Raw genomic sequence first — 57,317 nt, forward strand, 5'->3', positions numbered from 1 at the left:
GTCTATTTCAACTTGCAGACCGGCTCTGACGACAGGTTTGCCCAATGCCGGGCGACTGCTGTTGCAGGTGGCGCGGACGAAATCGGCGGGCCGTTCACGCTGATGAATTCGGCGGGCGAGACGGTGACCGATGCTGACGTCATCACCGAACCGTCGCTGATCTACTTTGGATACACGTTCTGCCCCGATGTCTGCCCGCTGGATGTGGCGCGCAATGCCGATGCCGTTGATGTTCTGGCAGAGCATGGCAAATCCGTGACACCTATCTTCATCTCGATCGATCCCAAGAGGGACACGCCCGAAGCGGTGGGCGATTTTGCCTCCAACATGCATGAGCGCATGATCGGGCTGACGGGCACGCCGGAACAGGTCAAGGCTGCGAGCCAAACCTATCGCACCTATTACAAGGCGCATGACGACGGCTCTGACTACTATCTCGTGGACCATTCGACCTTTAGCTACCTCGTGCTGCCAGAGCACGGTTTCGTTGAATTTTTCCGCCGGGAACTGGCCCCCGAAGAGATGGCAGACAGGATTGCGTGCTTCATCGACAACGCCTGATTTCATATGGTTTGACCACTCCTTGCCCGCAGGATAGGTATATATATACAACGGCATACAAGCCCGGAGGAAAGTCGAGTGGCAGAAACGAAGCTACAGGAACTGGGAGACGACAAGAGCCTCCTGCTTCTGGATGATGACGAGGCTTTTCTCAGACGACTGGCCAAGGCGATGGAAAAGCGCGGCTTCGAGGTCGAGATCGCAGGCTCTGTCGCGGCTGGCAAAGCAATCGCCACCGCCCGTCCGCCCGCTTATGCCGTCTGCGACCTGCGGCTGGAGGACGGAAACGGCCTGGACGTGGTCGAAGTCCTGCGTGAGAAACGCCCCGACTGCCGCATCGTCGTGCTGACGGGCTATGGCGCAATTGCCACGGCAGTTGCCGCTGTAAAGATCGGGGCGACGGATTACCTGTCAAAACCTGCGGATGCGACGGACATTACCAATGCGCTTCTGGCCACGGGCGACGACATGCCGCCGCCGCCGGAAAACCCGATGAGCGCCGACCGGGTGCGTTGGGAACATATTCAGCGCGTCTACGAGCTTTGTGACCGGAATGTATCGGAAACCGCGCGTCGGCTGAACATGCACCGGCGGACATTGCAGCGAATTCTGGCAAAGCGGTCTCCGCGCTGACAGAACGCTGTACCTTCAGGTCATCGCGGCCAGAAGGACGGTGTGCCTGCGGGTGAATTCGGCGCGCGTTTCTGACGGCGGACGCAACCGAATTGTCAGCTCTCGTGTTATCGCCGGATCGGGTGCGCCAAAAAGGCGGTCCGCCTCGCTTTTCGAGAAGCCCGCAATCTGGACAGCCTCCATCCAGGCGCTGATCTTGTCGGCCTTCTTGATCTGCCGTTTGATCTTTACCGGAATGGTCGCGGGCAGACCGAAGCGAAGGTGGATTGCAGCGGTCAGCCGTTCATCCAGCGCGCCATAGCCCGGCCCCACAGCGGCCTTCACCGGAGAGATCATGTCGCCGATCACATATTCGGGCGCGTCGTGCAGAAGCGCCGCAAGTTGCCATTTGACCGGCGCTTCGGGACAGATGCGGGTGAATAGCGTCTCAACCAGAAGCGAATGCTCGGCGACGGAGAAGGCGTGTTCGCCGCGCGTCTGACCATTCCACCGGGCGACAAAGGCGAGGCCATGCGCGATGTCCTCGATCTCTATATCAACTGGAGTCGGATCCAGCAGGTCGAGCCTGCGCCCCGACAGCATCCGTTGCCATGCGCGTGGTTGTTTTGGCATCTCGCCTTCCTGTGCTTTGCAATGGGCACTGCCTAAGCCGTCCGGATTCCGGTGTAAATCCCGGCAGAGCCGGATGGGACGCACAGATGCCCGGAAGTGCGCGCCGCGCGCTCAGTCCAGCGTTATCGGCCTTGTGGCATAGACGAAATTTCCATGCAGTTTGCCGATCTTGGAATAGTTCAGCCCCCGGAAAGTGCGGCTGATCCATTGCGCCTGCCCAAGATATTCCAGGATCAGTATTGGCTGCCAGCGGTGGATCAGGTGCCACGCGCCCTTGAGGGCCTGCTTTTCATGGCCTTCGACATCAAGCTGCAAGATCGACAGTTTGCGATCCAGCGGGACGGTATAGTCGAGCATCACCGCCTTGACCGGCTCCACCCCCGGGCCATCCTCGGTCACGAATTTGCTGAGCCCGCCAAGCGAGCGCCCCTCTTCATCGCGTGTCTGGAACAGCACCTCGCCGTCGCGGTTCGACAGGGCGGCATTGGTCAAAGTGACGTTTGACAGGTCATTCAGCGCTACGGTCTGGCTGGCAGCGGCATGGTTGCCGGGGTTGGGTTCGAATGCCCAAAGCCGCGAGTCCGGCGCAAGCGCCGTGGAAAGCGCGGGTATGAAGTCGCCGAAAAAAGCGCCCGCGTGGATGATGTCACCATCGCCCGCGTGTTTGCGCATGAAGCGGATCGTGTCAGGCTCGTACACCTTGCCTGCCAAAACGGCGCGCGAGGCCGGTCGCCGCTCCAGCCCCTCGGGTACGCAATATCTTCCGTATTCGTTTTCGGGCACGTCCTTGCCCGGGGCCGAAGCCTTTGCAGTTGCCATTACTCAATACCCGCCCTGAACCGGCCGCATCACCCCGGCCCTGACGGCGCAAACCTTGATCTACGTTGCTTGGGAAATCAAGGGATGGTACGGGCATGGCAAACCTATCAGGAATTTCCGGAGAACTGGCATGGCCACCGACTATATCGTCAAAGACATCTCTCTCGCCGAATATGGGCGCAAAGAGCTGAACATCGCAGAAACCGAGATGCCGGGGCTTATGGCCCTGCGCAAGCAATACGGCGAATCCAAGCCGCTGAAGGGTGCGCGCATCGCGGGCAGCCTGCACATGACCATCCAGACTGCCGTCCTGATCGAGACGCTCGTGGAGCTTGGCGCTGATGTCCGCTGGGCGTCGTGCAACATCTTCTCCACGCAAGACCACGCCGCAGCAGCGATTGCCGCAGGTGGGACGCCGGTTTTCGCGATCAAGGGCGAAACGCTGGAGGAATACTGGGACTACGCCGACCGTATCTTCATGTTCGAAGAAGGCGGCGCCAACATGATCCTGGATGACGGTGGCGATGCCACGCTCTACATCCTGATCGGGGCCCGGGTTGAGGAAGGCGAGGAAGACCTGATCGCCACCCCGACATCCGAAGAAGAAGTGGCCCTGTTCGCCCAGATCCGCAAGCGGATGAAGGAAAGCCCCGGCTGGTTCGTAAAGCAGCGCCATATGATCAAGGGCGTGTCCGAAGAAACCACCACCGGTGTGCACCGTCTGTACAAGATGATGGAAAAGGGCCATCTGCCCTTCCCGGCGATCAACGTGAACGACAGTGTCACCAAGTCGAAATTCGACAACAAATACGGCTGCAAGGAATCTCTGGTCGACGGCATCCGCCGCGCCACGGACACGATGATGGCGGGCAAGGTTGCCGTTGTCTGCGGTTATGGTGACGTGGGCAAAGGGTCTGCGGCGTCGCTGCGTGGCGCAGGCGCCCGCGTGAAGGTGACAGAGGTCGATCCGATCTGCGCGCTTCAGGCCGCTATGGACGGGTTCGAGGTTGTCTTGCTGGAGGATGAGGTCGCCAATGCCGACATCTTCATCACGACCACGGGCAACAAGGACGTGATCCGGATCGAGCATATGCGCGAAATGCGCGACATGGCCATCGTGGGCAACATCGGTCACTTCGACAACGAGATCCAGATCGCGAACCTGAAGAACCACAAATGGACCAATATCAAGGATCAGGTCGACATGATCGAGATGCCTTCGGGCAACCGCATCATCCTGCTGTCCGAAGGCCGTTTGCTGAACCTGGGCAACGCAACGGGCCACCCGTCTTTCGTGATGTCGGCAAGCTTCACCAACCAGGTGTTGGCGCAGATGGAGCTGTGGACCAAGGGCGACAATTACAAGAACGAGGTCTACGTTCTGCCCAAGCATCTCGACGAGATGGTCGCGCGGCTGCATCTTGAACGCATCGGCGTGAAGCTGACGCAACTGGATGCCGAGCAGGCCGACTATATCGGTGTGAAACCGGAAGGTCCGTTCAAGCCCGAGCATTACCGGTACTGATCTGGTGGCCCGCGTCGTCGTATACGGAGTCGGGGCGATCGGGGGCGTGGTGGCTGCCGCGCTTTCGACCAGCGGAAGCGACGTCGCGGGCATCGCCCGCGGCGCCCAGTTGCAGGCGATCCGCGACGGGGGGCTGCGGCTTCTGTCGCCCGACACGGACACGACGGCGCATTTTGCCTGTGTCGGCGCACCTTCAGAGATTGACTGGCGCGAAGACGATCTGATCCTTCTTTGCATGAAGTCTCAGGACACGCTGGGCGCGCTGGAACAGCTTCGCGCTGCCGGCGTCGAGAACCAGCACATCTTCTGTTTGCAGAACGGCGTGACGAACGAACGCTTTGCGCTGCGCCGCTTCCCGAATGTGCATGGTGCCACGGTAATGTTGCCCGGCACGTTCCTGAAACCCGGAGAGGTCGTATCGCACAGCTCGCCGCGCTACGGCATGCTGGACATCGGCCAGTTTCCGCGCAGCCATAACGCCGCGGACGAGACGCTGGCAAAAGCGATGGAGGCCGCGAATATTGCGGTCTTCGTGCAGGAGGATGTGATGGCCTCCAAATACGGAAAGCTTCTGATGAACCTTGGGAACATCACGCAGGCGGCTCTTGGTTCCGGTGTCGGTCAGGGGGAGCTTCCCGCGCTTTTGCGGGCCGAGGGGGAGGCCGTGCTCGACGCCGCAGGCATCGCTTGGTCCGATGTCGGGAAGGATGATCCCCGGCGCAAGAAATTTATGCAGATCAAGGATGTAGACGGCGTCCCGCGCGCTGGGGGATCGACTGCGCAAAGCTTGCTGCGCGGGGCCGCCTCGCTGGAGACCGAGTATCTAAATGGCGAGATCGTCCTGCTTGGCCGGCTGCACGGGGTGCCGACGCCGGTGAACGCTGCGATGCTGCGCGTCGCCACGCGATTGGTGCGCGAAGCTGCGAAACCCGGTCAGACCACGCTGGCGGATCTGATGGCAGAGATCACCCCGGCAAGTTGACGTTGCGGAGCCTCCGCCCGGCGGGGAATTCCGGACCGCCTTTTCCATTGTCTTGTGTACAATTCCCGCTAACCTGTCGACGTGCTGGACGTGGGACAAGTGAAGCCAGGCACAAGACCTGACATTTGGGAGAATATAATGGGACGACGCGACGAACTTATCGAAAAATATGCCGAGGATCTGAAGTCCAAGTGCGGCATGGATCCCGACATGGATCTGCTGCGCAAGGTGACGATCGGCTGTGGACCGGCGATTTACAATGCCGATGCCTCCACGGTTGCGGGAAGCCAGCCGGACGAGTTGGAAACCGTGAAGCAGAACTTTTTGATCAAGAAGCTTGGCCTTGCCGATAGCGCCGAACTGGACGATGCGATCCAGTCTGTGATCGAAACCTATGGCCGTTCCGAGCGTAACAAGTATCGCGCCGTGATCTACTACATGCTGACCAAGCATTTCCGCAAGGAATCCGTCTACGGCTGATCCTTGCTGTCGGGGGCGTTCCTTGGCGCCCCCACCTGCAATGGATTGAAAACAAGATAAATTTTAAGCTTAGAATGTTTGCCCCGTCCGCCCGGATGGGGTAATTTCGTCTTGTCTGGCCAGTATGGCCGGAACCTAATTCAGTTCACGTGTGGTGCGTAGGGAGCACGTGGGGTGGCGGAGGGTTCTGGCTATGAGTCCAGAACCCTCCGTTTTATTTTCAACCTGTGACCGGGCGTCGATTTCGGCACCCGGACATTCGGCAAGAGAGCATGCCTAAAGCCCGGGGCATCGGGCGAGGGTTAAAACATCGGGTGGGGGTTAAAACAACGTCAGGACAGCACCGATTATCAAGCATCCGAATGTTGCATACCCGCCATCGATCAGCGTCAGGCGCATCGGTTTGCCGGTGAATCCGTAATTCGTGGCGATCCAGGGTGTTGCCAGAAACGCGCCGATGCCAAACCCCGCAACCACGCCTCCGCCGAAACTGTCGATGCCGCTAAGCGCAAAGGTGTGGCGCATCATACCGGCGACGATCACCACGGACACGAAGCTGATGATATAGGGTTTGGGATCGGACCGGTTGGCAGGTTTGCCATCGGCATCGACCGCGATGCCGGTATCCTGCATCCACGGCTTTGCCCATATGCCATACCAGATCGCGCCGAACATGAATGCCGCGACCGCGGCAACGATTACGCTGAGAATGCCCATCTGTTTCCTCCTGGTCGATTCGCCACGATTATGGCGTCTGTGCCCGCGCGCTGACCAGAAAAACCGGTTGGGTCTAAGGATCGGTGCCTGCAAGCTCGCACAGGATGCGCCATTCCTCTTCTGTAACGGGCTGTACGGACAGGCGCGAATTTTTCACCAGTATCATCTCTGCCAGCCGCGCATCGGCCTTGATCTCGTCAAGTGTCACCGGCCGAGGGAGCGACTTCACCGCCTTGACGTCCACGCAGTCCCAGCGCGGATCATCAGTTGTGCTGTCGGGATGGGCCTCGGCCATCACCTCGACGATCCCGACAAGCGCGCGTTCCTTCTGACTGTGGTAGAAGAAACCGCGGTCGCCAATTTCCATCTGGCGCATGAAGTTGCGCGCCTGATAGTTGCGCACCCCGTCCCATTCCTCGCCTTCGTCGCCCTTCGCCAACTGGTCGTCCCAGCCCCAGGTCGAAGGTTCGGATTTGAACAGCCAGTAATTCACTCGATCACCCGGTTCCACTGTATCAGCTCTACGGATTCAAACAGGCCCGCTGCCGCGTAGGGATCGCCTGCCGCCCAGGATTTTGCCGTCGCCATGTCGGGCACTTCGAGGATGATGAGAGAGCCCATCATCTCACCCGCGTCGTTCAGCAATGCTCCGGCCTGTTCGACGATGCCGGTCGCATCGATGTAGTCGAGATGTTTCTGCCGGTTTTCCTTGCGGGTGGGCAGGGCGCCGGGTTTGTCGCGGGCGATCAGGGCAACGAGCATGTCTATTCCTCTTTCAGGGGCCGGGACAAAAGGGCGTCCATAGCCTCGTGTAAATTCGTACCATCCAGAAGCCGGACCACGGTTTCAGTGATCGGCATGTCAATGTCGCGCGCCCTTGCCTGTTCAAGCGTTGCGCGGGCGGTGGCCGCACCTTCGACGGTGATGGTGGCGTCAAAGGCTTCACCGCGCCCGAGCGTCAGGCCCAGCCTGAAATTCCTCGAAAGCTCTGACGTGCAGGTCAGCGCAAGATCGCCCAGACCGGACAGTCCTGCAAGGGTTTCTGGCCGCGCGCCCAGCCGAAGCGCCATGCGTTGCATCTCGGCGAAGCCACGGGTCAGCAGGGCGGCGCGTGCGCTGTCGCCCAAGCCTGCGCCAATGGCGGCACCGCAGGCGATGGCCATGACGTTCTTGAGGGCCCCGCCAAGCTCTGCCCCCAGCGTATCCGAGGTGTAATAGAGCCTGATATTCTGCGTCGACAGCCTGTGTTGCAGCGCCGTGCCCGCGGCCGGATCGTCGCAGGCAAGCGTCAGGGCGGTGGGCAGCCCATTGGCGATGTCATGGGCAAAACTGGGGCCCGTCAGAATGGCGACGGGGTTGGGTTTCTGCGCACGGATCAGCTGCACAGGGCCCAGCCCGGAGGACAGTTCGATGCCCTTGCAGCAGGCAACGAGGGGCAGTTCGGGCGGCAGATCCAGTGTGCCCAGAAGCGCCCGCAACTGTTGCATCGGGACGGCCAGCAGCAGCACGTCACAGGTCAGGGCGCGGGCCAGATCGGGTGTTGGATGCAAGTTGGTGGGGTAGGTGACGTCCGGCAGATATCGCATGTTCCGCCGCAACAGTGTCTGTTCCTGCATTTCTTCGCCTGAACGTCCCCAAAGATGCACCTGAGTTCCGCCCGACGCTATGGAGATCGCCAGAGCGGTCCCGAAGGCGCCTGCGCCCAGAACACCCACACTCATGCTTTTGCCCCCTTCTTGCCGCTGCCAATCAGCGGTGCCACGCTGCGGTCCAAGGGCCAGCGGGGCCGGGCGGTCAGTGTCATGTCGTCCCGATGCCCCGCAATGAATTGCTCCATCCCGGCATAGGCGATCATCGCTGCATTGTCGGTACACAGCCGCAAGGGGGGCGCTGTGAAACGGACGTCATGCTCTGCGCACAGCGCCTTCAGGCTGGCGCGAATTGTCTGGTTTGCCGACACGCCGCCCGCGATGGCAAAGGCCGGTTCGGCCGGGGACTCGTTCAGGTAGGTCTTTAGCGCGCGGCGGGCCTTCACGGTCAGAACATCGCACACTGCGGCCTGAAAGCTCGCGCAAATATCGGCGCGGTCGGATTGCCGAAGCCCGCCCTCTGCCTCGACAAGCTGATCACGTTGCCGCAACAGCGCGGTCTTCAGCCCTGAAAAGGACATGTCGCAACCGGGGCGGTCCAAGAGCGGGCGCGGCAGGGCGAACCGTTCGGGATTTCCCGACAGCGCGGCCTCTTCCACGGCGGGGCCTCCGGGCTGGGGCAGGGCCAGCAGGCGGGCGGTCTTGTCGAACGCCTCGCCGGGGGCGTCGTCAATCGTGCCGCCCAGCCGGGAAAAGCTGTCCGGGCCGCGCACGATCAGGAACTGGCAATGCCCGCCAGAGGCAAGCAGCATGAGATAGGGGTAAGGCAACCCGTCGGTCAGCCGTGGCGTCAGCGCGTGCCCGGCCAAGTGGTTCACGCCAATCAGGGGCCTGCCCAGACCGGCCGACAACCCCTTGGCCAGCATGACGCCGGACAGCACGCCGCCAATCAGGCCGGGGCCGGCAGTTACGGCGATGGCGTCTATATCGCTCAGCGACACGCCAGCCTCGCTTAGCGCGTCCACCACGCAACCATCCAGTTTCACCGCATGGGCGCGGGCGGCAATCTCTGGCACCACGCCGCCGAAATCGCGGTGCAGGGCTTCTTGCCCGACCACAACAGAGGACAGGATTTGGGTGTCGCCGTCAGGCTCGCGCCGCAGCACGGCCGCGGCGGTATCGTCGCAGCTGCTTTCAATCCCGAGAATTGTCAGACGGTCCGTCATGAGCCTAGCCGTTGCCTGTATGCTGTTTGGCAGGTAACACTCTGGGCTGTTTCTCACAATCCCGGTGTTTGCATGTCCCGGCATTTGCCAGTGCTCTTGATGACAAGGCCCGCGCCGGAATCGCGTGCCTTTGCCAAGAGCGTGCGCGGTGACTTCGAACTGGTGATTTCGCCACTGTTTCGGGTCGAAACCGCCGCATCCTTGCCACAGCTGCCGGGGAAATTTGGCGTCATTTTCACCTCGGCAAATGGTGTTCGGGCGTGGATGTCGCTTGGCGGGCCGGTTTCTGCTCCGTGTTTCGCGGTAGGTGAGGCAACAGGGCGGGAGGCGCGCGCCGCCGGGTTCACACCAGAAATTGCGAAGGGAAACGCCGATGACCTTGTCGCCAGGATCGCGCGGACGCGTCCCGGCATTCCGCTTGTTCATGCGCGGGGTCATCATGCCCGCGGCCGGGTTGCCGAACGGCTGTCTTCGGCTGGAATAGAGACGCATGAGGCGGAAATATATGACCAGCACGCGCTGCCGATGTCTGGTGAGGCCCAAAAGGTGCTGAACAGCGACCAGCCGGTCATCGCCCCCCTGTTCTCGCCACGATCTGCCGCTCTTTTCAGCAAGCAGGGCAAGGTGCATGCGCCCTTGGCCGTGGTGGCAATGAGCGAGGCTGTCGCGGGGCAGATTGGCCCAATTGCGCCACGACATGTCGTAATCGCGAATCATCCTTGCGCAGAATCTATGCGCAGCGCGGTGGAGAGACTGTTGGACGCAGACAGGTGGGTTGAGAGGTGCGGGGACGCACAGTAAGCTGACTTGCAAATCCCTAGTGGGAAACGAGAATCGAAAAGGTGGTTTCACGTGGCAGACGATGACAACTCGGTCGAGGCGGACAAGGTCAAGAAATCTCCGGAGCTCGACGAGCTAGAGGACGCCGCAAGCGGCGAAGACAGCTCTGCTGATGTTGAAACCGATCCTCAGGACATCCCCGACGAAGGCAATTCCGTCGTAGAGGCCGTGCCAGGTGACGACGCCGAGGATGCGGTCGAACTCCCTGATGGTGAGGTGACAGACGACGATGACGGGGCTGCCGTTGTCGAGGCCGTCCCCGAAGCCGACGAGGAGCTGATTGAAGAAGACGACCTTGAGGACGACCCGGACGGCGAGGCGATTGAAGACGTAGAGTACCTGAACGACGATGAACTCGTCGAGGATGAGGAGGCGCTCGACGAAGAAGAAGTCACCTACGATCCGACGCCGTTCGAAGATCCGGCGCCGCCACGGGATGGCGGTTTTGCCGCCGCCGCGGTCGGGCCTGGCCCTGCGGCAGGTGGGGCTGCGGCCGCGATGGCAGGCGCCGCGCCGCAGGTTACGCAGACCATCGTCAAGAAAGCCGGGTTTGTGCCATTGGTTCTTGGTGGTGCGGCTGCTGCAATCATTGGGTTTGCCGCCGCGCGCTACGTCGTACCCGAAGGCTGGCCGTTCCCCGGTGTGCAGACCGAAGAAGACCCGTTTGTCGTCGACACGCTGGCCACGTTGGAAACTCACGGTGCGGCGCTTGCCGAGCTCGACGCCCGGACGACCGCGGTTGAACAAAGCGTCAGCGGGATAGATGCCGAAGCGCTTATGGCCCAATCCGGCGAAGCGGCTGCGGCCGCAAAGGATGCGGGCGAACGTCTTGAGGGGCTGTCTGCCAATCTCGACGCGCTTGACGAGCGCCTGACGGCTCTGGAAAAGCGGCCCGTCGAGGAAAGCGTGTCGCCCGAAGCGATCCAGGCCTATGAGCGCGAGCTGGAAGCGATGGGTGCCGCGATGCAGGAGCAGCGCGCAGAGATCGAAGCCATGGTCGCCGAGGCGACCGCAAAGGAAGACACGGCGAAAGAAACCGCGCAGCTAAGCCAGGCCCGCGCGGCGCTCGCCCAAATCTCCAGCGCGCTGACGGAGGGCAAGCCCTTTGCCGATGCAGCCGCACAGCTGCAACAGGCAACCGGAAGCGTCCCGCAGGCGCTCGCAAATGTTGCCAATGAAGGGGTCGCCACGCAATCGGACCTTTCGGACGCATTCCCCGGCGCATCGCGCGCGGCGCTTTCCGCAGCCCGTGACGCGGGTGCCTCTGAGGAAGGTGGCGGCAAGCTGACCAGCTTCCTGCGCGAACAACTGGGTGCCCGGTCTGTCGTGCCAAGGGAAGGCGACGATGTTGATGCCGTCCTGTCGCGGGTAGATGCCGCGCAGCGTGCGGGCGACCTTGATACGGCACTGGCCGAAATCGAAGCCCTGCCAGAGCCCGCGCAGGAGGCATTGTCCGTCTGGACTGCCCAGGCGCAGGCGCGTCGTGATGCCCTGGCCGCCCTTTCGGCGGCTTCGCAGGAACTGAACACCCAGTAAGGAACCCGTAATGCTTTGGTCGTTAATCAAGATACTGATCTTCGTCGCCATTGTGGCGGCTCTGACACTGGGAGCGGGTTACCTTCTGGAAACCGACGGCGGTATCCAGATCACCGCCGGGGGCGAGGAATATACGCTCGGCCCCCTGCAATCCGTGATCGGCGCGCTGCTGCTGATCCTTGTGGTCTGGGTGTTTCTCAAGCTGTTTTCGCTGCTGATCGCGACCTTGCGGTTCCTTAACGGCGATGAAACCGCGATTTCGCGGTATTTCGACCGCAACCGCGAACGCAAGGGATTTCAGGCGCTTAGCGAAGGGATGATGGCCTTGGCCTCGGGCGAAGGACGGTTGGCGATGGCCAAGGCGTCCAAGGCAGAGCGGTATTTGCAAAAGCCGGAACTGACCGACCTCATCACCGCGCAGGCGGCCGAGATGTCCGGGGACAAGGCCAAGGCGGAGCAGGTCTACAAGAAGCTGATCCAGAACGACACCACGCGGTTCATCGGCGTGCGCGGTATCATGAAGCAGAAGCTGGCCGCGGGCGAGACGGATGTCGCGCTGAAGCTGGCAGAGCGTGCCTTTGCCATCAAGCCCAAGCACGAGGAAACCCAGGACGTTCTGTTGCAGCTTCAGGCGCAGAAACAGGACTGGGCCGGTGCCCGCAAGACGCTGAATGCCAAGCTCAAGTCCGGCAGCCTGCCACGCGATGTGCATAAACGGCGCGATGCCGTCCTGGCGCTGTCCGAAGCAAAAGGCGTGCTGGAAGACGGCAATACGATCGAGGCCCGCGAAGCTGCGATCGAGGCCAACCGCCTGTCGCCCGACCTGATCCCGGCAGCGGTGCTGGCCGCGCAAGGCTATATTGAACAAGGCAAGCCCCGCTATGCTGTGCGCGTGCTGAAAAAAGCGTGGGAGATGCGCCCCCATCCCGAACTGGCGGGGGCCTTCGCGGCCATCGCGCCGGACGAGACGCCGCAGGAACGGCTCAAACGGTTTCAGCAGCTGGTCAAACTTCAGCCGGACCACCGCGAGACCAAGCTGCTTCTGGCAGAGCTCAACATCGCGGCCGAGGATTTTCCAGCGGCCCGCCGGGCCTTGGGCAATCTGCACGAAACGGATCCCGATGCGCGCGTGCTGACGATCATGGCTGCGATCGAACGCGGCGAGGGCGCCAGCGACACCGTCGTCAAGGGATGGCTCGCCAAGGCCGTGACAGCCCCGCGTGGCCCGCAATGGGTCTGCGACAACTGTAATTCCATCCATACGGGCTGGGCGCCGGTTTGCGAGAATTGCAACAGCTTCGATACGCTGTCGTGGAAAATCCCGCCGGAATCCCACATGGCGGCGCCCACCGGCGTTGGCATGTTGCCCTTGATCGTGGGGGCGCTGGAGGACAAGAGCGACGAGCCTGAAATGCCCGATGCCGAAGTGGCTGCCGATGTCCCCGAAGCAGAGGTTGTTGCCGAAGACGCAGAGGTGATCCCGCCGGAAGCTTCTGGCGCAGAGCCCGGGCCTGAAACCGGCGCCCCCCCGGCGGAGGCACTGGCCGAGGAACGGCGCTAGGTTACGGGTTTCGGTCACAGTCAAATGCGCGCAGGTCTCAGCGGCCTGCGCGTTTTATTATGCTAAGGGAGCATCGGGTCGCGGTTTGTCCGAGGGGTGCCGGGCTGCGCCCGCGAAAACGGCCTCCCGTTTCACTGCTGCGCGTGAGCAATGCAGCGCCCCTTGCCAAGACCCGCTCTGTGTAGATCGGAGGCGCGGCAGCCGGTTGGTCTCAGGCCCGCGCTGCGCCGTAATAGAGCATCGACACATGGGTTGCTTCTGCGAAGAACAACCAACGTTCAAAAACCAGACCCACACCGGCCAAGACACAGCTGAGCAGGTAGATCAGGGGCATCGGTATGCCGACGACCAACCCAAGCAAAACCAGCGCCAGTGGTCCGGCAAAGAGGCAGAGCAAGGCCAGCCAACGCAGCCGCAATGCATGGCGCCGCGCCACATCATAGCCCATTTCGCGCATCACGTAGTTCGGGCGCGTATGCGGCGGATCGATCTGGCGGATGCCATGCGTTCCCATGCCAAGGGCTTGCGCCGCGGTGTACTTGCCCTCGTCATTATCGATATGACGATAATAGGCGAGTTTCAGGGCCAGGGCCGTGGCGAGCGCAAGAACGATCACCACATTCAGCCAGACCTGCCCCGGACCCGCAAGGGACGTCGCAAGCCCCATGAGCAAGCCACCGGAGGCTGCGGAGAGTGCCAGATAGATCGGGGGCACCAGCCCTACATTCCATTCCCTGATGGTGCGCAACGAGGCGTAGATCATCCCGGTGCACCAGACGGTCGCGACCGCGCCCACGGCAGAAAGAAGCGCCAGAACAGGCTCCAGCCCCGTTGTGAGCTTGAACAGGGACAGCAGCGCCAGAAGCCCGGCGGGCACATAGGTGGCGACTGCGGCGACGCCTTCGCGTGACAGCCACGACGACCGCCACTGCGACAAAGCCCGCCATGCGCGTTCAGGATGGCCAAGGTGAAAAGTCGAAGCCAGCAGGCCCAGCGTGATCAGGGCCAGGGCCAGCGCCAGCGTGAAGAAAAAGGACCAATGCGTGTGTGACGTGCTGCCAAAGATCTGCGCGAGAGACAGCCAGAACAAAAGGCCATAGCCCGCGCCCGAGGAGGTGGTGAAGAGGATGACGGAATAGGCTGGATGCATCTTGCGTCTCCTTCAGCGGCTAAGCGCCCGGTCGGCCCAGGCAAAGAGTTTCTCGATAGGAGCGCCGGTGGTCTTGGCGGGCGCAGTGGGCAAATCCGGCGCTTTGTCCGACCCTTTTCGCGGGGGCAGGTACTTGTTCACAGGCTTGTAGCCGAACTCTTCCAGCAGGTTGAACCCGCCGCGATCCTCCACCGATTGCGACACGGCGCTGGCCGGATCGCCCAGATCGCCAAAGGCCCGCGCGCCGGTCGGGCAGGCGCGGACGCAGGCGGGCTGGCGGTCTTCTTCGGGCAGCGTCTCGTTATAGATACGGTCAACGCAGAGCGTGCATTTCTTCATCACCCCGTCGTCCTGATCGTATTCGCGGGCACCATAGGGGCAAGCCCAGGAACACAGTTTGCAGCCGATGCAGGTGTCCGGGTTGACCAGAACTATGCCATCTTCGGCACGCTTGAAACTGGCACCCGTGGGGCAGACGGTGACGCAGGCGGCATCTTCGCAATGCAGGCAGGAGCGTGGGAAATGCACCGTGCCTTTCCAGTGATCATTGTCGATCTCGTAGCTGTGGACGCGGTTCAGCCACGCGCCATCCGGCTCTGCTCCGTAGGGATCGAAATCCGACAGCGGGGCGGAATAGCCACCGGTGTTCCACTCCTTGCAGGAGGTCACGCAGGCCTGGCAACCCACGCAGATATCCAGATCAATGACGAGGCCGAGCTTTTTGTCGGTCTTTTCCGGCAAGCAGGTCATGTTGTCTCCTTCCGGAATTGAACACCGTAGGCGAGCTTTTCGGGCGACGGTGGCTGGCTGTCGTGGCCCAAAGGTTCAAACATCGGTTCCGTCTCTCCGGTATTTTCGGCCCTCTCTATGGCGACGCGCAGATCGAACCATGCGGCCTGACCAGTAATGGGGTCGGAGTTCGAGTAGCGGTAGCCGCCGCCCTTGGGTAGCAATTCGGAGATCAGGTGATTGAGCAGGAAGCCTTCGGTGCTTTCCGGCGCGTCGTCATCCAGCCCCCACGCGCCTTTGCGTTTGCCGATTGCGTTCCACGTCCAGACGGTGTGTGGGTTGACGCCGTCCATCAGCCGGACCTGACATTTCACCCGGCCCAGATGCGACGACAGCCAGACCCAATCGTCATCCTTCGCGCCGATAGAAGCGCCGACGCTGGTGTGGATATACAGCCGGTTCGCCGCCGTGATCTGGCGCAGCCACGCGTTTTGCGACCCCCAGGAATGGTACATATGCATCGGGCGCTGCGTGATCGCATTCAGCGGATAGGCGCCCGTATCGACCATCGTGCCTTCAAGCGGTTCATACCAGAAGGGCAGCGGATCAAAATACCGGTTGATGCGCTCGCGCGCCCGCTCTGGCGGTTGGCGGTCGCCATGGCCCATCGCGGCGAGGCGGAATTTTTGCAGCGGTTCAGAGTAGAGCTGGAATATCGTGGGCTCTGCCGACATGCGAATGCCCTTGGTGATCCCCCAATCCAGATAGCCGCGATTGGCATGTTTGAAATACGCGTGCTCTGGCGCAAGGTGATGGGCGTGGAAGGCCCCATTCTCGACGTATTTCTTCAGTTGATCGGGGTTGGGCGCGCCGGTGCCGAACTCTGTCCCATCCTCGCCGCGCCACCCTGCAAGCGGGCCGATGCCGGGCTTGCGCTGATGGTTGACGATGTAATCGGGATAGCCGCCGGGAAACTTCGGGCTGCCATCTTCGTTGGTGAAGGCCGGGAATTTCATCCGGTGCGCGAGGTCGATCAGAACCTCCTGAAAGCCGCGCACGTCGCGGTCGGGCTTGACCACGGGATGACGGATCGCATCGGCCACCATTTCTGGTTCCGAAATGGGCCGGTCCAGCAGGCTGATGCAGTCCCAGCGTTCCAGATAGGTCGTGTCTGGCAGGATCAGATCAGCGAAGGGCACGGTTTCGGAATAATAGGCGTCGGAATAGATGATCTTGGGGATCACATAGTCGCCATTGTCATCCTTGGCCGTCAGTGCATCCAGCGTGCCGGGCACGTTCATCGACGAATTCCACGCCATGTTCGCCATATACATGAACAGCACGTCGATGCCGTAGGGGTCTTTCTTGGCCGCGTTGTTGATGACCATATGCATCAACCCATGCGCAGACATGGGGGCGTCCCAGCTGAACCCCTTGTCCAGCCGCGAGGGGTTGCCTTCGCCGTCCAGCAGCAGGTGTTCGGGCCCATGCGGAAACCCAAGATGCGGCCCGCCCAGAGGCATTTCGGGCTTGATATCGCCCGTCGCGCCATGAGGAAGCAGGTTGGGCGGGGTCTGTTTGGGATAGGGCGGTTTGTAGCGGAACCCGCCGGGGCAATCGATGCTACCCAGCAGGATTTGCAGGATATGGATCATCCGGCAGGTCTGGAACCCGTTGGAATGCGCAGAAATCCCGCGCATCGCATGCATCGAGATCGGCCGCCCGATCATCTTGTCATGTTTGCGCCCGGCCCAATCCGTCCAGGGCTGGTCGAGCACGATTTCTTCCTTGAAGGCCACATGCGCCAGTTCGGCGGCGATCCGGCGGATTTCATCGGCGTCCAGCCCGGTCGGCTCTGCCACGGCGTCCGGGGTGTAGTCCTCCGACAGGTAGCGCTCTGCCATCAGTTCGAAAACCGGACGGGCCGTGCGACCATCGGGCAGGGTGCGCGTGCCGGTCAGCGCGGGCTGGATGTCTGCCGCCTTGCCGTTGCCAAACGCGTCCACAGCTTTGTCCCAGACCAACGGGTTGCCATCCGCGTCACGAGCAAACAGCCCGTCCTGATCCGTGCCGGGGGCGTCGATCACCAGCCAGGGCGCGTTGGTATAACGCACGAGGTAATCCAGATCGATCTGCTGGGTACGGAAGAGCTCGTGTATCAGCGCGCCAACAAACAGCCCGTCCGTGCCGGGGCGCACACCGATCCATTCATCCGCGACGGCGTTATAACCGGTGCGCACCGGGTTCACCGAGACAACCTTGGCCCCGCGTGCTTTCAGCTTGCCGATGCCGATCTTGATCGGATTGCTGGCATGATCTTCGGCCACGCCAAACAGCATGAAATATTTGGTCAGATCCCAATCGGGATCGCCAAATTCCCAAAATGCGCCGCCAAAGGTATACAGACCACCCGCCGCCATGTTGACCGAGCAGAACCCGCCATGCGCGGCAAAATTCGGCGTGCCGTATTGCATCGCCCAAAAGCCGGTCAGCGATTGGCTTTGATCGCGCCCGGTGAAAAAGGCCAGCCGTTTGGGATCGGTCTTGCGGACCGTGCCCAGCCAGTCAGTGGCGATGTCGAGCGCCTCTTCCCAGCTGATTTCCTCGAACTGGCCGGACCCGCGTGGCCCCACCCGTTTCATCGGGGCGCGCAGCCGGGCGGGCGAGTAATGTTGCATGATCCCCGCGCTGCCCTTGCCGCATAGCACACCCTTGTTGACCGGATGATCGCGGTTCCCTTCGATATAGCGCACCTGCGGTGTGCCGTCGGGACCGTCCTTGAGATGCACATTGATCCCGCAGCGACAGGCGCACATGTAGCATGTGGTCTGTTCAACGCGGTCGCCGACAGGCTGGGAAAGCGGGATCTGAGGCTCTCTGGTCATGGGCATCCTTTGGCGGCGCGGCGCGGTGGCCGCTCGATTCGCAGGCACGGTCGCATAAAATGTCGCAAATCCGAAACACGGTTTATGCGTTTCGCAAATTTTCGCAAATTAGTTTCGATCTTGACGTGGGGGCGGGGCGGTTGGCGGCGGGTGGCAACGCTAACCGAATGCGAGAAAGGCCCGCAGCAGATCCGCGCGGTCGATCATTCCGTGGAACTGGCCGTTCTGCAAAACCGGAAAGGCGCGGTACGGCATGGTGCGAAACATCTCGGCCGCGGTGACAAGGTCGGTGTCGGCGTTCAGCGTCGTCACTTCGGTTGTCATGTGCTGGCGCACGGTCCCCGACCAGCTTTGGTAGTAGGCAGAGTGGAGCGCGGCCGCGAAACAATCCTTTTGCGATATCACGCCGATCAATGCGCCTTGCTCATCCAGAACCGGCGCGGCGGAGGCGTCAGCCTCGATCAGTTTTGTCACGGCGTCGCGCATCGGGGTGTCCGGTGTCAGGGTTAGCCCATGCTTGCGCATCAAGGCGCCCACGGTTTGCTCAGTCATCCGAGGCGGCCTCCTGCCGTTTTCGCCGTTTGGGGCAGCCATCGCAGCGGATGCCGCCCAGACATTTCATCCCGTGGCAGCTTGTTTCCAGTCGCTTTCCACCCAGCATCAGCCCGGCGGAAAGCCCCAGCACACACAGAAGGACGATGGGAACGGCGATCAGGATCTCCATCGCTCAGGTCACCTTCAGGTCAAACGCGCCGGTGGTCACCTGCCGCAGGCCGCGCGCGTCCGCGATCAGCAGCAAAGCATTCACGCCGTGACGATGCGCAAGCTTCACCGCTTGATCCTCTCCGGCAGCCATCAGGCCGGTGGCCCACCCATCCGCCTGCATGGCGGTTTCGGCCTGCACCGTCACCGAGGCCAGCGCGCCGGTAACGGGCGCCCTTTCAACAGGGTCGACGATATGCGAATAGCGCCGGTCCCCGAGCATGAAGCTGTTGGCCTTTATGCCCGAGGTCGCCAGTGCCGCATTGTCCAGCGTGACGTGACCGATCAGCCCGGTATCGGTGGGCAAGGGGGCCTCAACCCCGACTTGCCAATGCCTGCCAGAGGGGTGCCGACCCAGCGCCAACACCTCTCCGCCGATTTCAACCAGTGCATCCGTCATGCCGCGATTGCGCAGCAGCTCGCCCAGCCGGTCGAGCGCGCGACCTTTGGCGATCCCACAGAGATCAAGCGTCGCGTCGGGCGCAGGTTTGATCAGATGCGCGCTATCCAGCCGGAACCCCTGCCACGGGCCAGCCCCGCCCTTGATGGGGCCAAACCCCCATTGTGCAACGGTTGGCCCCACGGTCGGATCGAAAGCGCCACCAGTCTGCTGGGCAAGCATCAGGGCGCTTTCGGCCACCCGTTCGAACTCTGCCGTGATGGCGACCGGCACGCCTTCGGTGCGGTTGATGCGGCTGAGCAGACTGTCGGGGCGCCAGGGCGACATCTCGGCATCAATCTCGGCCAGAAGCGCCTCGACAGGTGCCCGCAGCGGGCCCATGTCGGCACTGCTCGGCAGGACCACCCGCCAGGTGGTGCCGAAGGCGCCTCCCGAAAGCGTTTGGGTCGCCTCTGCCCCGCTTGCCAGCGCCGGGCAGGCGGCGGTAAACATCGTTGCGCAGCCTGTTCCAAGAAAGGCGCGTCTTCCAAGATCCATCCGTGTGTTCGCCATGGCTATGCTCCGAAATCGTCGTTGAAGATCGACCCCCGCTCCACCCCAAGCGAGAGCAGCGTGGCAATCACTGCCGAGATCATCACCGGGGGGCCGCAAAGGTAGTATTCGCATTCCTCCGGCGCGGGATGATGGCGCAGATGCGCGCGCACCGTTTCATGGATGAACCCGGTGGCACCCGTCCAGCGGTCGCCCGGTGCCGGGTCCGAAAGCGCCGGGATGAAGGTGAAATCCGGGTATTGCGCGGCGATCGCGTCGAATTCCTCGGTATAGAACAGATCGATCGCAGATCGCGCGCCGTAGAAATAGGTCATCTTGCGCGGCACGCCCATCGCCGCTTGTTCATGGATCATGGCGCGGAGGGGGGCCATACCGACCCCGCCGCCGATGAACACCATCTCGCGCGTGGTGGGTTGCGCATGGAATTCGCCATATGGCCCGGACAGATCGAGCTGATCTCCGGGTTTCAGGGCGAACAGGTGCGATGACACGATACCGGGCGGGATATTCGCCTCCTGCCCCGGCGGCGGGACGGCGAGACGGATGTTGAACACGACCTTGCCCCGATCCTCGGGCCTGCTGGCGATGGAATAGGCGCGCGAGACAGGCTTTGACGACTGTGCAACCAAGTCCTGCCAGCCGGAATCGCGCCATGTCTCTGCAAACCGGTCCGGCATCTTGATCTGCGAGAAATTGAGCCGGTAGGGCGGTGCGGTGATCTGCATGAAGCTGCCGGCGTGAAAGTCGATCTCGTGTCCATCGGGCAGGGCAACGACAAGTTCTGTGATCAAAGGCGCCATCATCCGGTTGGACAACACGCGGCAGGACAATGTCTCGACCGATAACAGATCATCGGGCAGGGCGACATCCACAGGGCCGCGCAAGGTTAGCTGACAGGCAAGCCGCACATGCGCCCGCCGATCGGCTGCGGAAAGAACACCGCGTTCGGTGGCCTGCGCCTCCCCGGCGCCCGGCCCGGTGGCTGTGACCCTGCACAGCCCGCATGTGCCGTTGCCGCCGCAGCCTGCGGGTATCGCGATGCCCGTGCGGTGCAGGGCCGAAAGCAGGGTCTCGCCCCGCTTCGCCTCGATTTTCGTGTCCTCGTTCACCGCGACGGTGACGCCGCCTTGCGGGATCAGGCGGGACCGCGCGGCCAGCAGCGCCAGCGTCAACAGCAGCAAAAGCGCGATGATGATGCCTGATCCAAGCGCAATCTCTGTCATGGCGCCACCATCTGGGTGAAGGACGAAAAGCCCAGTGACATCATCCCCGCCAGCATGAAGGTGATGCCCAGCCCCCTGAGCCCCGCTGGCAGGTCAGCATAGCTGAGGCGCGACCGGATGGCTGACAGCATGATGACGGCAATCGCAAAGCCCGCGCCGCTGCCCAGGCCAAAAACAAAAGCCTCGTCCAGCGCATAGCGGCGTTCGACCATGAAAAGACTGCCACCAAGGATGGCGCATTGGACGGTCAGCAGGGGCAGGAAGACGCCAAAGGCGGCGTGGATGGCGGGAAAGAACCTCTCCAGCAGCATCTCGATCATCTGGACCGAGGCCGCGATGAGGCCGATGAAAGCCAGAAGGGACAGGTAGGACAGGTCGAGTTCCGGCATGCCCGCCCAGGCCCATGCACCCGGTGCCAGAAGGGCGGTGTAGATGATCTGGTTCAGCGGCACCGTCACGCCCATCACGCCGATCATGGCGATCCCAAGCCCCACCGCCGTTTCCGGGCGTTTCGACAGCGCGAGAAAGGTACAAAGCCCCAGAAAGAAGCTGAGCGGCATGTTCTCGACGAACATGGCCCGCAGGAAAAGGGCGAAGAGGTCGCTCATCGGCGGGCCTCCTCTGGGATGGGCGGGGTGGTGTCGGGTGCTTCGGCCTGATCCGGCCAGATGCTGCGCACCGCCCAAACCAACCCGCCAAGCAGGAAAAATGCGCTGGGGGCCAGCAGCATCAGGCTGAGCGGGGTGAACCAACCGCCTTGCTCCACGAGTGGCAGAACCTGCGCGCCGAACAGCTTGCCCGTGCCGAACAGCTCGCGCAGCGCACCGATCAGGATCAGCACAAGCGAATAGCCCAGCCCGTTGCCAAGCGCATCCGCTGCCGACACCAAGGGCGGGTTGGAGCGGGCAAAGCTCTCTGTCCGGCCCAGCACAAGGCAGTTGGTGGTGATAAGCCCGACGAAGACCGAAAGCCGTTGGCTGATATCGAAGAAGAAGGCTTGCAGGAACTGGTCGATCACGATCACCAGCGACGCAACGATGACGATCTGCACGATCAGCCGGATGCTGTCGGGGATATGTCTGCGGATCAGGCTGACAATGACAGTGGACAGCACCAGCACCACGGTCAGCGACGCCGCCATTGTGACGGCGGTATCCAGCGAGGTCGTGACTGCCAGAGCCGAGCAAATGCCAAGGATCTGCAGCGTGATCGGGTTTTGATCAATCAGGGGACGTGTCAGTGCAGACCAGAGGCGCCCGGCAGCCATGGCTCAGAACTCCCCCCGCTTGACCGCGTCGATCAGCGGGCCATAGCCCAACGGCCCCAGCCAGAACCGCACCATGCGGGTCACGGCGTTGCTGGTCCGGGTGGCGCCGGTGATGCCATCAACCTCGTATTCGCTGTTGGAGGGGCCGTGGGCGACGGCGAATTTCAGCTCTCCACTGTCATCAGCATAGCGGGTGCCCGCAAAACTGGCCTGCCATGCGGGCTCTTCAATGCGCGCGCCAAGGCCCGGCGTTTCGGATTGGCTGGTCACGGTCATGCCTGCGATGGTCTGCATGTCGCCGCGCAGCGCGATCATCGCCTCGATCGTGCCGTTATAGCCCGCCCCTGCGATTGGCAGCACCAGAAGCTCTACCTTGTCATCGCGACGCAGCAGGTAGATCTGGGCAATGTCGGGCCGGTTGCCGATCCCCGCGACATCATCTTCGGGCTGCAGCGCGGTCCAGTTCGCCGTATCCAGCAGGGCCGTTTCCAACGTCTCGGGTGTCACGTCTTTGGCGGCGGCGCCTTCATCCAGATCAATCACGACGGCGGCCAGTTGCGCCCCTTCGGCGCCGTCCAGGATTTCCTGCATGCCGGGCACGGCGGATAGCAGCGCCTCCAGCCGCAGCTGGGTTTCTGCGGCGCGGTTTGCGGCCTGTATCGGGCGCAAGATCACCGTGGCGGTACTGACGAAGACCGCGCAGATCGCCGCCGTCAGAAAGGCGATCGCAATGGTCTTGCCCCGGCTGTCATTGGGCAGCGCAAGCAGCCGTTTCCACGCCGTTATCGGGTTGAGGTCAGCCATGGCGTTTTCTCCGTCGCAGAAGCCAGAGCGAGATGGCGATTTCATCGAAAAGCGGCGCGGCGAGCGACGCAAGAAGTGCGGCAGACACCGCCATCTGTACCGGGGCTGCGTCCTGCCAGTGGAGTGTGAAGAGCAACCCAAGCCCCCCGTAGAGCGCCCCGTTCAGCCACCGGCCAGGGCGCGTGCTGGCACTGGCCACGGGGTCACAGACGAGCAAGGCCAGCACGACCGCAAGCGCGGTTCCCGTCTCGGAAAAATCGATGCCCCAAAGATGTGCGCTGACAAGGACGACGCCTGCCCCCAGTACCAGCGGGGCAGCCGTGACCCCCAGCGCCACGCCAAGCAACAGGGCGGGGGCCACCGCCCATCCCAACTGCACCGCAAGGTCTGGCCAGGGGGCTGCCGGGAACCCGAACCCCATGAACGCCAGGGCGACTGTCGCGGGGTTAAGCACATTGCGCCCCCAACCGCCAAAGGCGAGATCGGCAATGACGACACCGAAGCTGGTCGAGACCAGCAGTGCTGTCAGCCCCAGATCTTCGGGGGCAAGTATAGCGAGGCAAAGCGCCGTGATCGCCCCGGCAAAAGACGGCGGCTGGGCCCGCGCCAGCATCCACAGGATATGCCAGATCCCGGCGACCAGCAGGAAAAACACCAGCCGGAACACGCCCTCCAGGCCTTCGGCCAGCAGCCAGGTCGCGGCGATCGGGAAGACAGAGGCCAGAAGGGCCAATGCCACGGTTTCGCGGTCCCAGATGCCCCGGATCATGCGGCCTCCTCTGCAGCGATGTCGCGTAGCATGGCATGAAGCAGGTCGGACAGGCGCGGCTCTGCACAGGTGACGTAATCGGCCAGAGAGAGGTCTTCGTCCAGCAGGGACAGCGCACCAAGCCGCACCGCGCCCTCCCGATCCCCGGCAGAGATCGCGCGCAACAGTGACAGGGCCGGAAACGCCCCGCCAAGCGCCTGATCAACCGAGGCGCACGGGATCAGTGGCAAGGGCCGCGAGGCCCGGCGCAGGGCCGACAGGAACCAATGTCCGCGATGCGGTGACTCGGCCGGGTCCAGAACCGATACTTGCCGATCGCGCTCATGCAGCCAGCGCGACGGGCGCCCTTCGAGAGGGGAGCCGGAGAGAATGCTGTGCTGGCCGGGTTTCAGATGCCCGCGGCTCAGCCCTCGCAGGTCGGCCCATGGCTGGCACCGAACCAGCCGCGGCTCGCGAAGGCCCGATCCCGCCACGCCGACAAGCCGGGTTTCGCGAAGATAGCCGGTTTCGAGCAATTCCCCGATGGCGGCCACATCTTCTGCTGCGATGTCCCAGACAGCCCTTGTGGGGCTGGCCGGAAGATGTTCGTGGATCTGAAACCCGGCGAGCCCCCAGGGATGCAGGGGTTTCGAGCGTATGACCGTGATGTCGAGGCTTTCGGAAGGCTCCGCCATCACAGGCCCACGGTCCTGACAGAGAACAAGCTTCTCAGAGGCCAGTTGCCGCAACGCATGAAGCCCCCGCTCGAATGCTGTTTCAGAGCCCGCGATGGCCTGCCGCGGATCCGGCGCGTAGGGCCGTGTATCAAGTGCCATGACGAAGATCGCGGCCGGGGTCTCGTCCGTTCGGGGAATGCGCCCATATGGGCGGGAGCGTAGCTGGCGCCAAAGCCCGCTTCCCAGCAAGGCCTGCCGGATATCCTGCGGCGAGGAGGCCGAAAGCGCGCTGTCGTGGCGATGGCGCCCGGCGTCTTCCTCGTGAAAGATCGCCACGCGGGACAGCCGATGACCCGGACCAAGCTCCAGATGCCCGACCCGCCCGCCGACAGGTGCCGTGATCACCATTTCCGGGTGACGGCGAAGTTTCAGGATCGGGGCGCCTTGCGCAACTGTCGCACCTTCCTCGACCAGCGCATCGACGCGCATATCGTCCTGTTGCGCAAAGCTGAGCGCAGCTTCTGCGGTTAGCGCATGTTCAATCTTCACGCCAGACCAAGACGCTTTCGGGGCGATATCAAGCCCGGAAGTCATAAAACTCGGCACTTTTTGGTCTCTTTCGACAGAGAGTCAGATCTAATTTGCGAAATGTGTACCGACTTGATACGCTCATGTTTGCGCGGACGTCAATTCTATCGAGAGAAAGAGCCATGTCCCGATTTTCGATACAAAGATATCCCTCAAATGTCCTTTTAGCCTTGGCCGGGGCCGCGATCTTGTTCGTTAGCGGGGCGCAAGATGCCGCCGCACAAGCCTCCAACACCGTGGAGTCGACGCAAGGCCTGCCAACATTCGTGATGCCGCCATCTGGCCCCTTTTCGCCCAACCGGATCGAAATCCCCAATGCCCGGGCCATAGCGTCCTGGATGCGAGGCGGGCATTCCGATTCCGCCTCTGAATCGTTCAGACATTGGGACGAAGAGGGCGCCATCCCGCCGGTTTGTGCCACCTGCCATTCCGGTCAGGGGTTCCGCAGCTTTCACGGCCTGGACGGCAGTGAGAAAGGGCCGCCGGAACAGCCCGTTCCGGTTGGTGGAGTGGTCGATTGTGAAACCTGCCACAATGCAAATCTGGGCAGTGTGACCGAAATCAGCCTGTCCTCCGGCGTCAATCATCCCGTGATCGTCGGAGAGGCGGCCTGCGTGACCTGCCATCAGGGGCGGGCAGCCGGTGCGACCGTCACCCGTGCCGTCGGGGAAAAGCCCGATGATCAACCCGACCCCGAACTGCGCTTCATCAACCCGCATTACGCTTTGGCCGCAGCCACGGCGCTGGGCGGGTATGGCGGGCTTGGCTACCAGTACCCGGACCAGACCTATTCTGGCCGCTTCCTGCATGCAAAGCCGGTGCAAACCTGCCTGTCCTGCCACGACCCGCATAACCTTGAGGTCGTCGCGGATACCTGCCTGATGTGTCATACGACCGGCGACCCCGACCTGATCCGCATCACGCGGCAAAGCCATGATGGCAGCGGCGACACCTCCAAGGGCATCAAGCACGACATCGCGGCAAATGCCGCGCGTCTGAAATCCATGATCTTTGACTATGCGGCCGAAGTTGCGGGCACGCCGGTCGTCTATAACGGCGAGGGCTATCCCTACTTCTTCACCGATGCCAATGGCGACGGTCTTGCCGACGAAGGGGATGGCGGCCCGATAGCCTATAATGCCTGGACGCCGCGACTGCTGAAGGCCGTTTACAACTACAAATTCGTTACCTCGGATCACGGCATTCACGTCCACAACCCGCATTACGCGCTGGAGCTGCTCTACGATTCGATGAAGGATCTGTCAGAACCGCTTGGCGTGGATTTTGCGGCGCTCGGTCTGCTGCGGTAAACGTGTCGCTTTGCGCGGGCTGGGGTACGCCCGCAAGCGTGAGTGCATAAACAAAAAGGCGGCGTTCCGGTCATTCGGAACGCCGCCTTCGTGTTTCAAGCGGGGTGGCTTCAAGCCAGGTCGAAGCGGTCCGCGTTCATGACCTTGGTCCAGGCCTTCACGAAGTCTTTGACGAAGGTCTCTTTCCGGTCATTGCTGGCGTAAACCTCTGCCAAAGCACGCAGTTGCGAGTTCGACCCGAAAACAAGATCGACGCGCGTGCCGGTCCATTTCAGCTCACCGCTCGCCCGATCACGGCCTTCGAACAGCTCATCCGTGTCGTCCGCAGGCGTCCACTCGGTTCCCATGTCCAGCACGTTCACGAAGAAGTCGTTGGTCAGCTGTTCCGGACGGTGAGTGAAGACGCCATGCTGCGCCCCGCCGTGGTTGGCGTTCATCGCGCGCAGACCACCGATCAGCACCGTCATCTCCGGGGCGGTGAGGGTCAGCAATTGGGCGCGGTCGATCAACAGCTTTTCGGTTGGCACGTCGTAATCGACCTGCTTGTAGTTGCGGAAGCCGTCGACGATCGGTTCCAGCACGTCAAAGCTGTCAACATCGGTCTGCTCTTGCGATGCGTCGGTGCGACCCGGCGCGAAAGGCACTTCGATGTCATAACCCGCAGCCTTGGCGGCCTTCTCGACCCCGACAGAGCCGCCCAGCACGATCAGATCTGCAAGGGACACTTTCTTGCCGCCCGAAGCCGCGTTGTTGAACGCGCTCTGGATGCCTTCGTAGATGCCCAGCACCTTGGCAAGCTGTTCGGGCTGGTTCGCTTCCCAATCCTTCTGGGGGGCAAGACGGATGCGGGCGCCATTGGCACCGCCACGCTTGTCCGATCCCCGGAAGGTCGAGGCAGAGGCCCATGCGGTCGAGACCAGTTCCGGAATGCTGAGGCCAGAGCCCGCAATCTTCGCTTTCAGGTCCGCAATGTCAGCCGCGTCGATCACCGGGTGGTCAAGATCCGGGACGGGGTCCATCCAGATCAGCTCTTCGCCGGGCACTTCCTTGCCAAGGTAGCGCACCTTCGGGCCCATGTCGCGGTGGGTCAGCTTGAACCAGGCGCGCGCAAAGGCATCGGCGAACTCTTCGGGGTTTTCGTAATAACGACGCGAGATCTTTTCGTAGTCGGGGTCCATCCGCATCGCCATATCGGCGGTGGTCATCATCAGCGGGACTTTCTCGCCCGAACCGTCAACCTGCGGGGCCATGTCTTCCTCGCGCAGGTTCTTGGCCTGCCACTGCCACGCACCTGCGGGGGACTTGGTCAATTCCCAATCATAGCCGAAAAGCACGCCAAGATAGCTCATGTCCCATTTGGTGGGCGTGGGCGTCCACGGCCCTTCAAGGCCCGAAGTCGTGGTGTGTTTGCCCTTGCCGGATTCGAACTTGTTCAGCCAACCAAGGCCCATCGCCTCCATATGTCCGGCTTCGGGTTCGACACCGACGAGCGCGGCATCGCCTGCGCCGTGGGTTTTGCCGAAGGTGTGGCCACCCGCGACCAGCGCCACGGTTTCCTCGTCATTCATCGCCATACGGGCAAAGGTGTCGCGGATGTCGCGGGCAGAGGCCAGCGGATCTGGATTGCTGTCCGGGCCTTCGGGGTTCACGTAGATCAGGCCCATCTGCACGGCGGCCAGCGGGTTTTCCAACACGCGTTCGCCGGAATACCGGCTGCCGGGCTTGTCAGAGGTGGCAAGCCACTCTTCCTCGGTGCCCCAGTAGATGTCTTCCTCTGGTTCCCAGATATCGACGCGCCCGCCGCCAAAACCGAAGGTCTTGCCGCCCATGGATTCGATGGCGACATTGCCGGTCAGCACAAAGAGGTCAGCCCAGGAAATGCTGTCACCGTATTTCTGCTTGATGGGCCAAAGCAGGCGACGCGCCTTATCGAGGTTGCCGTTGTCCGGCCAGGAGTTCAGCGGCGCAAACCGCTGCGAGCCAGAGGAGGAGCCGCCCCGGCCATCGCCGGTCCGGTATGTGCCTGCGCTGTGCCAGGCCATGCGGATGAAGAACGGGCCGTAATGCCCGTAATCTGCGGGCCACCAGTCCTGCGAATCTGTCATCAATGCGTGCAGGTCGGCCTTGAGGGCATCAAGATCAAGGGATTTGAACGCCTTGGCATAATCGAACTCGTCGCCCATCGGGTTGGACAAGGGCGTATTCTGATGCAGAATCTTGAGGTTAAGCTGGTTTGGCCACCAGTCGCGGTTCGATCTTGCGCCGAAACTCGTATTGCGTCCGCCGCCGTGAAGCACGGGGCAGCCGCCGCTGCCTGCGATGTCATTTCCGTCCATGACCATCTCCCTGAGGTTGCTTGGATGACATGACCTTAGCGGGGCAATACGATAATTATAAGTTGAAAATTCGCATCGCTTCGATAAGTAGAAGTTATGGCGAACATCACACTCAAACAACTCAGATATTTCGAGGCTCTGGCCCAGTATGGCCATTTCGGGCATGCGGCAGATGCGTGCGGAATTTCGCAGCCCGCGCTGTCGGTGCAAATCCGGGATCTGGAGGCAGATCTGGGCACAATCCTGTTTGAACGCGGCCCGCGACAGGTGCGACCGACCAGCTTTGGCAAGGAATTCTCTCGCCATGCCAAGGAAATCCTGCGCGCTGTTGACGAGCTGTCGGAGCTGGCGCGTGCGTCGCGCGACAAACTCATCGGACGGCTGCGCATCGGTGTTATCCCCACGATTGCGCCCTACCTGTTGCCGACCTTGATCGGCAACCTGTCACGATCCTATGCGGATCTGGACATTCATATCCGCGAAACGGTGACATCGCGCCTTGTGCAAGAGCTTCACGAAGGGCGGATCGATACTGCCATTGTCGCCCTGCCGGTGTCGGAACCCGCACTGACCGAGGTGGAGCTTTTCTCGGAGAACTTTGTGCTTGTCCGGCCAAGGGATGACGCGGAAAAACCAGTGCCCGATGCCGAGGCGCTGCAGGACATGCGGCTGCTGCTTCTGGAAGAGGGGCATTGCTTTCGTGATCAGGCCTTGTCCTTTTGCAGCGTGACCCCGGCTGCACAGCGCGATGGGCTGGATGGAAGCTCTTTGGCAACCTTGGTGCAGATGGTCGGGGCTGGAATCGGGGTGACGCTCATTCCGGAAATGGCGGTGCCTGTTGAAACGCGCGCGGCTGATGTGTCTGTCTGCCGCTTCGCCACGCGCGAGCCGTCCCGGACCATCGGAATGATCTGGCGCAAGACCAATCCCCTGTCGGGCGAGCTGCGGGAAATAGCGGAAGTGGTCAGGTGCGCGGGGCAGACGCTTGCGCAGGCAGGCACGTCCTAAAGACACCCCGCCGCCCGTGCCGGAACCATCCGGTCGGGCGGCGGGGTGGCAGCCTTCAGCGCCGCAATGCCGTCAGGATCTGATCGGACAGGGCCGTGACGGATTGGCTGGTGGCAAGGGCGATACCGCTGGGCGTGTTGGCGGGCAGGGGTATCGAGATATCGAACCGCGCCACGCGTTCACGCACCACCTTGTCAAACGACGAAAGGGCGTACTGACCGGTCAGGTCAAATGTACCGTCTGCGCGCGCGACCATCGCGGTCACACGAACATGCACTGACACATCGGCACCCTCTTCCAGGGGCCAGGGCTCTGCCGCGACCGTGGCCGTGCTGGCACGCCCCATCTGATCGGCAAGCGAAAGGGTTACGGCGCGCACCGGATCATCCGCCCAAGCGGCATTGTCGATAGGCATCAGCGCGCCATCCTCGCCTTCCATCAGGATTTCGGACCCTTCCGCATAGGTGGGCAGCGAAACTTCGCGCACCTCGATGCTCGACACAGCCAGACGGGAAACGGTTTTCACCTCCGGCGGATCGATCAGGTAGCGCGGTTCGGTCCCGGCGCAGGCAGAGACCAGCAAAAAGGCGAGGGGCAGGAGCATGCGAAACATGGGATTACCTTCCGAAAAGCAAGGAATTGGGGCTGCGCTCGATGGCTCGGGCCAGCTTCGAGACGGCAGCGGCGGCCTCGCGTACCTCGCGCAGGGCGGCGACGGTTTCGCGGTTGAAGCTCGACTCGTTGCCGTAACCGGCCAAGGTGCCCTCTGCCTGACGCACGAGCGCCTCAAGCCGGCCCGAAAGGGCGGGCAGCGATTCAACGGCGGTGGCCACGGCCCTGGCGGCATCGCTGGCAGAGGCAAGCGTGGCGTTTGCATTCTCGACCAGCCCACCTGCGCGCAGCTGCGCGAGGGCTGCCTGCGCTTCCTGCAGGGCACCTGTCAGGGCGGCGGGCAGGGCGCGGGTGTCGTCACTGTCGATCAACCTGTCAGCCCCTTCGAGGAAGGAGGCGGCAGAACTGACCAGCTGTTCGACCTCAAGCGAGTTTGCCTTGGTGGTCAGGGCGCGCAGATCGTCGATCAGTGCGGGCACCTCGGCGCCGGCCTCCGACAGTTCGGCGCTCAGGCCCGAGAAATCCTCGGCAGCGGTCTCCGCGGCGTTGAGCGCGGCAACCAGCTGGCCAACCGCGTCGGCGGTCTGAAGATCCTCGGTCACCTGCGTCAGCCCGGCAATCGTGCTGCGCAGCTCTGCCACGGTGTCGCGCAGCTCTCCGGGGATGGCCTTTGTGTCGTCGCTGCCGATCAGACCGCGCGCATCCTCGATCAGACCCAGCAGCGCGTCAGGGGCACTGCGCGTGCCTTCGGCAGCGGCCACCGCTTCGATTGATGCCATCAGCGAGATTGCCTGATCCATCACCTCTTCGACTGGCAGATCATTGACGCGCTGCAACAGGCCCTCGGCCGTAGCGGACACGTCGGGCAGGTTGGATTCAATCGACGGCAGCACCGGGAATTCCCCGTTGAAAATGCCAAGCGTCGCCGGGGGCGCGTCCTCGACATCAACAAGGTCTATGACCAGCGTGTTGGTGAAGATGCTCTTCGCGGCCAGCTGCGCGCGCAATCCGCCCTTTACCGCGTCCGACAGGAAGGCCAGCGTTTCCGCTGGGCGGACGTCTTTTTCCAACCCCAGCGATTGCGGATCGATGGAGACTGTGGCGCGAAGCTTGACCTTCTGGCCGTCCGGCGTGTCCTCGATGAAGGCACCGATCGCACTGACGACCCCGACCCGCAGGCCGCGATATTGCACCGGCGACCCGGCCGACAGCCCGCTGACGGATTCGTCGAATTCCACTGTCAGCTTGACCGCATTGTCGATCACGTCACTGAACACGCTTTCACGCGCGGCCTTTTCGCTCTCGAAGAGATCGAAAACCTGATCGTCGTCGATCATGGATCCCCCGGAAAACACCGTATCAAAGGCGATCCCGCCGGTGACGAGCGAGGCCAGCGAATCCACGGACAGATCCAGCCCGCCCGCCCCCAGGGTCACAGAGAAACCTGACGTGTCCCAGAACCGGGTTGCGCTGTTGATGCGACGGTCATGCGGCGCTTCGACGAAGCCTTCGACAACCACACCCTCGCCACTGTCGAGCAGGCGCGGGGTTTCGATCCGGCCGACTTCGATCCCGCGGTAGAAAATGGGCGATCCGGGGCTGAGGCTGCTGCCATCGGCGGCACGGATCATCAGGCGCGTGCCCTCGACGCCCGCAGCCACCAGCGGCGCCTTGTCGACCCCGTCGAACGACCACGCCTCTGCTCCCGGGGACGGGTCAAAAGACGCTTCAATATAAACGCCCGACAGCACCGTCGACAGCCCCGAGATACCACGCGCGGACACTTCGGGGCGTACGACCCAGAACTTGGCGTCCGGTGGCAGGTTGGCGGCGACATTCTGATCGATCCGGGCGGAGACGACGACGCTTTCCATATCCGGGGCGAAACTGACCTTTTCCACAAGACCGACAGAGACATCACGGTACCGCACGACGGTTTCTTCGGCCGTGATGCCAGCCGCATTGGTAAAGCGTATCTCGATCAGGCTGCCGCGCGCCGCCCAGCTTTGCCATGCAATGAACAGCGTCACTGCCAGGGCCGCGATAGGAACAAGCCACACGAAAGACAGATTACGCCAGATGGATTTCTTCGCCGGACTCATGTCCATATCTGCGGGACGGGGGGCACTCATGCGGGGTCACCTTCACTGGCGTCCCAGATCAGACGCGGGTCAAAGCTCTGTGCTGAAATCATCGTAAATGCAACAGAAAGTGCGAAACTGACCGCCGCAATGCCCGGTTTGATGCTCGCCGCGAAATCCAGTTGCACAAGTGTCGCAAGTATTGCCACCACGAACACGTCGATCATGGACCAGCGGCCCACGAATTCGACGACCTCGTAAAGCACATGCCGCCTGTGATCGCTGAGCGACACCTGCCGACGGATGCTGAGCGCAAGGTAGCCGATGGCCAGAAATTTGCCCACGGGGATCATGATGCTTGCGAAAAAGACGATCAGCGCAATGCCGATAGAGCCGTGATGGATCAGGTCGACCACACCGCCAAGGATCGTGCTGTCGCTTGTCTTGCCCAGCGAAGAGGTGCGCAGCATCGGATAGACATTGGCGGGCACATAGACCACCAGACCGGCGAAAAGCCAGGCCCAGACCTTTTGCAGGCTGGCTTCGTCACGGCTGCGCAGAAGGCTCTGACAGCGGACACAGCGTTCGGCGCCGGGTTCCTGCACCCGGCCGCACTGGGTGCATCCGATCAGCCCCGCGGCGCGCGCGGTCAGGACGGGCGGCGCTGTTCGAGTGTCTTCCAAACCGTTACCCTGCTCATGAAATTGTCTTTTAACACGGTCACGATGACCAATGCGACGAAGGCCCAGAAGGCGGGCCCGATGGCCAGATGCGCCAGCCCGGCCACTTTCACCAGTGCCACGGCGACGCCAACGATGAAAACCTCGGCCATCGCCCAGGGGCGCAGCGCCTCGGCCATGCGAAAGGCGCTTTCTGCGTGGCGGGCGGGCTGCCAGCCGAAGGCCATTGGCGCCATCACGTAGATCAGCGATGTGAAACGGATGATCGGAAGCACGACGATCAGGGCCGCCATCGCAAGTGTCAGCGGCGCGGTCATACCGGTGGAGAAGGCCATCACCGTGTCAAGAAGCGAGCTCCGCTGGATGCGGCCTGCGGCGTGCAGTTCCAGAAACGGAAAGAAGATCGCCGCGATCATCAGGATCAGCGCAGCGGCCGCCAGCATGATGATGCGTGTCATCGCCAGCTGGCGCGGCGCCTCGATCACCGCGTGGCAGCGGATGCAGCGCGCGGTTTCCCCGGTCGGCACGTCGGCATCGAAATGCAACGCGTCGCACTGCGGACAGGCAATCAACTGCGCGAGGTCCGGTAGGTCTGTCAGCTTGGGCGGTTGCTGCGCGTCTTGCATCATCCCCCGAACTTAGTGCGCCCTCAGCAAAGAGGAAAGCGCCACTACGCAAAATCCACTCGGGTCGCCGCGTGGTCAGCGGGCAGGCAGTGACAGCTCGTCCACGATCAGGCTGGATACCTCGCTGACCAGCTGATCGGGGTTCTTGGTGCCCCTTGCGATATAAAGATCAGAGCGCAGGTCATCCGGCAGTCCGATATCGCGGATGACGGTGTCGGGCATCTTCATCGCGCAGATGGACCGGGGCACGATGCCCACGCCCAGCCCCTCGTTCACAAGCGTCATGATCGTATGGCTTTGCGCGACCGAATAGCGCGTATCCGGGCTGATACCGCGTGCCGAAAGAAAGCCTTGCACCACCTCGTACAGAAAGCCGCCACGCTCTGTCGAAAAGCCGATAAAAGGCGTTTCGTGCAGGTCTTCGGCGCAAAGATCGGGCTTTGTTGCGAAAGGATGGTCGCGGGGGACCGCCAGAACAAAGGGCTCGCTGAAGACCTTGCTGAGCTTGAGCTCTGTCTGTCGTTGCGGAAGCCTGAACAATCCGATTTCCACCCCGCCGGAATGCAGGGCTTCGATGATTTCGAATGTCATCATCTCGCTGGGAATCAGGCGGACGCCGGGCAGGTCGCGTTCCACGCGGGTAATGATGCGCGGCACCACCTCGACAGAGGCGGAGGGAACGAAACCCAGAACCAGCGCACCGCTTTCGCCGCGTGCTGACTGACGCGCGAAAAGCGCAGCACTTTCGGCCCGTTTGAGGATATCCACCGCATCGCAAAGAAAGCGCCGGCCCGCCGCAGTCAGCCTGACAGACCGGTTGTTGCGATCCAGCAACCGCACGCCGACCGCGTGTTCCAACAGGCTGATCTGGCGCGACAAGGGCGGCTGCGTCATGTTCAGCCGGACGGCGGCGCGGCGGAAGTTCAGCTCTTCCGCCACGGCCACAAAGGATCTCAGGTGGTTCAGCTCGAACAGTTTTCCGTCCATTTTTCTCGCTCATGCAAGGTTGGGTCATTGAAAATGGTTTTAGCAGATGTAAAATGAACAGGGGCGAATTTCTCAACCAAAATTTGGTGATACGCGCGTGGAAGGACAAATTCAGCGACTTGTGGTTATCGCGGATGACCTGACCGGTGCGCTGGACACAGCGGGGCCTTTCTGTGCGGCGCAAGTGTCGGTCGTGGTCGCCACCCGGCCCGAGTCCTTTGCCGATGCCCTTGCGCGCGGTGCCGATGTCACTGCCGTGTCCACGAGGAGCCGCGAAGTGGGCCCGAAAACCGCCCATGCCCGTGTGGCAGAGGTTCTGACGCAGGTGCCCCGGGGGTGCAGGCTTCTGAAGAAGGTCGATTCGCGACTGAAAGGCGAAATCGCCGCAGAGCTTGAGGCGCTTCCAGACGGCGAACTGCTTGTCTTGCCCGCGATCCCGGAATTCGGTCGTGTCGTTCGGGCCGGGCGTGTCGAGGGTTTCGGCGTTGCAAGCCCGATTGATATCCGCGGCAGGCTGGGGCGCCGGGGGGCCGCTGCGGTAATACCCGACACGGCCACCCCGGCCGAGATTGTCGCGGCATTGCGCGCCGCACCGGTTGACGGGCTGCTGATCGGGGCGCGCGGCCTGGCGCAGGCGCTGGCGGAGCTTTCGGGCGTTATCCCCACACGACCGGGGCCGCTATGCGGGAAGATCGGCATTGCTGTCGGATCGACCGATCCGATCACGCTCGATCAGGTGGCGGCGCTGGAAGGGGGCGCGCATATTCGCGCACCCTCTGCCATGGCCGCGCCGCCAGTTACCGCAGGCAGGGTCACCTTGATGCAGGCGACCGCAGGGACAGAGCGCGATCCCCACATGATCGCCCGCGCACTTGCGCGTTCCTTTGCGCCGCTTGCCAGACATGTGCCATCGCTGATCCTGACCGGCGGCGCCACGGCAGAGGCCGTTCTGGACGCGCTGGATGTGGATATCCTTGATGTAGAGGGAGAGATCCTGCCCGGCTTGCCTTTGTCGGAGGCCAAAGGATGGCGTATTGTCACGAAATCCGGCGGGTTCGGCACAGCGTCGACGCTGGTCGATCTGACGCGTGAATTGGAGTGTATGTGATGGCAGGCAAGGCGCAGCCGGTCCCGAGGGCAGGCCGGGACGGACTTCCCGGGCAACGCAAAAGTCTGGCCGATGTCGTCTTTGACCGCATGTACCGGGCCATCAAATCGGGTGCCTATGCCGCAGAGGAACGCCTGCCCACGGAACATGACCTTGCCGCCGAATTCGAGGTTTCACGGCCCGTCGTGCGCGAGGCATTGAAGAAACTGCGCGAGCAGCGGCTGATCTACTCCCGCCAGGGCGCGGGCAGTTTCGTCCGGCAAGCGGGGGTGCGAGAGCCGCTGGGTTTTGGACAGGTCGAGAATTTCACTGACCTAAGTCGCTGCTACGAATTTCGCCTGACATTGGAGCCAGCGGGCGCGGCTGCCGCGGCGGAGCGTCGGAGTGATGCGGATCTGGCCGAAATCAGGGATGCGCTGGAGGTCATGCGCGATGCGACAGATCGCAAGCGCCACCGCGAGGACGCCGATTTTCAGTTCCATCTGGCAATTTCAAAAGCGTCAGGCAACCGCTATTTCGCGACCGCGATGGAGGCGCTGAAGGACCATATCGCTGTCGGGATGCAGTTCCACGGGAGGTCTCTGAAACAGACGCCGGATGGGCTTGACAATGTTTATTCTGAACACCGGGCGATTTTTGATGCGATCCGCGATCACCGGTCCGAGGATGCGCAGCGACAGATGGCAGAGCATCTGACAGGGTCGCGTGACCGGTTGTTCAACGGCTGATCAGAAGGCGGCGGCGTAGATGCTGCGCACGTCCGCAACGCTCATATCGCGGGGATTGTTGTCCATGAGGCGACGTATGGCATGAGCCTCTTCCGCCCAGCCGGAAAGGGCCTGCTCGGTCGCGCCGTGATGCGACAGGCGCATCTCGATCCCAAGAGATGCGCAGAATTCATGGGCAAGTTCGGCATTCTTTGCGCTGTCCGATGATGCACCCAGACCGAGGGCTGCCATGATCTCGGCTGTTTTCTCTGCCCGAACCGGGGCGTTGAAGGCCAGAACATGCGGGAACACAATTGCATTGGCGAGCCCGTGCGGAAGGTGCAGTTGCGTGCCAAGCGGATAGGCCAGCGCGTGGCCGGCCGCCGTGTTGACCGGGCCAAGGCAGATGCCGCCATAATAACTGGCCAGCATCATCCCGTTGCGGGCTTCGGTGTCGCGCCCGTCTTCGACCGCTCGCCGGAGGTATCGGCCGACAAGCGTGATCCCCATGCGGGCGAAGCCATCGATCATGTCATGGGCGCGCAGGCTGGTGAAGGCCTCTACACAATGGGCCATCGCATCGATGCCGGTTGCGGCAGTTACATCCGGCGGCAGGGAGAAGGTAAGCTCCGGTTCCAGCACAGCGAGGTCGGCGCGCATATGCGGGCTTTCGACAGCCATCTTGGCGCGCGTTTCTGAATTGGTCACCAACGCGCGGATACCCGCCTCTGACCCGGTGCCCGCCGTTGTCGGAACCTGCGCCAGCCGCGAAAGGCGTCGCGCAACCTTGTCGGGCCCAACCACGTCGGCCAGCGATTGCGCACCATCCCAAAGACAGGCCACCAGCTTGGCAATGTCCATGACAGAGCCGCCGCCGAGCCCGATGACGCAATCCGGCCTGAAATCGGCTGCAACTTCAAGTGCCGCAGTAAGCGCAATATCGTCAGGTTCGGGCGGTATAGAGTCGAATAACTTCACATCACCGGGCAATCCCAGCCTGTCGGCATGGCTGCGGACCGACCCTGAGGTCAAGACCAAAGTCCGCTGTGCGCCCGCCGCCCACTCGCCCACCTTGGCCACAGTTCCGGCGCCGATTTCCAGCCGCGTAGGTTGATGTAGCGTGATGGCTCTTTTCATGCTCACAATGGGGCCTCCTTAGCCATTCAGCTGTTCCATCTGCGTCCAGACGACGGATGCCTCGTCGTCACTCAGCGGGACGAACGGCGCGCGCAGATTACGCCAAGCCTCATTTTCCCGCGACCGGGACAGCATCGTCTTCACCGTGGGCAGCTGGACATAGGTGTTGCTGAGCGAGCGCCAGTCGTTCACCCGATCCTGCGCCGCCGCGACCTTTGCCTGCGCATTCGGGTCGCACCAGTTGTCCCAGATCACCCGCAGCGCGTCCGCCCTGAGGTTTGACGTGGCGGTGATACAGCCCGCGCCGCCTGACTGAAGAAGCGGCAGCAACAGTGGATCAGCGCCCGCAAGCACGGCGAAACCGGGAAAGCGCTCGACCATCGCGGTCATGTTGGAGATCTCTCCGGCGCTGTCCTTGATGCCGACCACGACATCGGGAAACGCATCGCGCAGCCGCGCAATCAGGTCGTGGCTGATCGGCACCTGAGTAACCTGCGGTATGTGATAAAGGATCACGCGGAGCCGCTCCTCTGCCACGCCTTCGATCGCATTGGCAAAAAACCGAAAGAGCCCCTCGTCACTGACCCCCTTGTAATAGAAGGGAGGAAGCAGGACGCAGGCCTTCGCGCCCGCCTGAACGGCATGGCGTGTCAGCTTTATCGTATCAGAGAGGTTGCACGACGATGTGCCCGGCAGCAGCTGATCACCCCGGATCCCTGCCTCAAGGGCGCTTTCAAGCAGCGCTTTTCGCTCCGCCACGGAAAAACTGTTCGCCTCTCCGGTCGTGCCAAGCAGGGCGATACCGTGGCACCCCTCTTCCAGCAGCGCCTTGCAATGTGCGCTGAACAGGTCCAGCCGCAACGCGCCATCGCGGTCGACGGGGGTGGCAGCGGCGCAGTTTACGCCGAATTCAGCTGTCGTCATGTTTTTCTCCCGGCGACGAGGCGTCTTGCATAGGCAATCGCCTCGAGCATGTTGCGATGATCGGCCAGACCCTTGCCCGCGATGTCAAAGGCAGTCCCATGATCCACCGAAGTCCGGTCGATGGGCAGCCCGACAGAGACATTCACGGCAGTGTCGAAAGCGACCAGTTTGATCGGGATGTGCCCCTGATCGTGATAATTCGCGACGACCAGATCGAAAGCGCCGTTATAGGCTCTGTGAAACAGCGTATCTGCGGAAATCGGGCCGTGGGCATCGATCCCCTCATCCCGCGCCATTTCGACGCCGGGCGCAATCAGGCTTGTATCTTCATCGCCGAACAGGCCGCCCTCGCCGCAATGCGGGTTGAGCCCTGCGACCGCGATCCGGGGAGCCTCTATTCCGATGCGACGCAGATGCGCGTGGCCCGCGCGGATCGTGTCGCGGATACGCTCGGGGCTGGTCCGTTCAATCGCGGTATTCAGGGACACATGGGTCGACGCATGGATCACGTTCAGCCGTTCGGACGCGAGCAGCATAAATGCGCCTTTCTGACCGGTCAGCGATGCCAGCATCCCGGTATGCCCATCATAGTGATGGCCTGCAGCATTCAGCGCCTCCTTGTTGATGGGGCCAGTGACGATACAGCCGATTTGCCCGGCCTCGGCGGCACGGACTGCGGCCTGAATGAACCGGAAAACCGCAGCGCCTGCGCGTTTGTCAAGCTTGCCCATCGGCAGTGGACCCCCCTCCACCGGCAGGTCGGTGACGGCGAAATCCTCGCCCGGTTTCAGCGGGCTGTCGATCATCCGCGCGACATGGCAAAGCGTCTCTGTACAGCCGAAAACCCGTGTTTGGGCGCGGTCCTCTGCGGACATGGTGCCAATCGCCTTGAGGGTGATTTCCGGGCCGACCCCGACAGGGTCTCCCATGGTGATGCCGATCATGTCGCGTTCGCAATCTCGTTGGGTGTCAGATGCCGGTACGCGATGGCCCGCCGGTGCAGGGTAAAGGCAATGTCCAGCCCGCCATCGGGGGCTTCCAGCATCGCCGGATAGGACAGTTCCTGATTACGCCCGTCTTCGCTGTTGTTGCTGAGACAGGTGCCGGTGCTGTCCGCGACCGTGATGCTGCGCGGGAAGCTCTGCCCGTCATCTTCGGAGAGCAGAACCACCAGCGGCGCCCGCGGCACGCCCCAGACCGGGGTGCAACCGCCAGAGGCTTCGGGGCGGGCATCATCCCCCAACTCGTCGTAAAGGGATGCGCGCCTGTCCGTGGACATGTCGGCGTTCACGGGATTGCAGCACAGGGCAAGACGACCATCGGCAAGCCGGGTCGCCGCGAGGGAGGAATTGTTGTTGGGGACGGGTGTCGCAACGGGGACGGACCAGGTTTCGCCGCCATCACGGCTTTCGCTGCGATGGACAAAGTCGGCCTGACGGCGCCTGAAAAACGCGACCAGCCTGTCATCGCCCGGTACAATCGTCGTATGAACGCAGCCGGTGGAGCCGGGAACCGCGACCTGCCGCCAAGAGATGCCGGCGTCCTCAGTGATCGCAACAGAAGCCGTATCGTGCCGCCCTGTCCAACGCGCGCCTGCCTGAGGTGTGCAATGGAAAAGCGGCAGGAGCCAGGCACCATCGGACCGCAGAATCGGACGCGCCCGGACGAAGCTTCCGCCCGGCAGCGACAGGTCTTGGGGCGGGTGGCCTATTTCGCGCATGCGGATGACGCATTTATCCTGATCGCCACCGGGCTGCGCCGTGTGCAGCAGCAGGCACCGCCCGTCAGGGGCATGAAACAGCACCGGGTTCTGCTCTGATCGCTCGGGATCGTCGGTCAGCTTTTCCGGTGCGGTCCAACCTGCGCCCAACAGGCGGCTGCGATAGATGCAGATATCTGCCTTTCCTTCCAGACTGCCGCCGAACCAGACGCATTCAAGTTCGCCATTGGGCGACCGAGCCAGAAAGGCCGCATGATTCTGAATGCAGGGCGAGGGGAGGATCGCAGTCCCGCTTTCGACCCGACCGGTCATGGCGAGCGCAATGGCTGGAGGGTCTTTGGGAAAGGAGGGCATGACGTCTCCGCTACGCTAAGGCTGCAACACGATTGCAGTTTCTTGCGTAAGGTTGTCAAGTTGAAAGTCTATATCACTGCTGAGACGACTTCGGATAAGCGATAGTAAATAACTGAATTTTATGGGAAATATATTACAAGATTTCGGGCATTTAAGAACGACAATTGTAGTAGTTGACAAATTTTTAGGTTTCGCGTTTGCTTTCCATCAAGCGTCCGGCGACGACTCGCCCGCGCTTCGGAAAGGCACGGGAATGCGCGACAAGCCTGCCATGATGGCAATCACGCTGATGTTGATCGTGGCGGTCATCAATGCCGCTGATGCGGTTATCGTCCGCTTTCTGGCCGGAGATATCCACCCTTTCGTGATCGGGTTCACGCGGGCAAGCTTTGGCCTGCTGGCGATGCTGCCCTGGATGCTCAGCCGACCGCATATCCTCAAGACCAACCGGTATGTCCTGCACGCTTTTCGTGCGGGTCTGAAGCTGCTGTCCTTGGTCGCGCTTTTTGCCGCGCTGGCGGGGGCGCCGCTGGCGTCGGTCACGGCCATTGGCTTTGCGGCCCCCCTGTTCGTGACGGTGGGCGCATGGTTTCTTCTGGCGGAACAGCCAAGACCTTTGCGTATTTGTGCCGCCGGGATCGGATTCGTTGGCGTCATGATCATACTGAAGCCTGCGATGGTCGGTGGCGCGACGGCAACGGCGCTTTGGCTGGCGCTGCTATCTGCGGTTCTGGTGGCGACCATCCAGCTGATCCTCAAAGTGATGGGCCGGACGGAGAGCGCCGAGACGCTGGTTGCGTGGAACCTCATCACCATGGTGCCGCTGGCGCTGCTCCCGGCGATCTATTTCTGGACCACGCCAACGCTGGAGCAATGGGTGCTTCTGGCCGCTCAGGGGGCGCTTGGCGCGCTGAATCAGGCGGCTGTGACGCGCGCCTTTCAGCTTGGGGATGCCTCGCTTGTCGCGCCGATGGACTTCCTGCGCCTGCCGTTGATCGCTGCGATTGCGTATATGCTCTTCGGTGAGGTTGCGGGGCTGGCGACCTGGATCGGCGCTTCGATCATCTTTGTTGCGGTGGCGCTGATGGCGACCACGGCGCGGGACAGGATGGGGTTGGAATGATGTTCTGCGCGTTCGGAATGATACATGATTAGCATCACCGTGCATCAAAATCCGTTTCATGGATTGTCAGCACCGTAGTAAATTGGCTGGGGATGCGCGGGCCGGAGGAGGTGCCGCAAGTCCCCAAAATGTTCCGGGCGGTGCAGCGGCGCCCGAGCGTGGAATATACCCGCTGCAATACTTGGAGGAGACAAAATGGATTTCCGGAAATACCTTTATGGCAGCGCTCTGGCGCTGGTTGCCGCGTCGCCGGCGCTTGCGCAGGACACATCCGTCACGATCGTTTTGAACGAAGATCTCGAAGTGGTGGAGCCATGCGAGTCGTCACGGTCCAACATCGGGCGCGTGCTGCAGCAGAACATTGCAGAGACGATGGTAGAGCTGAATACCGCGAACGGTTCGCTGATGCCGCGCCTTGCCGAAAGCTGGGAAGCGGTGGACGAGGATACGTGGAAGTTTACCCTTCGCGATGGCGTTACCTTCTCGGACGGGAGCACTCTGGACGCGGCGGACGTCAAACATTCCTACGACCGGGCGATTTCGGACCAGATCATCTGTGAAATCGGCGCAAAGTTCTTTGGCGGCATGACGCTGGATTTCAACGTCATCGACGACCTGACATTCGAGGTAACGTCAGATCCCGCACAGCCGATCCTGCCATTGCTGATGTCGACCCTGACAATTGTTCCGTCAGAAACGCCGTTCGAATTCATGCAGATGCCTGTCGGGACGGGTGCCTATGTCATGACCGAACGCAATCAGGGCCAGTCCATCGTGCTGGAACGGCGCGATGATTACTGGGGGGAGGCGCCAGAGGTCACGAAGGCCACCTATCTCTTCCGTTCGGATGATGCTGTGCGCGCCGCCATGGTCGCGACGGGCGAGGCGGATATCGTACCGCAGATCAACGAAGTGGACGCCACAAACCCGGCCACCGACTTTGCCTATCCGAATTCGGAAACCACCTATGTGCGGCTCGACACGTCTATCGCACCGCTTGATGATGTGCGGGTCCGCAAGGCGCTGAACATGGCCGTCGACCGCGAGGCTTTCCTGGGCACTCTGCTGCCGCAGGATGCGGTGATCGCGACCCATATGGTGCCGCCCTCTACGCTGGGCGTGAACCCGGATCTCAAGCCACTGGCTTTTGATGTTGATGGCGCCAGGGCTTTGCTTGCCGAAGCCAAGGCCGATGGGGTGCCGGTGGACGCCGAAATTACGATGATCGCGCGTTTGGGCAACTTCCCCAACGTTACGGAAATCAGCGAGGCGCTGACCCAGATGTGGGGCGATATCGGATTGTCGGTGAACCTGCGCATGACCGAGGTTGCCGAGTGGGTCGATCTCTACTCCAAACCCTTTGCAGAGGATCGTGGTCCGTCCATGGTGATGGCGCAGCATGACAATAACCGCGGCGACCCCGTCTTCTCGATGTATTTCAAATACGCCTGCGATGGGCTTCAGTCCGGCACGTGTGATGAAGGGCTTGACCAGATGATCGCGGATGCAACCGCCGCGACCGGCGAAGACCGCGGCCCGAAATGGACCGAAGTATTCAACAAGATCCACAATGACCTCGTGTCAGATGTGTTCCTGTTCCACATGGTCGGCTTCAGCCGCGTGTCCGAGCGGTTGGATTTCACTCCGACCATCGCCACCAACTCGGAGCTTCAGCTGTCCCAGATCAAGTTCAAGTGATGGATCCGACTGTTCGGGAGGGCGCGGTTTCGCGCCTTCCCACTCACCGACAGGAAAGGTCCAAGACATGAGGTCATTTCTGACCAAACGTGCCTATGCCAGCCTGATATCCCTGCTGTTCCTGATCGTCGCGGTTTTCTTTCTGTCGCGTCTTACCGGCGATCCCACGAACCTTTATCTTCCGGTTGATGCCAGCCTCGATTCACGCGAGCGGTTCCGCGCCCTGCACGGGTTGGATGATCCGCTGATCTTGCAGTTCGGCCGCTACCTCGCCGATCTTGCGGTGCTTGATTTCGGCGACTCGATCCGCCGGTCGCAACCCGCACTGGATGTTGTGCTCGAAGCGTTCAAATGGACGCTGGCTCTGGCTGCGATCACCATGACCATCGTGACGATCACGGCCATCGTCATTGGATCGCTCGCCGCATTTCGCGTGGGCGGGCTGTTCGACCGTACGGCCACGTTCTTTTCGCTGATCGGTGCCAGCGCGCCGGATTTCTGGATCGCCATCGTCGCGATCGTGCTGTTCTCGGTCAATCTGGGGTGGTTGCCGACCTCTGGCACCGGGACTGTCTGGCACTGGATCATGCCCATCGGAGTGTTGTTCATCCGCCCGTTCGGCCTGATCCTTCAGGTCGTTCGTGGCGCAATGATCACCGCGCTGGGGTCTGCCTATGTCAAGACTGCGCGCGCCAAGGGTGTGGCCTCGCGCCCCATCATCTTTGTGCATGCGCTGCGCAATGCCATGCTGCCCGTGATCACCGTCATTGGTGATCAGGCGGCTGCGATCCTGAACGGTGCCGTGGTGGTCGAGACGATCTTTGGCTTTCCCGGCGTGGGCAAGTTGATGATCGACAGTATCCTGCAACGGGATTTCGCCGTCGTTCTGGCTACGATCATGGTCACGGCTTTCGCGATCTTCGTCATGAACCTGCTGATCGACCTCGCTTATGCGGTGCTTGATCCGCGCATCCGGTATTGAGGTGACGATGACCGACGAGTCCCCGCCAATCGCGCCTATCGCCGAAAAAAGCAGGCTGGCCAGCTTCTGGTCCATGCTGCGCGCGGACAAGTTCGCGCTGACCGCCGCGATCTTTCTGGTCATCGTGATCGCCTCCGCCTTCATCGGCCCCATTTTTCTGGAATATGACGCGGGCCGCCAGAACCTGCGCGGGCGCAACGCGCCGCCCTTTGACATGGAGCGGGGCTGGCAGTTCTTCCTGGGCGGCGATCAGCTGGGGCGGCCTTTGCTGGCCCGGATCATCGTTGCCGCACGCAACACCATGATGGTGGCCGCCGGATCGGTCGCGGCTGCCATGATCATCGGGGCCACTCTGGGCCTGATCGCGGGCAATTCGCGCGGCCGCGCGGCGCAGATCATCCCGCGTATTGCGGATGTCATCATGTCCTTCCCGTCGCTGCTGCTTGCGGTGATCGTGCTTTACACGCTCGAACCTTCGGTCGGGAATATCATCATCGTACTCGCGATCACCCGCATTCCGATCTACCTGCGCACCACCCGCGCCGAGATCCTTGAGGTGCGTGAACGCATGTTCGTGCAGGCCGCCAAGGTCATGGGCGCATCGCAAAGCCGGATTGTCTTTCGTCATATGCTGCCGGTGATCCTGCCGACGCTGCTGACCATCGCGACGCTGGACTTCGCCTTTGTCATGCTGGCCGAAAGCTCGCTCTCCTTCCTCGGGATCGGAATTCAACCGCCAGAGATCACCTGGGGGCTGATGGTCAGCCAGGGGCGTCCGTATCTGACCAACGCCTGGTGGCTGTCCTTCTGGCCGGGGCTTGCGATCATTCTCACGACGCTCAGCCTCAACCTTCTGTCGAACTGGATGCGGACGGCGCTGGACCCGCAACAACGCTGGCGTCTGGAAATCGGGGGCAAGAAGAATGGCTGATCATCTTCTCGAAGTGCAGGACCTGTCCGTTACCTTCCATACCGTGCGTGGCCCTGTGAATGCGGTGCGGAATGTCAGCTGGCATCTGGATCGCGGCGAGGTTCTGGCGATTCTGGGCGAAAGCGGGTCGGGCAAATCAGTGTCCGCTTCGGCTGTGATGGACCTGATCGACATTCCGCCGGGCGAGATTGCCTCGGGCCGCATCCTGTTCGAGGGGCGCGATCTGCTGACGATGAGCCATGACGAACGCCGCAGGATCAACGGCAAGCGCATCGCCATGATCTTTCAGGATCCGCTTAGTCATCTCAACCCGGTTTACAGTGTCGGTTGGCAGATCGAAGAGACGATGGTGATACATGGCACGTCCCGCGCCGATGCGCAGCGTGAGACCGTGGCCCTGCTGCGAAAGGTCGGCATTCCCGATCCTGAAGGGGCCGCCGTGAAATATCCGCACCAGTTTTCGGGCGGTCAGCGCCAGCGCCTGATGATCGCCATGGCGCTGGCACTTCGGCCCGACGTGCTGATCGCGGATGAACCGACAACCGCGCTGGATGTCACCGTGCAGGCGCAGATCCTGGGGTTGTTGGAGCAGTTGCAGGCTGAAACCGGCATGGGGCTGCTGATCATCACCCATGATCTGGGCGTGGTGGCAGAGATGGCCGACCGCGTTGTTGTGATGAATGCCGGAGAGATCGTCGAGACAGGCAGCGCAACCGATGTTTATCGCAACCCGCAGCATCCCTATACGCAAAAGCTGATTGCGGCGGCACCGGGTCAGGGCGACATGTCGCACGGCGTGCCCGAACAAGAGCCGCTGTTACGACTGACAGGGGTCAAGAAGAATTACGGCGCGTTTACGGCGCTCAATGGCATCAGCTTTGACCTCATGGCGGGCGAAACGCTGGCCGTTGTGGGAGAAAGCGGGTCTGGCAAGTCGACGATGGCAAAAGTGCTGTTGCAACTGGAAGAGGCCTCTGGCGGGCAGGCGGAATACAAGGGCCGCGACCTGCTGACGCTAAGCCCGAAAGAGCTGTTCGAGATGCGGCGCGACATCCAGATGGTGTTTCAGGACCCGACGCAAAGCCTGAACCCGCGCATGTCCGTCTATCAGCTGATCTCCGAGGCTTGGGTCATTCACCGCGACATTCTGCCGAAAGACCGCTGGAAGGCGCGTGTTGCCGAATTGCTGGAACAGGTCGGGCTGCTGGCCGAACACATGCACCGCTATCCGCACCAGTTTTCGGGCGGGCAGCGGCAAAGGATCGCCATCGCGCGCGCGCTTGCTTTGGAGCCGCGGATCATCGTGTGCGACGAGGCCGTTTCGGCCCTGGACGTGTCCATTCAGGCGCAGGTGATCGAATTGCTGGACAAGCTGCGGCACGAGCTTGGGCTGAGCTATATTTTCATCGCGCATGATCTGCCCGTGGTGCGGGACTTTGCCGACCGGGTGATTGTCATGCAAGCCGGTGAGATCGTCGAGCAAGGCTCTGTCCGGCAGATATTCGAAGCGCCGAGGATGCGCTACACCCAAGACCTGCTTGCTGCCAGCCTCGACCCCGACCCCGAGGTGCAGGCAGCGCGCCGGAATTCACGACTGGAGATCGCCCAATGAAGCCCGAAGTGTTGGTCCTTGCCCCGACGCGCCCGCGCGCATGGGCGCAGCTGGAAGAGGCCTACACCCTGCACCGCTATGACGAGGCCGAGGACAAGGCGGGCTTTCTGGCCGAGCATGGTCCGAAATGCCGCGCAATCGTCACCAATGGCCACGAGACGCTGACCCGGCAGATGGTCGAGGCGATGCCCAATCTGGGGATCGTCGCCTGCTCTTCTGCTGGGTATGAAGCGATTGATGTGGATGCGCTGACTGATAACAGCGTCAAGCTGACCAACACATCGCCGGCACTCTGTGATGATGTGGCCGATACTGCGGTGATGCTGATGCTGGCCGCGCGGCGCGGCCTGATCGACGCGCATGCCTATACCTCGTCCGGTGACTGGGGGCGCAAGGGCATGTTCCCGCTGCAACACGCGATAAAGGGCGCGCGGCTGGGGATCGTCGGCATGGGCACGATCGGTCAGGCCATCGCAGCCCGATGCGCCGTGATGGGTATGGATATCGCCTATTTCGGGCGGCGAAAGAAGCCGGGCATCGATTATCCCTACGTGGCCGACCTGACCGCGCTGGCCGCGCAAAGCGACGTGCTGGTGCTGGCCATTGCGGGCGGGGATGCCACGCGCGGGTTGGTGGATGCCGCCGCTCTTGATGCGCTTGGGCCCGATGGATTGCTGGTCAATATCGCACGTGGCACCGTCGTGGACGAGGCGGCAATGATCGACGCGCTGAAGTCCGGCAGACTTGGAAGGGCGGCGCTGGATGTTTATCTCAATGAGCCGGAGCCCGATCCCGCACTGACCTGCTTGCCCAATGTGACGCTATACCCGCATCACGCGTCAGGCACGGTGGAAACCCGGGACGCGATGGCACAGATGGTCGTCGATAACCTTGCTGAATTTTATGCCAACCGCCCTCTGCTCAGTGCAGTCAACTAGGGCTACCCAGAGACCGAAATGTCCTTATTCCACTATTTCCGTTGGGCCTTTGCCGTAACCGTCCTTGGCCTGTTGCTGACGCTCTGGCTGGGCTGGGTCTATTCCGGCACGCTTGGCGGCGCGCTGAGTTTCTTCATGATCGGCCTGGTGCTGGCAATCCTGGAGATTTCGCTGTCCTTCGACAATGCGATCGTGAACGCCAACAAGTTGCAGACCATGACACCGGTCTGGCGGCAAAGGTTCCTGACCTGGGGCATCCTGATCGCCGTATTCGGGATGCGCATCATCTTTCCCCTGCTGATCGTGGTGATCGCCGCAGGCATCGGCCCGATAGAGGCCGTGCGCCTGGCAGCAAGGGAGCCTGCCGAATACGCCCGCATCATCGGGGATGCCCATCTGTCCATCGCAGCATTCGGTGGCGCCTTTCTGATGATGGTGGCGCTCAGCTATTTCGTTGACGAAGGCAAGGATGTCGACTGGATCGCTGCGCTGGAGCGCAACATGCGCCGCTTCGGTTCGATCCGCGGGATGGAGATCGCCTTTGTCCTCACGGTCATGCTTTGCTTTGCTGTTGCCTTGCCAGAGCTGGAAGCCGGGCAATTCATGTTCGCGGCCGCCGCGGGGCTGCTGACCTTTCTTGTCGTGGACATGCTGGGGCATGTGCTGGACAAATCGGACGCGGCCGACACGGTTGCCAAGGGCGGAATCGGCGCGTTTCTTTACCTTGAAGTGCTGGACGCATCGTTCAGTTTCGACGGGGTGATCGGCGCCTTTGCCCTGACGCAGAACCTGTTCCTGATCGCCATCGGTCTGGGCATCGGCGCGATGTATGTCCGCTCGATGACCATCATGCTGGTAGAGCGGCAGACCCTGGCAGAGTTCCGCTATCTCGAACATGGCGCGTTCTGGTCGATCCTTGTGCTGTCGGTCATCATGTTCCTGCAGACCATCTGGCATATTCCAGAGCTGATCACAGGGTCGCTGGGCGCCGGTTTCATCCTGATGGCCTTCATCTCCTCGGTTCTGTATCGCCGGGCAGAGCGCGATGCCTGAAGAGCGAAGCGAAGCGGCCGGTCGCGCGTTGGTGACCGGTTGCAGTTCCGGGATCGGGCTGGCCGTTGTGACTGCGCTGCTGGGGCAGGGTTGGCATGTCACGGGCATCAGTCGCAGGGAGCCTCCCATAAGGGCACCCGGTTATCGCCATATCCCGGCGGACCTTTCCGACAGCGCGGCCGCCGACAGCGCGTTCGAGGCGGCGGGGCCTGTTGATGCGGCTGTCCATGCGGCGGGCGTGCTTCGTGTCGGCGACCATCAGGGGATGGACATGCAGGACGGCGCGTTGATGTGGCGCCTGCATGTCGATGTGGCCGCGCGCATGATCCAGACGCTCGCGCCGCGCATGGCTGATGGCGGCCGGTTTGTCCTGATCGGCAGCCGAATTGCCAAGGGAGCACCGGGGCGGAGCCTTTATGCCGCGTCCAAGGCGGCGCTGAACGGTCTGGCCCGGTCCTGCGCGGCAGAGCTGGCGCCGCGCGGCATCACGGTCAACATCGTGGCCCCCGGCGCAACCGACACGCCGATGTTGCGGGATCCGGCGCGCGCAGATGTCGCGCCAAAGCTGCCTCCTCTTGGTCGCTTCGTTCAGCCCGGGGAAGTGGCCGCGATGGTCGCCTACCTTCTGTCACCACCGGCGGCCAGCATCACCGGACAAGAGATCGTTATTTGCGGGGGCGCGTCCTTGTGACGGGTCCCGGCAAGGCACATTACAACTGAAAGGGCCTACCATGATCGACAATGACGACCTGAAGGAACGCATCCGAAATGGCTTGCTGTCTTTCCCCGTAACCCCCTTCGATGCCGATGGGGATTTCGCGCCGAAACCCTTTGCCGCCCATCTGGAGTGGCTGTCGAGCTACCCGGTCGCCGGGCTGATCGTTGCAGGCGGCACGGGCGAGATGTTTTCCCTGACCCCGGCCGAGATTGTCGAAGTGGTCAAGACGGCAAAGGCTGCGCAGCCGAACGAGCCCATTATCGCGGGCTGCGGCTATGGCACGCGTTTGGCCTGCGAGTTGGCGCAAGGCATCGAGGCTGCTGGCGGCGACGGTATCCTGCTGTTGCCGCATTACCTGACCGAGGCGCCGCAGGAGGGCGTCGAGGCGCGTATCCGCGCGGTCTGCAACGCCACCAAGATGGCGGTAATCGTCTATAATCGGGGCCAGTCGCGCGTCTCGGCCGAAACGCTGGAACGGCTTGCAGAGGAATGCCCGAACCTGATTGGTTTCAAGGACGGCACCGGCGATATCGACACCGTGCGGCGGGTCACGCTGAAACTTGGCGACAGGCTGTCCTATATCGGTGGGATGCCGACGCATGAGCTGTTTGCGCAGGCCTATCGCGGGGCGGGGATGCCCACCTATTCCTCTGCCGTGTTCAACTTTGTCCCGGAAACGGCGCTGACCTTCCACCGGGCCTTCACGGCAGGCGATGACGCGACCTGCGAGAAGCTGCTGGCCGATTTCTATTACCCGTTTGCGAAGATCCGCGACCGACAGACCGGCTATGCCGTTTCTGCGATCAAGGCGGGCGTCATTCTGCGCGGGTTCGAGGCCGGATCGGTGCGCAGCCCGCTGACCGACCTGACCGGCGAGGAGTTGGAAATGATGAAGGCCCTGATCGATGGGCGCGCCTGAGCATGGCCCATGATCTGACCAAGGCGCTTTCCGGCATTTCCGGCATTCTCGTCACCCCGATGCAGGAAGACGGAAGTATCGATCCGGACCGCCAGAAGCCGGTTGTGGACAAGGCGATTGCCGCAGGTGTCCATGTCCTGACGGCCAACGGCAACACCGGCGAATTCTACAGCCTGTCGGTCGAGGAAGCCGAAGAGATGTGTCGCGCCGCCGCGCGACATGTAGGGGGCCGGGTACCGCTGGTCGCCGGGGTGGGACGGTCTGTTGTGGATGCTTGTCGGCTGGCGCGTAGTGCGCAGGACGCGGGCGCCGATGCGTTGATGATCCACCAGCCGCCCGATCCCTTTGCCGCCCCGCGCGGGCTTGTGGGATATGTCCGCGCCGTGACAGAGGCATCGGACCTGCCAATCGTGCTCTACCTGCGCAATGACGCCATCGGGACACAGGCGATAGCCGATCTCTGCGCTGTGCCGGGGGTTGTCGGGGTCAAATGGGCCACGCCCAACCCGATGAAATTGGCGGAAGCAATGGCGGCAAGCGATCCCGGAATTGTCTGGGTCGGTGGTCTGGCCGAGGTTTGGGCGCCACCCTTTTACGCCGTCGGCGCGCGGGGCTTCACCTCTGGGCTGATCAATGTCTGGCCAGAGCGTTCGGTGGCGATCCATGCGGCCCTCGACGCGGGCGACTACCCAAAGGCCCAGACACTGATCGCCGAGATGAAACCCTTCGAGGATGTCCGGGCGCAAGAGCTGAACGGAACGAATGTCACAGGTGTCAAGGCGGCGCTCCGCGCGATTGGACATGATTGCGGACCAACGCGGCCGCCCTCTGCCTGGCCTCTGACCGCCGCGCAGCAGGATATGCTGGAAAGCTTCATCACCCGGCACGGCATCACGTTCTGACATGCCATGACGTGCAAGCCGCGATGGGTGCAGAGCGGCTTGCTCCCCGGGGTTCGTGCCGTGTTCGCCAACCGACGGCGCGTGCGTTCCATTGCTACCCCCGCAACGGAACAGGGCAGAATGGCATTTCCATTCCGGATGCGAGAACCACCTCTGTCGTGGCTGAAGCATTGAGTTGCGCGCGTTTGACTTCGCGGCGCTTCCTGCGGAAACGAGCACTGGTATGTGGCAGTGACAGGTCAATTTATCGTGGCTCTGCGTGCCGGGCCTGCAGGCCTGCGCATCTGACTGGTCCGTGACATTACGGTATCAAAGCGGTATGAAGCGCGTAACAGGGTTACGTTAGCGCAAACATGTCGCTATGTCAGGGGCAAGCGAAAAGGATCTTTCCGGTATGAACATGACCACAAACATGCGGCCCGTGTCGAGCGCGGCATTGAAACAGGCTGTCGAGCAGCATCTGACCTACACGCTGGGCAAGGACGCCGGACATGCTTCTGTCTATGATTGGCGCATGGCGCTTTCCTTCGCCATTCGTGACTGCATCGTGGAGCCGTGGTTCCGCGCCACCAGAAGCACCTATGAAGGCCAGCGCAAGCGGGTCTACTACCTGTCGATGGAATTCCTGATCGGGCGGACGCTTGAGGATGCGATGATCAATCTGGGGCTGCTGGAGGCGGCTCGGGATGTTGCAAACGAGGTGGGCTTTGATCTGCGCGAGATTATCGAAGACGAGCCTGACGCCGCGCTTGGGAATGGCGGGTTGGGGCGGCTGGCCGCGTGTTTCCTTGAATCCATGTCGACAATCGGATGTCCCGCATTTGGCTATGGCATCCGCTATGAACATGGACTGTTCCGTCAACGCTTTGAAGGCGGGCAGCAGGTGGAAACACCCGAAGACTGGCTGACCCTGCCGCATCCGTGGGAATTCGCCCGCCCTGAATCCGCCTACGAGATCGGTTTCAAGGGCGAGGCCGTCGATGGCGGCTGGCGCCCAGCCGAAAGCGTTGTGGCGTCGGCCTATGACATGCCGGTCATCGGATGGCAGGGCCGCTGGGCCAACACGCTGCGCCTGTGGGGTGCCAAGCCCACGACCCTGTTCGATCTGGAGCGGTTCAACTCTGGTGACTATGCCGCGGCCGCAGAGCCTGAGGCGCTGGCCCGCACACTAAGCCGTGTCCTTTATCCCGACGACACGACCTATCAGGGCAAGGAGCTGCGCCTGAAGCAGGAATTCTTCCTGACCTCGGCGGCGCTGCAGGACATTCTGCGCCGTTTCCGGACGGAATACGACGACCTGGCGAAGCTGCCCACAAAGGTGGCGATCCAGATGAACGACACCCATCCGGCGATTGCGGGGCCGGAACTGATCCGCCTTCTGACGGATGTGCACGGTATGGAATGGTCGCAAGCCCAAGAAATTGCCCGCGCGACGCTGGGATACACGAACCATACCCTGCTGCCCGAGGCGCTGGAGCGCTGGTCGACCTGGCTTATGGGCAATGTCCTGCCACGCCACATGCAGATCATTGAGCGCATCGACGACGACCACCGCCGCGCCACCAAGCGCCCTGCCCATGTCGGCATCGTGCGCAACAATGAAGTGCAGATGGGTGAGCTGGCCTTCATCATGTCCCACAAGGTCAATGGCGTCTCGGCGCTGCACAGCGATCTTGTGAAGAAGACCGTCTTTCACGACCTGAACGAAATTCATCCCGGGCGGATCATCAACCAGACCAATGGCGTCACGCCGCGTCGCTGGCTGAAACTTGCAAACCCGCCGCTGGCAACGCTTATCTCGGACAAGATAGGCGAGGGTTGGATCGGCGATCTGGAGCAGATCAAGACGCTGGAACCCTTTGCGAAGGACGCAGATTTCCGGCGGGATTTCCGCGCGGCCAAGCGCACTAACAAGGTGGCGCTTTCAAACTGGGTCGGCGAAACAATGGGCGTCAAGATTGATCCCGATGCCATGTTCGACGTCCAGATCAAGCGTATCCACGAATACAAGCGCCAGCATCTGAACATCTTCGAGACGATCGCCCTGTGGCACAATATGCGCGAGAACCCGAATGCGGGCTGGGCGCCGCGCGTCAAGATATTCGGCGGCAAATCGGCGCCGGGCTATGCTGTCGCGAAAGAGATCATCCACCTGATCAACGATGTAGCCTCCGTGATCAACAGTGATCCCGTCACCAAGGATCTGCTGAAGGTCGTCTATCCGCCCAACTACAATGTCTCCATGGCCGAACGGGTGATCCCTGCGACGGATCTGTCAGAGCAGATATCCACGGCCGGCAAAGAGGCCTCTGGCACGGGCAACATGAAATTCACCATGAACGGCGCCCTGACGATTGGCACGCTGGACGGTGCCAATGTCGAGATCCGCGAGCAGGTCGGGCCCGAGAATTTCTTCCTTTTCGGCCTGACGGCTGACGAGGTCGTAAAGCACCGCCGCAACGTGCGCCATGCCCGCGACGCGATCGAGGCGAGCCAGAACATGCAGAGCGTGCTTCAGATGATCGTCGAAGGCCGCTTCAGCCCCTCTGATCCCGACCGGTATCACGGGCTGGTGGACCGGGCATGGAACCATGACCATTACCTCGTCGCGGCAGATTTCGACAGCTACTATGACGCCCAGCGAAAGGTCGATGCGCTCTACCTTGATCCCGACGCATGGGAAGAGCAGGCGGTGCTAAATACCGCAAGGTCAGGATTTTTCTCATCTGATCGCACAATCCGTGGTTACATGGCGGATATATGGGAAACAGAATCAGCGCTCGTTGGGGAGGAAAGCTTGACATGACCATTGCCCTGGACCCGGACTCGGCCAAGTCAATTGCAGAGGGGCGCCACGGCGACCCGTTTTCAATTCTTGGCCTGCATGACCGGGGCGGCACGTCCACAGTCACAGCCTTTGTCCCCGGGGCGGATGTGGTCGAGGTCCTGACAGGCAAGGCAACGGCAACCGCCCTTGCGCCTGTCGAGGGGGCGGATGGTCTCTTTTCCGGCCCGCTGAAGCGCAAGCCCGCCAGCTACCGCCTGCGGGCGCGAAACGCGGATGCAGAATGGGAGTTCGACGATCCCTACCGCTTTGGTCCGGTGATCGGTGAACAGGACGAATATTTTCTGGGCGAAGGCACGCATCAGCGCATCTGGCAGGTGCTTGGTGCCCATGTGATGACACATGAAAAGGTTGCCGGCACGCATTTCGCGGTATGGGCGCCGAACGCGCAGCGCGTTTCGGTCATTGGCAACTTCAACGTCTGGGACGGGCGCCGCAACCCGATGCGCCGCCGGGGTGCCACCGGCGTGTGGGAGCTGTTTATTCCCGGCCTCGGCGATGGTGACGTCTACAAGTACGAGATCATGGCCGCCGATGGCACGGTTCTGCCCGCCAAGGCCGATCCTGTTGGCTTTGGGTCCGAACATCCGCCGGCAACCGGCTCCGTTGTGCGGGATATCCGCGGCGCCAAATGGGCCGACAAGGCCTGGATGAAAAAACGCGCCAAGCTGCAGAACGTGGACGCCCCGATATCGATCTACGAGGTGCATCCGGGCAGTTGGAAACGCGTGGCCGAAGACGGGGGGCGTTCGCTGTCCTATATCGAGATGGCGACAGATCTGGTGGATTACGCGGCCGACATGGGGTTCACCCATATCGAGCTGATGCCGATTAGCGAACATCCGTTCGATGGATCATGGGGCTATCAGCCCGTGGGCATGTTCGCCCCCACGATCCGCTACGGGACACCGGATGAATTCCGGCAATTTGTTCAGGCTGCCCATAAAAAGGGTCTGAGCATCCTTCTGGATTGGGTGCCGGGGCATTTTCCGACGGATGTTCACGGCCTTGGCCAGTTCGACGGAACGGCGCTGTACGAGCACGCAGATCCGCGCGAGGGGTTCCATCAGGACTGGAACACGCTGATCTATAATTACGGCCGGACAGAAGTGGCCAACTACCTGATTTCCAACGCGCTTTACTGGCTGGAAGAATACCATGTCGATGGGCTTCGCGTCGATGCGGTGGCCTCTATGCTGTACCGTGATTATTCGCGCAAAGACGGAGAGTGGGTGCCCAACAAGGATGGCGGGCGCGAGAATTACGAAGCGATCTCTTTGATGCAGCGCGCCAACACGATTACGTATGGCGAAGTGCCGGGCATCATGACGGCGGCGGAGGAGAGCACTGCCTTTCCGGGCGTGTCCCGCCCTGTGGATGCCGGCGGCTTGGGTTTCGGGTTCAAATGGAACATGGGCTGGATGAACGACAGCCTGCGCTATTTCGAACACGATCCGATCCACCGCAAGCACCACCACAACGAGATCACATTCTCGCTGCATTACGCGTTTTCGGAAAACTACATCCTGCCGATCAGCCATGACGAGGTCGTGCATGGCAAGGGCAGCATGATTACCAAGATGCCGGGCCAAGGTGACGAGAAATTTGCGCATCTGCGCAGCTTTTACAGCTACATGTGGGCGCATCCGGGCAAGAAGCTGCTCTTCATGGGCTGTGAATTTGCCCAAGGCGGGGAGTGGAACCACAACAGTTCGCTGGAATGGCATCTGCTGGATTATCCCCAGCACCGCGGGATTCAAAGCCTCGTGCGTGATCTGAACAAGATCTATCGCGAGACGCCTGCATTCTACGTCAATGACACGCGGGCCGAAGGGTTCGAATGGCTGGAAGGGGGCGATGCCGAAAATTCGGTACTTGCCTTTGTCCGCAAGGGCGGGCCGAAAGACAAACCCGTGGTCGTGGTGTGCAACTTCACACCGGTGGAAAGGTCCGCGTTCCGCGTGGGCCTGCCGGGGCAGGGCCGTTGGCGGGAAATCTTCAACTCTGACAGCAGCGTCTATGGCGGGGGCGACAAGGGCAATATGGGCGGAATTACCGCCGAGGAGAAAGACTGGATGAACCAGCAATACTCTGCCCCGCTTGTCTTGCCGCCGCTGTCCGTGGTGATGTTCCAAGCAGACTGAAACCAAACGCATTTTAATTTCGGGAGGATACTCATGCAAACACCGCAGTCCGGGCGCCTGTCTACGCAAGCCATGGCCTTTGTGCTGGCGGGGGGGCGCGGGAGTCGGTTGAAGGAACTGACCGACACACGTGCCAAACCGGCCGTCTATTTTGGCGGGAAGTCTCGTATCATCGACTTTGCACTTTCAAACGCACTGAATTCCGGCATTCGCAAGATGGCGATTGCCACGCAGTACAAGGCGCACAGCCTGATCCGCCACATGCAGCGGGGATGGAGCTTTTTTCGCGCCGAACGGAATGAATATCTGGATATCCTGCCCGCATCTCAGCGCGTGGCCGAGAACAAGTGGTATCTGGGCACGGCGGACGCTGTGACGCAGAATATCGACATCGTCGACAGCTACGGTGTCAAATACGTCATCATCCTGGCGGGCGACCACATCTACAAGATGGATTACGAGGTGATGCTGCGCCAGCATGTAGAGACCGGCGCCGACGTCACCGTGGGCTGTCTGACCGTCCCCAAGGCCGAGGCGTCTGCCTTTGGCGTGATGGGCATTGACGATGGCAGGCGCATCACCAGCTTTCTGGAAAAACCCGACAATCCGCCGACGATCCCGGGGGATGACGCGCATTCGCTGGCGTCGATGGGGATTTACGTCTTCAACTGGGATTTCCTGCGCGATCTTCTGATCCGCGATGCAGAGGATTCTAAATCCAGCCACGACTTCGGCCATGATCTGATCCCCGACATCGTCAAGAACGGCAAGGCGATGGCGCATCTGTTCAGCGAAAGCTGCATCAAGTCCGGGCTGGAGGAAGAGCCTTACTGGCGCGATGTGGGCACGATTGATGCGTTCTGGTCGGCCAATATCGACCTGACCGATTTCACGCCAAAGCTGGACATATACGACAACTCCTGGCCGATCTGGACCTATTCCGAGATTACGCCGCCCGCGAAGTTCATCCATGATGAGGCAGACCGGCGCGGCAAC

The 57,317-nt window shown here is 61.9% G+C and carries 54 protein-coding genes (2 of these 54 cut by a window edge); 25 read left to right on the forward strand and 29 right to left on the reverse strand.

Annotated features, from left to right (window positions below; all coding sequences use genetic code 11):
• Together EDD52_RS05190 and EDD52_RS05195 are read left to right on the forward strand one after the other, a co-directional pair.
• Positions 1–561, forward strand: the 3' portion of a protein-coding gene (locus EDD52_RS05190; protein ID WP_424449892.1) for an SCO family protein. The gene continues 54 nt to the left of window position 1, outside the view; the window shows 561 of its 615 coding nt (coding positions 55–615); its start codon lies off the left edge, out of view; it ends in the stop codon at positions 559–561.
• 78 nt (positions 562–639) lie between these two features.
• On the forward strand, positions 640–1,194 hold the full coding sequence (locus EDD52_RS05195) for an ActR/PrrA/RegA family redox response regulator transcription factor (protein ID WP_132242542.1): 555 nt from the start codon (positions 640–642) through the stop codon (positions 1,192–1,194).
• Between the two features lie 15 nt (positions 1,195–1,209).
• Here the strand turns inward: EDD52_RS05195 and EDD52_RS05200 are convergent, their stop codons facing one another.
• Both EDD52_RS05200 and EDD52_RS05205 read right to left on the reverse strand, forming a co-directional pair.
• Positions 1,210–1,806 (reverse strand): HD domain-containing protein, encoded by a 597-nt coding sequence (locus tag EDD52_RS05200; RefSeq protein WP_132242543.1) that lies wholly within the window; start codon positions 1,804–1,806, stop codon positions 1,210–1,212.
• 111 nt (positions 1,807–1,917) lie between these two features.
• Positions 1,918–2,625, reverse strand: coding sequence for an FkbM family methyltransferase (locus EDD52_RS05205; RefSeq protein WP_132242545.1), 708 nt, complete (start codon positions 2,623–2,625; stop codon positions 1,918–1,920).
• Between the two features lie 130 nt (positions 2,626–2,755).
• Here EDD52_RS05205 and ahcY point away from each other — a divergent pair, with 130 nt between their 5' ends.
• The 3 genes from ahcY (at position 2,756) to EDD52_RS05220 (ending at position 5,612) form a co-directional block, all read left to right on the forward strand.
• Positions 2,756–4,150 (forward strand): adenosylhomocysteinase, encoded by a 1,395-nt coding sequence (gene ahcY / locus EDD52_RS05210; protein WP_132242546.1) that lies wholly within the window; start codon positions 2,756–2,758, stop codon positions 4,148–4,150.
• A gap of 4 nt (positions 4,151–4,154) precedes the next feature.
• Entirely contained in the window at positions 4,155–5,132 is a 978-nt protein-coding gene (locus EDD52_RS05215; RefSeq protein ID WP_132242547.1) for a ketopantoate reductase family protein, read from the forward strand.
• A 138-nt stretch (positions 5,133–5,270) separates the two neighbouring features.
• Positions 5,271–5,612 (forward strand): DUF2853 family protein, encoded by a 342-nt coding sequence (locus EDD52_RS05220; RefSeq protein WP_132242548.1) that lies wholly within the window; start codon positions 5,271–5,273, stop codon positions 5,610–5,612.
• A 321-nt stretch (positions 5,613–5,933) separates the two neighbouring features.
• On the opposite strand, the gene EDD52_RS05225 is transcribed toward EDD52_RS05220, so the two are convergent.
• From EDD52_RS05225 to tsaD, 5 genes are all read right to left on the reverse strand, one after another.
• Entirely contained in the window at positions 5,934–6,329 is a 396-nt protein-coding gene (locus EDD52_RS05225) for a DUF1761 domain-containing protein (RefSeq protein ID WP_132242550.1), read from the reverse strand.
• A 73-nt stretch (positions 6,330–6,402) separates the two neighbouring features.
• Positions 6,403–6,822: an EVE domain-containing protein gene (locus EDD52_RS05230; protein ID WP_132242552.1), complete on the reverse strand. Its 420-nt coding sequence runs from the start codon at positions 6,820–6,822 to the stop codon at positions 6,403–6,405.
• Positions 6,819–7,091, reverse strand: a complete 273-nt coding sequence (locus EDD52_RS05235) for a YciI family protein (RefSeq protein ID WP_132242554.1) — start codon at positions 7,089–7,091, stop codon at positions 6,819–6,821. The genes EDD52_RS05230 and EDD52_RS05235 overlap by 4 nt, the downstream gene beginning before the upstream one ends.
• Positions 7,092–7,093: 2 nt before the next feature.
• Positions 7,094–8,050: an NAD(P)H-dependent glycerol-3-phosphate dehydrogenase gene (locus EDD52_RS05240; protein WP_132242556.1), complete on the reverse strand. Its 957-nt coding sequence runs from the start codon at positions 8,048–8,050 to the stop codon at positions 7,094–7,096.
• Positions 8,047–9,144 carry a tRNA (adenosine(37)-N6)-threonylcarbamoyltransferase complex transferase subunit TsaD gene (gene tsaD, locus EDD52_RS05245; RefSeq protein ID WP_132242558.1) on the reverse strand — a complete coding sequence of 366 codons (1,098 nt, stop codon included), beginning with the start codon at positions 9,142–9,144 and terminating at the stop codon, positions 8,047–8,049. Before tsaD ends, EDD52_RS05240 begins: the two co-directional genes overlap by 4 nt.
• Positions 9,145–9,243: 99 nt before the next feature.
• Here tsaD and EDD52_RS05250 point away from each other — a divergent pair, with 99 nt between their 5' ends.
• Genes EDD52_RS05250 through EDD52_RS05265 form a run of 3 tightly spaced genes read left to right on the forward strand, consistent with a single transcriptional unit; the run spans position 9,244 to position 13,081 of the window.
• Complete coding sequence (locus EDD52_RS05250) at positions 9,244–9,945, forward strand: uroporphyrinogen-III synthase (protein WP_243651843.1); 702 nt, start codon at positions 9,244–9,246, stop codon at positions 9,943–9,945.
• 51 nt (positions 9,946–9,996) lie between these two features.
• Positions 9,997–11,520 carry a COG4223 family protein gene (locus EDD52_RS23595; protein WP_165907461.1) on the forward strand — a complete coding sequence of 508 codons (1,524 nt, stop codon included), beginning with the start codon at positions 9,997–9,999 and terminating at the stop codon, positions 11,518–11,520.
• 10 nt (positions 11,521–11,530) lie between these two features.
• On the forward strand, positions 11,531–13,081 hold the full coding sequence (locus tag EDD52_RS05265) for a heme biosynthesis protein HemY (RefSeq protein WP_132242564.1): 1,551 nt from the start codon (positions 11,531–11,533) through the stop codon (positions 13,079–13,081).
• 211 nt (positions 13,082–13,292) lie between these two features.
• Here the strand turns inward: EDD52_RS05265 and EDD52_RS05270 are convergent, their stop codons facing one another.
• From EDD52_RS05270 to EDD52_RS05325, 12 genes are all read right to left on the reverse strand, one after another.
• Positions 13,293–14,231 (reverse strand): dimethyl sulfoxide reductase anchor subunit family protein, encoded by a 939-nt coding sequence (locus tag EDD52_RS05270; RefSeq protein ID WP_132242566.1) that lies wholly within the window; start codon positions 14,229–14,231, stop codon positions 13,293–13,295.
• A gap of 12 nt (positions 14,232–14,243) precedes the next feature.
• Complete coding sequence (locus EDD52_RS05275) at positions 14,244–14,981, reverse strand: 4Fe-4S dicluster domain-containing protein (RefSeq protein WP_132242568.1); 738 nt, start codon at positions 14,979–14,981, stop codon at positions 14,244–14,246.
• A complete protein-coding gene (locus EDD52_RS05280) occupies positions 14,978–17,845 on the reverse strand; it encodes a molybdopterin oxidoreductase family protein (RefSeq protein ID WP_132242570.1) in 2,868 nt (955 codons plus the stop codon). The genes EDD52_RS05275 and EDD52_RS05280 overlap by 4 nt, the downstream gene beginning before the upstream one ends.
• A gap of 159 nt (positions 17,846–18,004) precedes the next feature.
• Positions 18,005–18,397 carry a CBS domain-containing protein gene (locus EDD52_RS05285; RefSeq protein WP_132242572.1) on the reverse strand — a complete coding sequence of 131 codons (393 nt, stop codon included), beginning with the start codon at positions 18,395–18,397 and terminating at the stop codon, positions 18,005–18,007.
• Entirely contained in the window at positions 18,390–18,569 is a 180-nt protein-coding gene (locus EDD52_RS05290; protein ID WP_132242574.1) for a hypothetical protein, read from the reverse strand. The genes EDD52_RS05285 and EDD52_RS05290 overlap by 8 nt, the downstream gene beginning before the upstream one ends.
• 3 nt (positions 18,570–18,572) lie before the next feature.
• Entirely contained in the window at positions 18,573–19,559 is a 987-nt protein-coding gene (locus EDD52_RS05295) for an FAD:protein FMN transferase (protein WP_165907462.1), read from the reverse strand.
• Positions 19,560–19,561: 2 nt separating this feature from the next.
• Positions 19,562–20,782 (reverse strand): NADH:ubiquinone reductase (Na(+)-transporting) subunit F, encoded by a 1,221-nt coding sequence (gene nqrF, locus EDD52_RS05300; protein ID WP_132242578.1) that lies wholly within the window; start codon positions 20,780–20,782, stop codon positions 19,562–19,564.
• Complete coding sequence (nqrE, locus tag EDD52_RS05305; RefSeq protein WP_132242580.1) at positions 20,779–21,390, reverse strand: NADH:ubiquinone reductase (Na(+)-transporting) subunit E; 612 nt, start codon at positions 21,388–21,390, stop codon at positions 20,779–20,781. The genes nqrF and nqrE overlap by 4 nt, the downstream gene beginning before the upstream one ends.
• Positions 21,387–22,049, reverse strand: a complete 663-nt coding sequence (locus EDD52_RS05310) for an NADH:ubiquinone reductase (Na(+)-transporting) subunit D (RefSeq protein WP_132242582.1) — start codon at positions 22,047–22,049, stop codon at positions 21,387–21,389. Before EDD52_RS05310 ends, nqrE begins: the two co-directional genes overlap by 4 nt.
• Positions 22,050–22,052: 3 nt before the next feature.
• Positions 22,053–22,853, reverse strand: coding sequence for an NADH:ubiquinone reductase (Na(+)-transporting) subunit C (gene nqrC, locus EDD52_RS05315; RefSeq protein WP_132242584.1), 801 nt, complete (start codon positions 22,851–22,853; stop codon positions 22,053–22,055).
• Entirely contained in the window at positions 22,846–23,622 is a 777-nt protein-coding gene (locus tag EDD52_RS05320; protein ID WP_132242586.1) for an RnfABCDGE type electron transport complex subunit D, read from the reverse strand. Before EDD52_RS05320 ends, nqrC begins: the two co-directional genes overlap by 8 nt.
• Positions 23,619–24,884 (reverse strand): Na(+)-translocating NADH-quinone reductase subunit A, encoded by a 1,266-nt coding sequence (locus tag EDD52_RS05325; protein ID WP_243651844.1) that lies wholly within the window; start codon positions 24,882–24,884, stop codon positions 23,619–23,621. The genes EDD52_RS05320 and EDD52_RS05325 overlap by 4 nt, the downstream gene beginning before the upstream one ends.
• A gap of 170 nt (positions 24,885–25,054) precedes the next feature.
• On the opposite strand from EDD52_RS05325, the gene EDD52_RS05330 reads away from it, so the two are divergent.
• Positions 25,055–26,176 (forward strand): cytochrome C, encoded by a 1,122-nt coding sequence (locus EDD52_RS05330; protein WP_243651845.1) that lies wholly within the window; start codon positions 25,055–25,057, stop codon positions 26,174–26,176.
• A 110-nt stretch (positions 26,177–26,286) separates the two neighbouring features.
• Here EDD52_RS05330 and katG read toward each other — a convergent pair whose 3' ends face one another.
• Positions 26,287–28,512: a catalase/peroxidase HPI gene (katG, locus tag EDD52_RS05335; RefSeq protein WP_132242590.1), complete on the reverse strand. Its 2,226-nt coding sequence runs from the start codon at positions 28,510–28,512 to the stop codon at positions 26,287–26,289.
• A 96-nt stretch (positions 28,513–28,608) separates the two neighbouring features.
• On the opposite strand from katG, the gene EDD52_RS05340 reads away from it, so the two are divergent.
• Positions 28,609–29,520 carry a hydrogen peroxide-inducible genes activator gene (locus tag EDD52_RS05340; protein WP_132242592.1) on the forward strand — a complete coding sequence of 304 codons (912 nt, stop codon included), beginning with the start codon at positions 28,609–28,611 and terminating at the stop codon, positions 29,518–29,520.
• Positions 29,521–29,575: 55 nt separating this feature from the next.
• On the opposite strand, the gene EDD52_RS05345 is transcribed toward EDD52_RS05340, so the two are convergent.
• From EDD52_RS05345 to EDD52_RS05365, 5 genes are all read right to left on the reverse strand, one after another.
• Entirely contained in the window at positions 29,576–30,133 is a 558-nt protein-coding gene (locus EDD52_RS05345) for a PqiC family protein (protein WP_132242594.1), read from the reverse strand.
• 4 nt (positions 30,134–30,137) lie between these two features.
• Positions 30,138–32,264, reverse strand: coding sequence for a PqiB family protein (locus tag EDD52_RS05350; protein ID WP_207905970.1), 2,127 nt, complete (start codon positions 32,262–32,264; stop codon positions 30,138–30,140).
• Complete coding sequence (locus tag EDD52_RS05355; RefSeq protein ID WP_132242596.1) at positions 32,261–32,896, reverse strand: paraquat-inducible protein A; 636 nt, start codon at positions 32,894–32,896, stop codon at positions 32,261–32,263. The genes EDD52_RS05350 and EDD52_RS05355 overlap by 4 nt, the downstream gene beginning before the upstream one ends.
• Positions 32,863–33,522 carry a paraquat-inducible protein A gene (locus EDD52_RS05360; RefSeq protein WP_243651846.1) on the reverse strand — a complete coding sequence of 220 codons (660 nt, stop codon included), beginning with the start codon at positions 33,520–33,522 and terminating at the stop codon, positions 32,863–32,865. The genes EDD52_RS05355 and EDD52_RS05360 overlap by 34 nt, the downstream gene beginning before the upstream one ends.
• A gap of 72 nt (positions 33,523–33,594) precedes the next feature.
• Positions 33,595–34,506 carry a LysR family transcriptional regulator gene (locus EDD52_RS05365; RefSeq protein ID WP_132242599.1) on the reverse strand — a complete coding sequence of 304 codons (912 nt, stop codon included), beginning with the start codon at positions 34,504–34,506 and terminating at the stop codon, positions 33,595–33,597.
• Between the two features lie 97 nt (positions 34,507–34,603).
• Here EDD52_RS05365 and EDD52_RS05370 point away from each other — a divergent pair, with 97 nt between their 5' ends.
• The gene (locus EDD52_RS05370) at positions 34,604–35,614 is read left to right on the forward strand and encodes a four-carbon acid sugar kinase family protein (RefSeq protein ID WP_132242601.1); all 1,011 of its coding nucleotides are present in this window, start codon (positions 34,604–34,606) and stop codon (positions 35,612–35,614) included.
• A complete protein-coding gene (locus EDD52_RS05375) occupies positions 35,614–36,342 on the forward strand; it encodes a FadR/GntR family transcriptional regulator (protein WP_132242603.1) in 729 nt (242 codons plus the stop codon). Before EDD52_RS05370 ends, EDD52_RS05375 begins: the two co-directional genes overlap by 1 nt.
• On the opposite strand, the gene EDD52_RS05380 is transcribed toward EDD52_RS05375, so the two are convergent.
• The 4 genes from EDD52_RS05380 to EDD52_RS05395 are packed head-to-tail and all read right to left on the reverse strand — an operon-like array spanning position 36,343 to position 40,456.
• Entirely contained in the window at positions 36,343–37,458 is a 1,116-nt protein-coding gene (locus tag EDD52_RS05380; protein WP_132242605.1) for an iron-containing alcohol dehydrogenase, read from the reverse strand.
• An 18-nt stretch (positions 37,459–37,476) separates the two neighbouring features.
• The gene (locus EDD52_RS05385) at positions 37,477–38,382 is read right to left on the reverse strand and encodes a dihydrodipicolinate synthase family protein (RefSeq protein WP_132242607.1); all 906 of its coding nucleotides are present in this window, start codon (positions 38,380–38,382) and stop codon (positions 37,477–37,479) included.
• Positions 38,379–39,326, reverse strand: a complete 948-nt coding sequence (pdxA, locus tag EDD52_RS05390) for a 4-hydroxythreonine-4-phosphate dehydrogenase PdxA (RefSeq protein WP_132242609.1) — start codon at positions 39,324–39,326, stop codon at positions 38,379–38,381. Before pdxA ends, EDD52_RS05385 begins: the two co-directional genes overlap by 4 nt.
• Positions 39,323–40,456, reverse strand: coding sequence for a sialidase family protein (locus EDD52_RS05395; protein ID WP_132242611.1), 1,134 nt, complete (start codon positions 40,454–40,456; stop codon positions 39,323–39,325). The genes pdxA and EDD52_RS05395 overlap by 4 nt, the downstream gene beginning before the upstream one ends.
• A gap of 253 nt (positions 40,457–40,709) precedes the next feature.
• Between EDD52_RS05395 and EDD52_RS05400 the strand changes: the two genes are divergently transcribed.
• The 13 genes from EDD52_RS05400 to glgC form a co-directional block, all read left to right on the forward strand.
• Positions 40,710–41,579 carry a DMT family transporter gene (locus EDD52_RS05400; protein WP_132242613.1) on the forward strand — a complete coding sequence of 290 codons (870 nt, stop codon included), beginning with the start codon at positions 40,710–40,712 and terminating at the stop codon, positions 41,577–41,579.
• 195 nt (positions 41,580–41,774) lie between these two features.
• Complete coding sequence (locus EDD52_RS05405; RefSeq protein ID WP_132242615.1) at positions 41,775–43,277, forward strand: ABC transporter substrate-binding protein; 1,503 nt, start codon at positions 41,775–41,777, stop codon at positions 43,275–43,277.
• Positions 43,278–43,344: 67 nt separating this feature from the next.
• Positions 43,345–44,259, forward strand: a complete 915-nt coding sequence (locus tag EDD52_RS05410) for an ABC transporter permease (protein ID WP_132242617.1) — start codon at positions 43,345–43,347, stop codon at positions 44,257–44,259.
• Positions 44,260–44,266: 7 nt separating this feature from the next.
• The gene (locus tag EDD52_RS05415; RefSeq protein WP_132242619.1) at positions 44,267–45,190 is read left to right on the forward strand and encodes an ABC transporter permease; all 924 of its coding nucleotides are present in this window, start codon (positions 44,267–44,269) and stop codon (positions 45,188–45,190) included.
• Complete coding sequence (locus EDD52_RS05420) at positions 45,183–46,802, forward strand: ABC transporter ATP-binding protein (RefSeq protein WP_132242621.1); 1,620 nt, start codon at positions 45,183–45,185, stop codon at positions 46,800–46,802. The genes EDD52_RS05415 and EDD52_RS05420 overlap by 8 nt, the downstream gene beginning before the upstream one ends.
• Positions 46,799–47,740, forward strand: a complete 942-nt coding sequence (locus EDD52_RS05425; RefSeq protein WP_132242623.1) for a 2-hydroxyacid dehydrogenase — start codon at positions 46,799–46,801, stop codon at positions 47,738–47,740. Before EDD52_RS05420 ends, EDD52_RS05425 begins: the two co-directional genes overlap by 4 nt.
• An 18-nt stretch (positions 47,741–47,758) precedes the next feature.
• The gene (locus tag EDD52_RS05430; protein WP_132242625.1) at positions 47,759–48,793 is read left to right on the forward strand and encodes a DUF475 domain-containing protein; all 1,035 of its coding nucleotides are present in this window, start codon (positions 47,759–47,761) and stop codon (positions 48,791–48,793) included.
• Positions 48,786–49,484 carry an SDR family NAD(P)-dependent oxidoreductase gene (locus EDD52_RS05435; protein ID WP_132242627.1) on the forward strand — a complete coding sequence of 233 codons (699 nt, stop codon included), beginning with the start codon at positions 48,786–48,788 and terminating at the stop codon, positions 49,482–49,484. Before EDD52_RS05430 ends, EDD52_RS05435 begins: the two co-directional genes overlap by 8 nt.
• Before the next feature lie 43 nt (positions 49,485–49,527).
• Complete coding sequence (locus EDD52_RS05440) at positions 49,528–50,430, forward strand: 5-dehydro-4-deoxyglucarate dehydratase (protein WP_207905976.1); 903 nt, start codon at positions 49,528–49,530, stop codon at positions 50,428–50,430.
• A gap of 2 nt (positions 50,431–50,432) precedes the next feature.
• Positions 50,433–51,332, forward strand: a complete 900-nt coding sequence (locus EDD52_RS05445; RefSeq protein ID WP_132242631.1) for a dihydrodipicolinate synthase family protein — start codon at positions 50,433–50,435, stop codon at positions 51,330–51,332.
• A gap of 400 nt (positions 51,333–51,732) precedes the next feature.
• Positions 51,733–54,138 (forward strand): glycogen/starch/alpha-glucan phosphorylase, encoded by a 2,406-nt coding sequence (locus EDD52_RS05450; protein WP_243651854.1) that lies wholly within the window; start codon positions 51,733–51,735, stop codon positions 54,136–54,138.
• Complete coding sequence (gene glgB / locus EDD52_RS05455; RefSeq protein WP_132242633.1) at positions 54,135–56,321, forward strand: 1,4-alpha-glucan branching protein GlgB; 2,187 nt, start codon at positions 54,135–54,137, stop codon at positions 56,319–56,321. Before EDD52_RS05450 ends, glgB begins: the two co-directional genes overlap by 4 nt.
• Positions 56,322–56,354: 33 nt before the next feature.
• On the forward strand, positions 56,355–57,317 hold the 5' portion of the coding sequence (glgC, locus tag EDD52_RS05460; protein WP_132242635.1) for a glucose-1-phosphate adenylyltransferase. The gene runs 309 nt beyond the window's last position; the window shows 963 of its 1,272 coding nt (coding positions 1–963); its start codon is at positions 56,355–56,357; the stop codon falls past the right edge of the window.

This window comes from Primorskyibacter sedentarius (genome assembly GCF_004342065.1).
GTDB lineage: Bacteria > Pseudomonadota > Alphaproteobacteria > Rhodobacterales > Rhodobacteraceae > Primorskyibacter > Primorskyibacter sedentarius.

Coding starts and splice junctions, on each gene's coding strand:
- EDD52_RS05200 (WP_132242543.1), bottom strand. CDS start 1,806: ATGCCAAAACAACCACGCGCATGGCAACGGATGCTGTCGGGGCGCAGG.
- EDD52_RS05205 (WP_132242545.1), bottom strand. CDS start 2,625: ATGGCAACTGCAAAGGCTTCGGCCCCGGGCAAGGACGTGCCCGAAAAC.
- ahcY (WP_132242546.1), top strand. CDS start 2,756: ATGGCCACCGACTATATCGTCAAAGACATCTCTCTCGCCGAATATGGG.
- EDD52_RS05220 (WP_132242548.1), top strand. CDS start 5,271: ATGGGACGACGCGACGAACTTATCGAAAAATATGCCGAGGATCTGAAG.
- EDD52_RS05225 (WP_132242550.1), bottom strand. CDS start 6,329: ATGGGCATTCTCAGCGTAATCGTTGCCGCGGTCGCGGCATTCATGTTC.
- EDD52_RS05235 (WP_132242554.1), bottom strand. CDS start 7,091: ATGCTCGTTGCCCTGATCGCCCGCGACAAACCCGGCGCCCTGCCCACC.
- EDD52_RS05240 (WP_132242556.1), bottom strand. CDS start 8,050: ATGAGTGTGGGTGTTCTGGGCGCAGGCGCCTTCGGGACCGCTCTGGCG.
- tsaD (WP_132242558.1), bottom strand. CDS start 9,144: ATGACGGACCGTCTGACAATTCTCGGGATTGAAAGCAGCTGCGACGAT.
- EDD52_RS05250 (WP_243651843.1), top strand. CDS start 9,244: ATGACAAGGCCCGCGCCGGAATCGCGTGCCTTTGCCAAGAGCGTGCGC.
- EDD52_RS05265 (WP_132242564.1), top strand. CDS start 11,531: ATGCTTTGGTCGTTAATCAAGATACTGATCTTCGTCGCCATTGTGGCG.
- EDD52_RS05270 (WP_132242566.1), bottom strand. CDS start 14,231: ATGCATCCAGCCTATTCCGTCATCCTCTTCACCACCTCCTCGGGCGCG.
- EDD52_RS05275 (WP_132242568.1), bottom strand. CDS start 14,981: ATGACCTGCTTGCCGGAAAAGACCGACAAAAAGCTCGGCCTCGTCATT.
- EDD52_RS05280 (WP_132242570.1), bottom strand. CDS start 17,845: ATGACCAGAGAGCCTCAGATCCCGCTTTCCCAGCCTGTCGGCGACCGC.
- EDD52_RS05285 (WP_132242572.1), bottom strand. CDS start 18,397: ATGACTGAGCAAACCGTGGGCGCCTTGATGCGCAAGCATGGGCTAACC.
- EDD52_RS05290 (WP_132242574.1), bottom strand. CDS start 18,569: ATGGAGATCCTGATCGCCGTTCCCATCGTCCTTCTGTGTGTGCTGGGG.
- EDD52_RS05295 (WP_165907462.1), bottom strand. CDS start 19,559: ATGGCGAACACACGGATGGATCTTGGAAGACGCGCCTTTCTTGGAACA.
- nqrF (WP_132242578.1), bottom strand. CDS start 20,782: ATGACAGAGATTGCGCTTGGATCAGGCATCATCATCGCGCTTTTGCTG.
- nqrE (WP_132242580.1), bottom strand. CDS start 21,390: ATGAGCGACCTCTTCGCCCTTTTCCTGCGGGCCATGTTCGTCGAGAAC.
- EDD52_RS05310 (WP_132242582.1), bottom strand. CDS start 22,049: ATGGCTGCCGGGCGCCTCTGGTCTGCACTGACACGTCCCCTGATTGAT.
- nqrC (WP_132242584.1), bottom strand. CDS start 22,853: ATGGCTGACCTCAACCCGATAACGGCGTGGAAACGGCTGCTTGCGCTG.
- EDD52_RS05320 (WP_132242586.1), bottom strand. CDS start 23,622: ATGATCCGGGGCATCTGGGACCGCGAAACCGTGGCATTGGCCCTTCTG.
- katG (WP_132242590.1), bottom strand. CDS start 28,512: ATGGACGGAAATGACATCGCAGGCAGCGGCGGCTGCCCCGTGCTTCAC.
- EDD52_RS05340 (WP_132242592.1), top strand. CDS start 28,609: ATGGCGAACATCACACTCAAACAACTCAGATATTTCGAGGCTCTGGCC.
- EDD52_RS05345 (WP_132242594.1), bottom strand. CDS start 30,133: ATGTTTCGCATGCTCCTGCCCCTCGCCTTTTTGCTGGTCTCTGCCTGC.
- EDD52_RS05350 (WP_207905970.1), bottom strand. CDS start 32,264: ATGAGTGCCCCCCGTCCCGCAGATATGGACATGAGTCCGGCGAAGAAA.
- EDD52_RS05360 (WP_243651846.1), bottom strand. CDS start 33,522: ATGATGCAAGACGCGCAGCAACCGCCCAAGCTGACAGACCTACCGGAC.
- EDD52_RS05365 (WP_132242599.1), bottom strand. CDS start 34,506: ATGGACGGAAAACTGTTCGAGCTGAACCACCTGAGATCCTTTGTGGCC.
- EDD52_RS05375 (WP_132242603.1), top strand. CDS start 35,614: ATGGCAGGCAAGGCGCAGCCGGTCCCGAGGGCAGGCCGGGACGGACTT.
- EDD52_RS05380 (WP_132242605.1), bottom strand. CDS start 37,458: ATGAAAAGAGCCATCACGCTACATCAACCTACGCGGCTGGAAATCGGC.
- EDD52_RS05385 (WP_132242607.1), bottom strand. CDS start 38,382: ATGACGACAGCTGAATTCGGCGTAAACTGCGCCGCTGCCACCCCCGTC.
- pdxA (WP_132242609.1), bottom strand. CDS start 39,326: ATGATCGGCATCACCATGGGAGACCCTGTCGGGGTCGGCCCGGAAATC.
- EDD52_RS05395 (WP_132242611.1), bottom strand. CDS start 40,456: ATGCCCTCCTTTCCCAAAGACCCTCCAGCCATTGCGCTCGCCATGACC.
- EDD52_RS05400 (WP_132242613.1), top strand. CDS start 40,710: ATGCGCGACAAGCCTGCCATGATGGCAATCACGCTGATGTTGATCGTG.
- EDD52_RS05405 (WP_132242615.1), top strand. CDS start 41,775: ATGGATTTCCGGAAATACCTTTATGGCAGCGCTCTGGCGCTGGTTGCC.
- EDD52_RS05410 (WP_132242617.1), top strand. CDS start 43,345: ATGAGGTCATTTCTGACCAAACGTGCCTATGCCAGCCTGATATCCCTG.
- EDD52_RS05415 (WP_132242619.1), top strand. CDS start 44,267: ATGACCGACGAGTCCCCGCCAATCGCGCCTATCGCCGAAAAAAGCAGG.
- EDD52_RS05420 (WP_132242621.1), top strand. CDS start 45,183: ATGGCTGATCATCTTCTCGAAGTGCAGGACCTGTCCGTTACCTTCCAT.
- EDD52_RS05425 (WP_132242623.1), top strand. CDS start 46,799: ATGAAGCCCGAAGTGTTGGTCCTTGCCCCGACGCGCCCGCGCGCATGG.
- EDD52_RS05430 (WP_132242625.1), top strand. CDS start 47,759: ATGTCCTTATTCCACTATTTCCGTTGGGCCTTTGCCGTAACCGTCCTT.
- EDD52_RS05435 (WP_132242627.1), top strand. CDS start 48,786: ATGCCTGAAGAGCGAAGCGAAGCGGCCGGTCGCGCGTTGGTGACCGGT.
- EDD52_RS05445 (WP_132242631.1), top strand. CDS start 50,433: ATGGCCCATGATCTGACCAAGGCGCTTTCCGGCATTTCCGGCATTCTC.
- EDD52_RS05450 (WP_243651854.1), top strand. CDS start 51,733: ATGACCACAAACATGCGGCCCGTGTCGAGCGCGGCATTGAAACAGGCT.
- glgB (WP_132242633.1), top strand. CDS start 54,135: ATGACCATTGCCCTGGACCCGGACTCGGCCAAGTCAATTGCAGAGGGG.